At 66.7% G+C, this 48,524-nt stretch carries 56 protein-coding genes, 1 pseudogene and 1 riboswitch (1 of these 58 only partly in view); of the genes and pseudogenes, 26 read left to right on the plus strand and 31 right to left on the minus strand.

The window, feature by feature from the left end; translation table 11 throughout:
- Positions 1–228: the 3' portion of an RNA polymerase sigma factor gene (locus tag NFC73_RS13165; protein ID WP_141138651.1), read on the plus strand. Its footprint begins 351 nt before the window's first position; only the last 228 of its 579 coding nucleotides appear in the window; its start codon lies beyond the left edge, outside the window; the stop codon is at positions 226–228.
- On the plus strand, positions 221–1,060 hold the full coding sequence (locus tag NFC73_RS13170) for a hypothetical protein (protein WP_254750872.1): 840 nt from the start codon (positions 221–223) through the stop codon (positions 1,058–1,060). Before NFC73_RS13165 ends, NFC73_RS13170 begins: the two co-directional genes overlap by 8 nt.
- A gap of 119 nt (positions 1,061–1,179) precedes the next feature.
- On the opposite strand, the gene NFC73_RS13175 is transcribed toward NFC73_RS13170, so the two are convergent.
- Positions 1,180–1,707: a COG4315 family predicted lipoprotein gene (locus NFC73_RS13175; protein WP_254750874.1), complete on the minus strand. Its 528-nt coding sequence runs from the start codon at positions 1,705–1,707 to the stop codon at positions 1,180–1,182.
- A gap of 188 nt (positions 1,708–1,895) precedes the next feature.
- On the opposite strand from NFC73_RS13175, the gene NFC73_RS13180 reads away from it, so the two are divergent.
- Positions 1,896–2,396, plus strand: coding sequence for a sigma-70 family RNA polymerase sigma factor (locus tag NFC73_RS13180; protein ID WP_254750876.1), 501 nt, complete (start codon positions 1,896–1,898; stop codon positions 2,394–2,396).
- The gene (locus tag NFC73_RS13185) at positions 2,393–3,058 is read left to right on the plus strand and encodes an anti-sigma factor family protein (RefSeq protein WP_254750878.1); all 666 of its coding nucleotides are present in this window, start codon (positions 2,393–2,395) and stop codon (positions 3,056–3,058) included. The genes NFC73_RS13180 and NFC73_RS13185 overlap by 4 nt, the downstream gene beginning before the upstream one ends.
- Here the strand turns inward: NFC73_RS13185 and NFC73_RS13190 are convergent, their stop codons facing one another.
- Complete coding sequence (locus NFC73_RS13190) at positions 3,059–3,541, minus strand: type II toxin-antitoxin system RatA family toxin (protein ID WP_254750880.1); 483 nt, start codon at positions 3,539–3,541, stop codon at positions 3,059–3,061. It lies immediately after the preceding gene.
- A 75-nt stretch (positions 3,542–3,616) separates the two neighbouring features.
- Complete coding sequence (locus NFC73_RS13195) at positions 3,617–4,468, minus strand: DUF1206 domain-containing protein (RefSeq protein WP_254750976.1); 852 nt, start codon at positions 4,466–4,468, stop codon at positions 3,617–3,619.
- A 215-nt stretch (positions 4,469–4,683) separates the two neighbouring features.
- On the opposite strand from NFC73_RS13195, the gene NFC73_RS13200 reads away from it, so the two are divergent.
- The gene (locus NFC73_RS13200; RefSeq protein ID WP_254750882.1) at positions 4,684–6,276 is read left to right on the plus strand and encodes a fimbrial protein; all 1,593 of its coding nucleotides are present in this window, start codon (positions 4,684–4,686) and stop codon (positions 6,274–6,276) included.
- Positions 6,277–6,339: 63 nt separating this feature from the next.
- Positions 6,340–6,786 carry a hypothetical protein gene (locus NFC73_RS13205; protein ID WP_254750884.1) on the plus strand — a complete coding sequence of 149 codons (447 nt, stop codon included), beginning with the start codon at positions 6,340–6,342 and terminating at the stop codon, positions 6,784–6,786.
- A 71-nt stretch (positions 6,787–6,857) separates the two neighbouring features.
- Here NFC73_RS13205 and trmB read toward each other — a convergent pair whose 3' ends face one another.
- Both trmB and NFC73_RS13215 read right to left on the minus strand, forming a co-directional pair.
- Positions 6,858–7,781, minus strand: coding sequence for a tRNA (guanosine(46)-N7)-methyltransferase TrmB (gene trmB, locus NFC73_RS13210; RefSeq protein WP_254750886.1), 924 nt, complete (start codon positions 7,779–7,781; stop codon positions 6,858–6,860).
- Between the two features lie 116 nt (positions 7,782–7,897).
- Positions 7,898–8,293, minus strand: coding sequence for a hypothetical protein (locus NFC73_RS13215; protein WP_254750888.1), 396 nt, complete (start codon positions 8,291–8,293; stop codon positions 7,898–7,900).
- A gap of 164 nt (positions 8,294–8,457) precedes the next feature.
- Here NFC73_RS13215 and NFC73_RS13220 point away from each other — a divergent pair, with 164 nt between their 5' ends.
- Both NFC73_RS13220 and NFC73_RS13225 read left to right on the plus strand, forming a co-directional pair.
- Positions 8,458–9,798 (plus strand): MFS transporter, encoded by a 1,341-nt coding sequence (locus tag NFC73_RS13220; RefSeq protein ID WP_372494652.1) that lies wholly within the window; start codon positions 8,458–8,460, stop codon positions 9,796–9,798.
- A gap of 1 nt (position 9,799) precedes the next feature.
- The gene (locus tag NFC73_RS13225) at positions 9,800–11,182 is read left to right on the plus strand and encodes an MFS transporter (RefSeq protein ID WP_254750892.1); all 1,383 of its coding nucleotides are present in this window, start codon (positions 9,800–9,802) and stop codon (positions 11,180–11,182) included.
- A gap of 9 nt (positions 11,183–11,191) precedes the next feature.
- On the opposite strand, the gene NFC73_RS13230 is transcribed toward NFC73_RS13225, so the two are convergent.
- Positions 11,192–11,917 carry an SAM-dependent methyltransferase gene (locus NFC73_RS13230; protein WP_254750894.1) on the minus strand — a complete coding sequence of 242 codons (726 nt, stop codon included), beginning with the start codon at positions 11,915–11,917 and terminating at the stop codon, positions 11,192–11,194.
- A gap of 325 nt (positions 11,918–12,242) precedes the next feature.
- On the opposite strand from NFC73_RS13230, the gene NFC73_RS13235 reads away from it, so the two are divergent.
- Positions 12,243–14,168: a DEAD/DEAH box helicase gene (locus tag NFC73_RS13235; protein WP_254750896.1), complete on the plus strand. Its 1,926-nt coding sequence runs from the start codon at positions 12,243–12,245 to the stop codon at positions 14,166–14,168.
- 80 nt (positions 14,169–14,248) lie between these two features.
- Here NFC73_RS13235 and NFC73_RS13240 read toward each other — a convergent pair whose 3' ends face one another.
- From NFC73_RS13240 to NFC73_RS13250, 3 genes are all read right to left on the minus strand, one after another.
- Entirely contained in the window at positions 14,249–14,899 is a 651-nt protein-coding gene (locus NFC73_RS13240; protein WP_254750898.1) for an MBL fold metallo-hydrolase, read from the minus strand.
- Positions 14,900–14,909: 10 nt separating this feature from the next.
- A complete protein-coding gene (locus NFC73_RS13245) occupies positions 14,910–15,905 on the minus strand; it encodes an aldo/keto reductase (RefSeq protein WP_254750900.1) in 996 nt (331 codons plus the stop codon).
- A 98-nt stretch (positions 15,906–16,003) separates the two neighbouring features.
- Entirely contained in the window at positions 16,004–16,630 is a 627-nt protein-coding gene (locus NFC73_RS13250; protein WP_254750902.1) for a nucleoside/nucleotide kinase family protein, read from the minus strand.
- A 161-nt stretch (positions 16,631–16,791) separates the two neighbouring features.
- Here NFC73_RS13250 and NFC73_RS13255 point away from each other — a divergent pair, with 161 nt between their 5' ends.
- Entirely contained in the window at positions 16,792–17,718 is a 927-nt protein-coding gene (locus tag NFC73_RS13255) for an ATP-binding cassette domain-containing protein (protein WP_254750903.1), read from the plus strand.
- Positions 17,715–18,497: a hypothetical protein gene (locus NFC73_RS13260; protein WP_254750905.1), complete on the plus strand. Its 783-nt coding sequence runs from the start codon at positions 17,715–17,717 to the stop codon at positions 18,495–18,497. Before NFC73_RS13255 ends, NFC73_RS13260 begins: the two co-directional genes overlap by 4 nt.
- Here NFC73_RS13260 and NFC73_RS13265 read toward each other — a convergent pair.
- The 4 genes from NFC73_RS13265 to NFC73_RS13280 all read right to left on the minus strand — a co-directional run bounded on the left by NFC73_RS13265 (position 18,475) and on the right by NFC73_RS13280 (position 20,668).
- The gene (locus tag NFC73_RS13265) at positions 18,475–18,843 is read right to left on the minus strand and encodes a DMT family transporter (RefSeq protein ID WP_254750907.1); all 369 of its coding nucleotides are present in this window, start codon (positions 18,841–18,843) and stop codon (positions 18,475–18,477) included. The genes NFC73_RS13260 and NFC73_RS13265 overlap by 23 nt on opposite strands.
- Entirely contained in the window at positions 18,843–19,166 is a 324-nt protein-coding gene (locus NFC73_RS13270; RefSeq protein ID WP_254750910.1) for a DMT family transporter, read from the minus strand. The genes NFC73_RS13265 and NFC73_RS13270 overlap by 1 nt, the downstream gene beginning before the upstream one ends.
- A 9-nt stretch (positions 19,167–19,175) precedes the next feature.
- Positions 19,176–19,241, minus strand: a riboswitch (guanidine-III (ykkC-III) riboswitch).
- Positions 19,242–19,384: 143 nt separating this feature from the next.
- Entirely contained in the window at positions 19,385–19,915 is a 531-nt protein-coding gene (locus tag NFC73_RS13275) for a ferritin (protein WP_254750912.1), read from the minus strand.
- An 84-nt stretch (positions 19,916–19,999) separates the two neighbouring features.
- On the minus strand, positions 20,000–20,668 hold the full coding sequence (locus NFC73_RS13280; RefSeq protein ID WP_254750914.1) for a HutD/Ves family protein: 669 nt from the start codon (positions 20,666–20,668) through the stop codon (positions 20,000–20,002).
- A gap of 73 nt (positions 20,669–20,741) precedes the next feature.
- Between NFC73_RS13280 and NFC73_RS13285 the strand changes: the two genes are divergently transcribed.
- The 3 genes from NFC73_RS13285 (at position 20,742) to NFC73_RS13295 (ending at position 22,774) form a co-directional block, all read left to right on the plus strand.
- A complete protein-coding gene (locus tag NFC73_RS13285; protein ID WP_254750916.1) occupies positions 20,742–21,581 on the plus strand; it encodes an aminoglycoside phosphotransferase family protein in 840 nt (279 codons plus the stop codon).
- A gap of 88 nt (positions 21,582–21,669) precedes the next feature.
- Positions 21,670–22,269, plus strand: coding sequence for a phosphoribosylanthranilate isomerase (locus tag NFC73_RS13290; protein ID WP_254750918.1), 600 nt, complete (start codon positions 21,670–21,672; stop codon positions 22,267–22,269).
- 103 nt (positions 22,270–22,372) lie between these two features.
- Positions 22,373–22,774, plus strand: coding sequence for a YccF domain-containing protein (locus tag NFC73_RS13295; protein WP_104061535.1), 402 nt, complete (start codon positions 22,373–22,375; stop codon positions 22,772–22,774).
- Here the strand turns inward: NFC73_RS13295 and NFC73_RS13300 are convergent.
- From NFC73_RS13300 to NFC73_RS13310, 3 genes are read right to left on the minus strand one after another with little or no spacing between them, the layout of a single operon-like run.
- Complete coding sequence (locus NFC73_RS13300) at positions 22,771–23,205, minus strand: VOC family protein (protein ID WP_141138618.1); 435 nt, start codon at positions 23,203–23,205, stop codon at positions 22,771–22,773. The two genes, NFC73_RS13295 and NFC73_RS13300, sit on opposite strands and share 4 nt — an antisense overlap.
- Positions 23,206–23,264: 59 nt before the next feature.
- Entirely contained in the window at positions 23,265–24,134 is an 870-nt protein-coding gene (locus NFC73_RS13305; protein ID WP_254750920.1) for a DUF4031 domain-containing protein, read from the minus strand.
- Between the two features lie 37 nt (positions 24,135–24,171).
- Complete coding sequence (locus tag NFC73_RS13310; protein WP_254750922.1) at positions 24,172–25,506, minus strand: FAD-binding oxidoreductase; 1,335 nt, start codon at positions 25,504–25,506, stop codon at positions 24,172–24,174.
- 181 nt (positions 25,507–25,687) lie between these two features.
- On the opposite strand from NFC73_RS13310, the gene NFC73_RS13315 reads away from it, so the two are divergent.
- From NFC73_RS13315 to clpB, 5 genes are all read left to right on the plus strand, one after another.
- Positions 25,688–26,098 carry a TOBE domain-containing protein gene (locus tag NFC73_RS13315; RefSeq protein WP_104061539.1) on the plus strand — a complete coding sequence of 137 codons (411 nt, stop codon included), beginning with the start codon at positions 25,688–25,690 and terminating at the stop codon, positions 26,096–26,098.
- Between the two features lie 32 nt (positions 26,099–26,130).
- The gene (modA, locus tag NFC73_RS13320; RefSeq protein ID WP_372494654.1) at positions 26,131–26,907 is read left to right on the plus strand and encodes a molybdate ABC transporter substrate-binding protein; all 777 of its coding nucleotides are present in this window, start codon (positions 26,131–26,133) and stop codon (positions 26,905–26,907) included.
- A gap of 37 nt (positions 26,908–26,944) precedes the next feature.
- Positions 26,945–27,808, plus strand: coding sequence for an ABC transporter permease (locus tag NFC73_RS13325; protein WP_254750924.1), 864 nt, complete (start codon positions 26,945–26,947; stop codon positions 27,806–27,808).
- Complete coding sequence (locus NFC73_RS13330; protein ID WP_254750926.1) at positions 27,805–28,866, plus strand: sulfate/molybdate ABC transporter ATP-binding protein; 1,062 nt, start codon at positions 27,805–27,807, stop codon at positions 28,864–28,866. Before NFC73_RS13325 ends, NFC73_RS13330 begins: the two co-directional genes overlap by 4 nt.
- Positions 28,867–29,133: 267 nt before the next feature.
- Positions 29,134–31,791 carry an ATP-dependent chaperone ClpB gene (gene clpB / locus NFC73_RS13335; protein WP_254750928.1) on the plus strand — a complete coding sequence of 886 codons (2,658 nt, stop codon included), beginning with the start codon at positions 29,134–29,136 and terminating at the stop codon, positions 31,789–31,791.
- A gap of 404 nt (positions 31,792–32,195) precedes the next feature.
- Here clpB and NFC73_RS13345 read toward each other — a convergent pair whose 3' ends face one another.
- Positions 32,196–32,729 (minus strand): hypothetical protein, encoded by a 534-nt coding sequence (locus NFC73_RS13345; RefSeq protein ID WP_254750930.1) that lies wholly within the window; start codon positions 32,727–32,729, stop codon positions 32,196–32,198.
- 98 nt (positions 32,730–32,827) lie between these two features.
- Positions 32,828–33,469, minus strand: coding sequence for a septum formation family protein (locus NFC73_RS13350; RefSeq protein WP_254750932.1), 642 nt, complete (start codon positions 33,467–33,469; stop codon positions 32,828–32,830).
- A gap of 275 nt (positions 33,470–33,744) precedes the next feature.
- Between NFC73_RS13350 and NFC73_RS13355 the strand changes: the two genes are divergently transcribed.
- Both NFC73_RS13355 and NFC73_RS13360 read left to right on the plus strand, forming a co-directional pair.
- On the plus strand, positions 33,745–33,978 hold the full coding sequence (locus tag NFC73_RS13355; RefSeq protein WP_254750980.1) for a DUF3073 domain-containing protein: 234 nt from the start codon (positions 33,745–33,747) through the stop codon (positions 33,976–33,978).
- Positions 33,979–34,208: 230 nt separating this feature from the next.
- Entirely contained in the window at positions 34,209–34,988 is a 780-nt protein-coding gene (locus tag NFC73_RS13360) for a VOC family protein (RefSeq protein WP_254750934.1), read from the plus strand.
- 55 nt (positions 34,989–35,043) lie between these two features.
- On the opposite strand, the gene purM is transcribed toward NFC73_RS13360, so the two are convergent.
- From purM to NFC73_RS13375, 3 genes are all read right to left on the minus strand, one after another.
- Positions 35,044–36,213: a phosphoribosylformylglycinamidine cyclo-ligase gene (purM, locus tag NFC73_RS13365; protein ID WP_254750936.1), complete on the minus strand. Its 1,170-nt coding sequence runs from the start codon at positions 36,211–36,213 to the stop codon at positions 35,044–35,046.
- Positions 36,210–37,889, minus strand: a complete 1,680-nt coding sequence (gene purF, locus NFC73_RS13370; protein ID WP_254750938.1) for an amidophosphoribosyltransferase — start codon at positions 37,887–37,889, stop codon at positions 36,210–36,212. Before purF ends, purM begins: the two co-directional genes overlap by 4 nt.
- A gap of 86 nt (positions 37,890–37,975) precedes the next feature.
- Positions 37,976–38,290, minus strand: coding sequence for a hypothetical protein (locus tag NFC73_RS13375; protein ID WP_058930964.1), 315 nt, complete (start codon positions 38,288–38,290; stop codon positions 37,976–37,978).
- Positions 38,291–38,579: 289 nt separating this feature from the next.
- Between NFC73_RS13375 and NFC73_RS13380 the strand changes: the two genes are divergently transcribed.
- Positions 38,580–38,873 carry a hypothetical protein gene (locus NFC73_RS13380; protein WP_254750940.1) on the plus strand — a complete coding sequence of 98 codons (294 nt, stop codon included), beginning with the start codon at positions 38,580–38,582 and terminating at the stop codon, positions 38,871–38,873.
- Between the two features lie 199 nt (positions 38,874–39,072).
- Here the strand turns inward: NFC73_RS13380 and NFC73_RS13385 are convergent, their stop codons facing one another.
- Together NFC73_RS13385 and bcp are read right to left on the minus strand one after the other, a co-directional pair.
- Positions 39,073–39,645 carry a GNAT family N-acetyltransferase gene (locus NFC73_RS13385; protein WP_254750942.1) on the minus strand — a complete coding sequence of 191 codons (573 nt, stop codon included), beginning with the start codon at positions 39,643–39,645 and terminating at the stop codon, positions 39,073–39,075.
- Between the two features lie 40 nt (positions 39,646–39,685).
- The gene (gene bcp, locus NFC73_RS13390) at positions 39,686–40,165 is read right to left on the minus strand and encodes a thioredoxin-dependent thiol peroxidase (protein ID WP_254750944.1); all 480 of its coding nucleotides are present in this window, start codon (positions 40,163–40,165) and stop codon (positions 39,686–39,688) included.
- A gap of 317 nt (positions 40,166–40,482) precedes the next feature.
- Here bcp and NFC73_RS13395 point away from each other — a divergent pair, with 317 nt between their 5' ends.
- Positions 40,483–40,881, plus strand: coding sequence for a cupin domain-containing protein (locus tag NFC73_RS13395; protein ID WP_254750946.1), 399 nt, complete (start codon positions 40,483–40,485; stop codon positions 40,879–40,881).
- 50 nt (positions 40,882–40,931) lie between these two features.
- Here NFC73_RS13395 and NFC73_RS13400 read toward each other — a convergent pair whose 3' ends face one another.
- A complete protein-coding gene (locus NFC73_RS13400; protein ID WP_254750948.1) occupies positions 40,932–41,528 on the minus strand; it encodes a dTMP kinase in 597 nt (198 codons plus the stop codon).
- A 138-nt stretch (positions 41,529–41,666) separates the two neighbouring features.
- Here NFC73_RS13400 and NFC73_RS13405 point away from each other — a divergent pair, with 138 nt between their 5' ends.
- Positions 41,667–42,053 carry a hypothetical protein gene (locus NFC73_RS13405; RefSeq protein WP_254750950.1) on the plus strand — a complete coding sequence of 129 codons (387 nt, stop codon included), beginning with the start codon at positions 41,667–41,669 and terminating at the stop codon, positions 42,051–42,053.
- 2 nt (positions 42,054–42,055) lie between these two features.
- On the opposite strand, the gene NFC73_RS13410 is transcribed toward NFC73_RS13405, so the two are convergent.
- Together NFC73_RS13410 and NFC73_RS13415 are read right to left on the minus strand one after the other, a co-directional pair.
- Positions 42,056–42,709, minus strand: coding sequence for a LysE family translocator (locus NFC73_RS13410; protein WP_254750952.1), 654 nt, complete (start codon positions 42,707–42,709; stop codon positions 42,056–42,058).
- 65 nt (positions 42,710–42,774) lie between these two features.
- Positions 42,775–43,113 (minus strand): hypothetical protein, encoded by a 339-nt coding sequence (locus NFC73_RS13415; protein WP_254750954.1) that lies wholly within the window; start codon positions 43,111–43,113, stop codon positions 42,775–42,777.
- Between the two features lie 212 nt (positions 43,114–43,325).
- On the opposite strand from NFC73_RS13415, the gene NFC73_RS13420 reads away from it, so the two are divergent.
- Positions 43,326–44,270, plus strand: coding sequence for an SMP-30/gluconolactonase/LRE family protein (locus NFC73_RS13420; RefSeq protein ID WP_254750956.1), 945 nt, complete (start codon positions 43,326–43,328; stop codon positions 44,268–44,270).
- Between the two features lie 60 nt (positions 44,271–44,330).
- On the opposite strand, the gene NFC73_RS13425 is transcribed toward NFC73_RS13420, so the two are convergent.
- Complete coding sequence (locus tag NFC73_RS13425; protein WP_254750958.1) at positions 44,331–44,972, minus strand: SRPBCC family protein; 642 nt, start codon at positions 44,970–44,972, stop codon at positions 44,331–44,333.
- A 133-nt stretch (positions 44,973–45,105) separates the two neighbouring features.
- Entirely contained in the window at positions 45,106–45,237 is a 132-nt protein-coding gene (locus tag NFC73_RS20750) for a hypothetical protein (protein ID WP_256548904.1), read from the minus strand.
- A 106-nt stretch (positions 45,238–45,343) separates the two neighbouring features.
- Here NFC73_RS20750 and NFC73_RS13430 point away from each other — a divergent pair.
- Positions 45,344–45,819: pseudogene (locus NFC73_RS13430) on the plus strand (NADPH-dependent FMN reductase).
- A 24-nt stretch (positions 45,820–45,843) separates the two neighbouring features.
- Here the strand turns inward: NFC73_RS13430 and NFC73_RS13435 are convergent.
- The 3 genes from NFC73_RS13435 to NFC73_RS13445 all read right to left on the minus strand — a co-directional run.
- A complete protein-coding gene (locus tag NFC73_RS13435) occupies positions 45,844–46,317 on the minus strand; it encodes a sensor histidine kinase (protein WP_254750960.1) in 474 nt (157 codons plus the stop codon).
- 122 nt (positions 46,318–46,439) lie between these two features.
- Positions 46,440–47,903, minus strand: coding sequence for an aromatic amino acid lyase (locus NFC73_RS13440; RefSeq protein ID WP_254750962.1), 1,464 nt, complete (start codon positions 47,901–47,903; stop codon positions 46,440–46,442).
- Positions 47,904–48,028: 125 nt separating this feature from the next.
- Positions 48,029–48,524: urocanase-related protein (locus tag NFC73_RS13445; RefSeq protein WP_504967616.1), on the minus strand; the 496-nt coding region annotated here is incomplete at its 5' end.

Below are 48,524 nucleotides of genomic sequence, written 5' to 3' on the forward strand. Positions count from 1 at the left end.
GCGGAGGACCACGCCCTGGGCCACAGCGGCGGCGCGGCTGCGCTGCTTGAAGGCCTCGCCGATGAACACCGCGAGGTGCTCGCACTGCGGGTGGTGGCGGACCTTTCCATCGAACAGGTGGCCGGCATCATGGGCAAGTCCCAGGGCGCTATCAAGCAGCTGCAGCGCAGGGCACTGCAAAACCTCAAGGACCAGACTCTTAGAAGAAACCAGGCAGATCATGAGTGACACCGCAGGCTCACGCAACGGTTCCCGCGACGCCGCGTCTGTTGACCGGTTGCTGCTGGAGGCAGGGCTGGACGACGACGGCGGCCTCCGCCCCGTCCTGCTGGAGCTGCGGGCGCTCGCCGCAGAGCAGCCGGTACCTTCCGCCGCAGTTGCCGCTCTCATGAGGCCTGCGGTTACACAGACTCCTGCGGTGACACAGACTCCTGCCGTGACACAGACTGTTGTCCCGACGCCTGCACCGAGCCACGCCCCGGCGACCCGTCACCTGGCGGTGGCGGCATCCCCTCAGTCAGAGCCCGCCGTAGCCCCCGCGGCGGCAACCGGCCAGGCAACCGACCAGGTCACGGCGGCCACCGACGAGCTTGCCGCCCGCCGTCGTGCCAAGCGCAGGATCACCCTCACTACATTGTCCGTGGCCGTCTCGCTGGCGGCCGGCGGCGCCGTTGCCGTGGCCTCCGACCAGGGGATCAGGGATTCCATCGGCCAGGTCAACCACGCAGTTGCATCCTTCGTGTCCACCGTTGGCGGCGGGCCTGCGCCCGCGCCGGTGGAGACTCCGGGACCGGGCCAGCCCGCCGTCCCTGCCGTAGGACCCACCGGGACGGCTGACACTGTGCCGGGTTCGGCCGCACCGGGATCCGTTTCCAGCCAGGCCACGCAGCCCGCTCCGGCCTCTTCAGGTTCAGCGCCGGCAGTGCCCCTGCCAGACCTTCCCCTCCCCGAAAACGTCACACCGGGTATGCCGGGTGGGCCGCTGAACGGCGAGGGGCAGCCCCCGGCTCTGCCCCTGCCGGCCACGCCTCCAGTCCCGCTGCCCGGCCTCCATCCTTAGGCGGTCAAGCCGTGGGCGGCACGTCCGTGGGCAATCGATCCGTAAGCCCCTGATCCGTAAGCCCCTGATCCGTAAGCCCCGGAACTGTCGGTGGCCGGAACTGTCGGTAGCAGGAACGGTCAGTAGCCTGACGCCGCTTTCGGGATCATTTCCCCGGCCGGGGTGGCCAGGTACCAGACGCCGTTGACGCCCTGCCCCATGACGTCGCCGGGCTTCTTGTCCTGCGCGAAGTAGTACAGCGGCAGTCCGTTCAGGGTGACCTGCTTGGCCCCGCCCGGCGTCGTGATTGTCCCGAGCGTGCCGGTGACGCCTTCGGCGGCAGGCTTGGCCGCGGTGGTGAGGAGCGGCGGCCACGCCGTCAGGCACGCTCCCGTGCAGGCGCTGGTGCCGGAGTCCTTCACGTCCTTGGTGAAGAAATAGACGCTCATGCCCGCGGCATCCACCACGATGTTGCCGGCGCTGGAGGATGCTGTCTTGAGGTCGACGGCGGCCGCTGCGGTGGGGGAGCCGGTGGCCGGGGCGGCGGACGTGGCGGCCGGGCTGGTGGCCGCCGGAGTGGTTGTGGTTGTTCCGGGGCTGCCGCCGCAGCCGGAAAGTGCGGCTATAAGAGCCGCTGCGGCAAGACCTGTGCACAAATGCTGTTTCATGGGAGGCTCCTCGGCTGGGGCCCGGCGTAGGTCACCGGACGCTAACCCGTACGACGCACCAGGGTGAAGAATGGTTCACAGTGAACCGTTTTCCGTCCGCCGACGTTATATCGCATGAGTGCACCGAGCTTCAGCGTCGGTAGTCACGCATTTGTCACCGCAGGCCGGATCAGGGACAGGAGGGCGGCATGCCGCTGGACGAGGACGTGGTGGCTGCGATCTACCGCGAACACGGCTCCGCGCTGCGCCGTTTTGTCCTTAGCGCCTCGGGCGACCCACAGCTGGCAGAGGACGTGGTCCAGGAGACCGTGCTGCGGGTCTGGCAGCAGGCCCCGGACATCACCGGAAGCCTGCGCAGCTACCTGTTCCGTACAGCGCGGAACATCATGATCGACAACTACCGCAAAGCCCAAAGGCGCCCGGCCGAAGTGATGGAACGCGAACTCGCCGATCCCGCCGAGGCCGTGGAACGCGTGGATGAACTCCTGAACCGCGTGCTGATGGAAGAGGCGCTGCTGCGGCTCAGTACCGAACACCGCGATGTCCTTGTGGCCCTCCACTACCGCCGTTTCACTGTCAACGAGGCCGCCGTGCAGCTGAACATCCCCAGTGGAACCGTGAAGTCCCGGGCCTATTACGCCGTCAGGGCGTTGCGGACCATCCTCGATGAGATGGGGGTGGAGCGGTGAACGCCTCTGAGCTGCACCAGTTGCTGGGCGCCTACGTGCTCGGCGGGCTTGACCCCGCGGATTCCCAACGTTTCGAAGCCCACCTCGAGGACTGCGCCGACTGCCGGACCGAACTCGCCGAGCTTGAAAGCCTGCCGGCACTGCTGGACGCGCTTCCCGTCCCGGACGCGGTGGCGCTGACCGGGAGCGCTCGGCCCGGGGTGGCCCCTGAGCCGGCCAGCTCCGTGCCGCGCAGGGTCCTCGATGAGCTGGCGGCCCGGCGTCGTAAAGTACGACGGCGGTGGGTGGCGTTGGTGGGTGCCGTCGCCGCCGCGTGCCTCGCGTTGGGCCTAGCGGCAGCCCCGCTGCTCAGCCGGCCGCCAGCGCCGGACGCCAGCTACTCGGTCCAGTCCGGCAATGGCCTGCAGTTCAGCATCGACCTCGCCCGGAAAACATGGGGCACCGAGCTGGCCGTGAACGGCAGCAAACTGCCGCTGGACGGAACCCTCTCGCTCTGGATCCGGGACCGCGACGGCGGCGAGGACCGGGCCTGCGCCTGGACCGCGACGCCGAGCGGAAGGGTGAGGGTCACAGGCGCCACGCCTGTTCAGCTGGCCAGCATCGCCAGCCTGGAACTGCGGGATGAAACCCAGCACGCCGTGGCTGTGATTACGGTGCCGTGATTATTGTGCCGTGAGGGCGCGGAACTCGGCCACCAGGGCCGGATCCTCGCATGCCCGGGCAAACGCTTCGATCCTCTTATTGATCTCACGGCCCAGGAGCCAGGCGCCCATGCGCTCCGCCACCGGCCGCAACCAGGCCGGGCGGCACGAAAAGGTGTACTTCCAGACGGCGCGCGTGCCGCCGTCGTCCGCGGTGAAACGCCAGCCGCCGCCGAAATTCCCGAAGAACCACGGTCCTGAAACCATGGTCATACCCACGTTCCTGGGTGGCGCATAGGAAACGTACTCGCTCACCATCACCAGGCCCAGGCGGGACACGGTCCGTGTCCTGACGCCCTTTCCGGCGGACGTTGCACCGTCCAGGAAACCTTGGGCACAAATGAAGGGGTCCCACTGGAGCCGGAACGCACCCGTGGTCTGGGAGAGCGCAAAGACTGTCTCCGGATCGAGGCGGATGAGGCGTTCGGCGCGTACCTGGGGCATGGACCCACCCTAACCGGAGGACGGGTGTTCCGCGTTGGGCCGGGTGTTCCAGGTGGGGCCCCGGGGATGGCGTCCCTACATTTTGGCCAGGCGAGCCCGCACTGCCATGAACACGCCGTAGCAGATGAGGCCGGCGCCCACCGCGGCCAGCAGGTACACGCCGAAGGGCTGTTCGCGCAGGGCCCTGAGCCCACCGTCCAGGCCTGTGGATTCATCCGGATGGGCCTGCAGGGCGGCAATGGTGATGAGCATCCCGGTCAGCAGCAGGGCTATGCCCTTGGCGACGTAGCCGGTCACGCCCAAGGCTGAGACGGCCGTCCGGGCAGAGTTGGAAACGGGCATGGTGAGGTGTTTCTCGAAGGTCTTCTTGATGCCGCGGATGCCGTAGATGATCCCGGTGATGGCCATGCCCAGACCCACGAGGACCAGCAGTGCCACGCCGCCGGGGGCCTTCATGACGGCGACGGTGAGGTCGCTCGCCGATTGCTGGTTGTCGCCTCCGGACCCCGTGCCCATGGCGAAGCTGGCCAGTGTCGCGGCGAGGCCGGCAAACACCACGGCCTGCGCTGCCGCCTTGGCTTTCTTAGCGACTTTGTCCTTGGTGGGCAGCCGGTTGTAGTCGAAGACGGCGTCGCTGGCCTGCCAGACGGCAAGGGCCGCGCAGGCGGCAAAGCTTGCCCACAGGAGGAACGGGCCGGCCGGCTGGCTGGCCAGTTCGGAAACAGCCCCGCTGAAGTCAGCATTTCCCGAACCGCCCATGGCGAGGCGGATTGCGATGGCGCCCACCAGAAAGTGCAATAGGCCGCTTACCGCGAAACCCACCCTCGCCAGCAACTCCAGTGCCCGTGAGTTGGTGACGTCCTCCGCCGCGCCTGCGGCGTCCCTGAGTTCTCTTTTGATAACGCTTCCTTCGGGCCAGCACCGCAGGGGCGCAGATTTGCGTGCCCCCGCACAAACCCCATCGTGCCACGCGAAGCCGGCCGCGAACAGTACCAACTCGTGCGCACGGCGGACCCACAATAACTGCGTGGGCGTTGGTGTACCCGGCGATGGGGAGTGTTCCCCATCGCGGGAGAATGGCCACCATGCGACGATATGTCCAGCGATAGAACTAACTCTTAAGACTCTCCGGGGGAGACACCATGACTTTTTACGGCGCCGACGTCAGCCAGCTGCGGGAGCTGGCGAGGGCCGTTGACAAGGCGGCCGCGCTCCTCAGCAGCCGGGCCAGCTCCCTGCAGGGCCAGATCCAGTCCGCGCCATGGAAGGGTGCCGACGGCGAGCTGTTCCGGCAGGACTGGTCCGGCAACCACCGTCCCAGCCTGGAGCGGGTGGCATCCAGCCTCCGCCACAACTCCAAGCTGCTCCTGCAGCACGCAAACGAACAGGCACAGTCCTCTGCCGCGACCGGCGGTGGCGGCAGTGGCGGTGGCGGGACCAGCATCGTGGAAAAAATCAAGGACCTGGGCAGCCGCGCCCAGAACTGGCTGGAGGAACAGGTAGCGAAGGCCGCAGCGGCTGAGGCCCACCGCCAGGATCTGAAGCAAGGCATGGATGACATGCTCAAGGCCAGCCCGGAGGAGCAGGCCAAGTGGTGGGCCAGCCTGTCCGAAGCGGACCGGAAATACCTGATCGAAGGCGCAGACGAGAACGGCCCGTTCGCCGAGGACCTCATGAGGATGGATGGCGGGATTCCCCAGTCCGCCCAGGATCAGGCGAGCGCCCACCTCCGGGAACTCGCCAAGACAGAAACTCCCGTCTACACGGAGACTGGCAAAGCCTCCCTTGATGCCCGGGTTGCCTGGTTCCACGCCGGCGCGGAGGTGGGCACCGTCGTCGTAGAGAACGCAGACGGTTCGGCCACGCTGAAGGTCTACGGGAACGTTGGCGTAGGAGTTAACGACACCACTGGCACGGCAGGGGTCACGCTGAACGGAGAGGCCTCGCGCGAGTACAAATTCGGCAGCGTGGAGGAGGCCATGGCCGCCCGCAACCAGATTTATACGGATCTCCCGCCGGACAGCGTCGGTGAGATCAAGGACGTGGCAGGCAACCCGCCCGGCTACATCCTGGACACCATCAACGGTGCTGCTGACGACAACGGCTCCACCGGCCACGACGACAAAGCCAAGGGAACCCTCTCCCTCGAAGCCAAAGGTGAATCCGGCCCGGCTTCGGGCTCGGCGAAGCTGGATCTTGCCTACGAGCGGAACCTGACGGACGGCACGGCCACCGCCAGCGCCGAGGTGTCGGCCCAGGGCAAGCTGGACCTTGACGGCAAGGTGTTCGAGGCCTCGGGCAAGGGCGGCCTGGAAGTGAACCTGGATAAGAACGGCAACATGGAATCAGTCGCCGTATCCATGGAGGGCACGGTTGCGGCGGGCGCCAGCACGGCTGCCGACCTCCAGGGCGCAAAGGCTGAGTCCAGCGTGACAGTGGGCACTCAGGGCACCGTGAAGATCAACGTTGAGTACTCGCCGGAGAACGCGCCTGTGATCGATAGCTACATGCGCAATATGGCGTTGGGAGACACGGTTGCGGCCGGCCACGACGCCGCCAAGCTCTACGCGGCAGGTTCCGCCACGGTCCAGGTGAACAGTGTGGTGACGGCATCCAACGAGTTCGGCGTTGACCTCAAGGCCGGCGAGGTGGAGGTCAAAACCGAGAACAGGGCAACCACCAACGTGTCCACGTACTATAAGGTCCCGAACGACACCAAGCTCGAGAAGCTCTGACGTCCCGTGCCGGACCCGCACGTGCCAGCCAGCCCCGCCAAGACTTACCGCTAAGGAGCAACCATGTCAGTTCATATCGAGTCCCCGCTGGGATTCACGGCAGACTTCCCCGAGCACACCCAGGTTCTGGAGGACTCCGCCGCCGGGCCAAACACCGAGCAGTATGGCCTGCTGGGCGGTGTCCTGGTGACGGTCGTCAAGGACGACATCTCCGTGACCGGCGCCGCGCAGGCTAACGGCTGGGCACACCTGATGTCAGGCTTCTACCTTGAAGACCGGGCCGGGACCATCCTCACCGAAGGCGAACTGAACGTACCCGGTAAGTCCTCGTACGCCGTCGTGGTCGGATACACGGATCCGGCAGGCGCCGCGAGGGTCGCGGCCACTGTGGGTGTTTGGGAGAACAACCGCTTCATCGGTGTTGTGGTGATCTGGCCGTACGTGAACCCGGAGATCGAGCCGCGGCTGGGGATGCTCAAGGAGATCGTCGCCTCCATCAGCGTGAACTGACCCCACTAAGTAGCACTAAGTGTCGTTTTGACGGCTCAAAACGGCACCTGCTGCCACTCAGTTTCCGTGGCTCAGCGGCGGCGGTAGCAGAGGTCGAAGATCAGCCGGCCTGCTTCGTGGGCCTTCGCCTCGAAACTCGTGCGGATCCGGCCTTCAAAGCGCGGCGCCCAGCCGCCCGTTTCGTCCACGCCCTCGTTGGGGCCGGTATGCGCGGTACTTACCGGCGCCCGGCCTTCGCGGACGGGCGCGCCGCCCACCAGGGTTTCGACGCCGGATTGCCACACCTGGGTGAGCGGGCTTTCCGGGCCGTGGCGCTCGCCGGTGTGGAGGTTTTCGAAGTCCGGCGAGTCCGCGAGGACGTCGCGGACGTGGACAGCGTAGTTGGACCAGTCCGTGGCGACCCGCCACAGCCCGCCCTTGGCGAGTGCCCGTGCCGCCAGCTCGGCGAACTCCGGCTGGATGAGGCGGCGTTTGTGGTGCCGTGACTTGTGCCAGGGATCGGGGAAGAACACCCACAGCTCGCTGACGGATCCCGCCGGCAGCATGGTGGCGAGGACCTCGGGCGCGTTGGCTTCGACCACCCGGACGTTGTTCAGCCCGCGGCTGTTGATCTTGATGATGGTGTTGGCCAGCCCCGGTGTATACACCTCGACCGCCAGGAAGTCCGTGTCCGGGTTTTCCTCGGCCGCGTGGCAGATGGCATCGCCCAGCCCCGAACCGATTTCCACAATCAGCGGTGCCTTGCGGCCGAACTCGGCCTCGGCGTCGAAGGTGTAGTCCGGGTGGACGGACGTGTTCGCAATATGCCGGGGCACATCCAGCGCCCACCGGTCCGAGTGCTCTTCCCACGCCGTCTGGCGGCGCCCCTGGAGGCGGGTGCCGCGGCGCACAAAGCTCACCGGCCTGCCGCCGTACGTGCCGAAAGACGCCTGGGTACCGGGCGTTACCGGGCGCGGGACATGCGGAGGCTGGGGGGATTCTGGGGATTCGCTCATCCCTTCCAGAATACCCGGGGCCCACGCCCACGGCTTGGGCACTCACCTGAGCCACGAACGGGGCGCGATGGAACGCGAAAACGGTCGCCCCGTGAGGTCGGAAAGGAAATGAAATCTCAGAAGAGGATCATAAAGTCCCCATCCATGAGCACGAGCACCAGGCCCATGGCAACCTCGGCCGCCGATATCCACAACGCAGCCACACCAGCCCGCCAACCGTTTGACCGACGCACAAATACGCGGAGCGAAACAATGCCGAGCGTCACGGCGAGCAGGCCAAACAGCGCCGGATAGCTCCACAGCACCAACGGTGCAACCCAGTCCAGCCGCCCAGGGCCCTCGGAAGGCCTCGTGAAGAGGGCCGCCAACAGGCTGAGAGGCCCGGTCAAATACATACTGGCGGGCGCAATGAGGCTGAAGGCGAGGCTGGCTGTCCCTTCGCCGCTGCCGTGGGCCTTCGGCGAGGCCGGGGCCGGCGCAATGGACGGATTGTGCAACGGTGCGAGGCTCATGGTTTCTCCCGAATGCTGTGGCTGGATACCGCTTGCTGATCCCAACCTAGGTTGGCTCCAGGCGGGCCACCAGACCCTTTCCGGCCTATGTGGATAACTTCTCAAGGGCCGGCTGACGCCAAGGCCAGTCCGGGCGTCAGGGCTTGAGGACGCACAATGACAGAATGGGTTCCGTGACCCGTGCTGACAACGTTGACGTGCCTGGACTGCTGATCGACGCCGAAATCGACGACATCCCCCCAGCGGCGCCGACACTCCTTCCGGGCCAGTCGGGCGGCGGTCCGGAGAGCCCGCGGGGCAGCCGCCGCGCGCTCGTGTACCTGGGCCTCTGCCTGGTGCTCATCGGGCTGAACCTGCGCACGGTGTTCTCCAGTTTCGCCGCGGTTCTCCCGGAGATCACGTCCGACGCCGGCCTGCCGGGCTGGGCCGTGGTGGTGCTCACCACCGTGCCCGTCACGCTCCTGGGTGTCTTCGCACCGCTGGCCCCTGTCCTGGCCCGCCGGTTCGGCGCCGAACGCGTCCTGCTCGGCGCCATGGCCGTGCTCACGGCTGGGCTGCTGCTGCGGCCCGCGGACATCGGCGGCCTGGTGCCCGGTGCCGGGCACCTCCCTACTTTGCTGGCGGGAACGGCCGCCTGCGGTGCCGCCATCGCCCTGTGCAACGTGCTGCTGCCAGGTCTCGTGAAGCGCGATTTTCCACACCGGCTGGGTCTCATGGGCGGGCTGTACACCACGGCCATCTGCGCGTCGGCCGCCCTCGGAGCCGGCTTCACCTACCCCGTCTTCACGGCGACGGGGGAGTGGACCTCGGCGCTGTGGTTCTGGGCGGTCCCTGCCGCCGTCGTACTTTTGCTGTTCCTTCCGGTGGCGCTGCGCCAGCACCCCGTCCGGCACCAGGCCGTCAACCTTGGCGTCAACGTGTGGCGGTCTGCGGTGGCGTGGCAGGTGACCATCTTTATGGTGCTGCAGGCCATGATGTCCTTCAGCGTTTTTGCCTGGCTGGCGCCGATCCTGCGCGAACGCGGCGTGGACGGCGGCACGGCCGGCCTGATGGTCTCTGTTTCGATCGTGCTCCAGATGACGGGTTCACTGTTTGCCCCTGCACTGGCGGCGAGGTTCCGTGACCAGCGGGCCATCGCTGTAGTGGTGGCGCTGATGACCGGCGGCGGGTTTGCGCTGAGCATCTTCGGGCCCCTGGAACTCATCTGGGTGTGGACCGGGCTGCTGGGCCTGGGGCAGGGAAGCCTCACCGCGGTTGCCCTGACCCTGATCATGCTGCGGACCCGCGACGGGCACACGGCGGCGCACTTGTCCGGGATGATGCAGGGTGTGGGCTACGGGCTGGGTTCCACCGGCACGCTGATGGTGGGCCAGCTGCACCAGGCCACGGGATCGTTCACGGCCGCCGGGGTGCTGTTCCTGGTGGTCGGGTCCCTGGCCGCGGTGTTCGGTTACCGCGCGGGCCGGAACTGCTACATCGGCGGCTCCAGCCGATCGGGCAAATAGCATGCAGGAACCCGCCCTGCCGTCCACGCACTCCGCCATCACAGCCGGGATCCTGCAGCGACCGTACCTGTGGGTGACCATCGGCGCATGTGCCCTGGTGTTCCTCGCGGCCTTCGAATCGCTCGCCGTGACCACCATCATGCCTGTCGTCAGCCGCGAACTCGATGGCGCCAGCCTGTATGCGCTGGCCTTCGCCGGACCGCTGGCCACCGGCGTGATCGGTATGGTGGCGGCCGGAAACTGGTCGGACCGCCGCGGCCCAACAGTCCCGCTGTACGCCTCCGTGGCGTTGTTCGTTCTGGGCCTGATCATCGCAGGCACGGCCGTGTCCATGCCCCTGCTGGTTGCCGGCCGCCTGGTGCAGGGGCTTGGCGGCGGCGCGCTGACGGTTGCGCTCTACGTGGTGGTGGCCCGCGTCTACCCTGCCGTCCTGCACCCCGGGATATTTGCCGCCTTCTCGGCCGCGTGGGTGATCCCGTCCCTGGTGGGACCGTTCGCGGCCGGCATCGTGGCGGAGGTCCTGAGCTGGCACTGGGTGTTCCTGGGTGTGGTGGGCCTGGTGGTGCCGGCCGTGGTGATGATTGTTCCGGTGCTCCGCGGCATCGACCGGCCTTCTGAGCAGGCCACTGTCCCGCCCTGGGCGCTGGGCCGCCTGGCCTGGGCGGCGCTCGCCGCACTCGCTGTGCTGGGGCTGAACCTCTCCGCCGGAGTCGCTATCGCGGGCGTTCCCGCAGCCCCGGCACTCCTGGCCGCGGCCGCCGTCGTGATTGCCCTCGTGGCCGTGCGGCCCCTGGTTCCCCGTGGAACGCTGCTCGCGCGCCGCGGCCTGCCCAGCGTGATCCTGACCCGCGGCCTGGCATCCGCCGCATTCTTCGGTGCCGAGGTCTACCTGCCGTACCTGCTGATCGAGGAGTACCAGTTCCCGCCGACGTTCGCCGGCCTGGCACTCACCGGAGGCGCATTGTCGTGGGCAGCTGCCGCCGCCATCCAGGGCCGGCTCGGCACCCGGCTGCAGCACCGGGTGGCGGTGCGCATCGGCTCAGCGCTGGTGCTGGGAGCCATTCTCGTCACGTTGGCGACGTCGGCGCTCCACTGGCCGGCCGCCGTCGCGATTGCCGGCTGGCTCTTCGCCGGCGGCGGCATGGGGCTGCTGTATCCGCGGCTCAGCGTGATGACGCTCGCCCTGTCCACCAAGGAAAACGAGGGCTTCAACAGCTCGGCGATGTCCATCTCGGACTCGCTGGGCGGGGCGCTGGCGCTCGCCGCCACGGGCATCGTGTTCGCGGCGTTCACGACGACGGCGGAATCGTTCGCGGGGGTCTTCGCACTGACGGCGGTGGTGGCCGTCGCCGCGGTTGCGGTGGCGCCGCGGGTTTCCCGCTAACCCCGCGAACTAAGCCAGCCGGGTGGCGCGGAGCACGGTGTCGCCGATGATCGCTTCCTCGCCGTCCGGGCCCGAAGCCGTGCGCTCCCGTGTGGTGTTGACCTCCAGCTGCCAGTCCGGCGAGTCCAGGCCGAGCTCCGCCACGAGCTGCGCCGGGGTGTAGTACATCTCCGGTCTGGTGTGGTTTCCCCACGGCGGCAGGTGGTCCGGATGGTGGCCCACGATCAGCAGCGTGCCACCCGGCTTGACCGCCGCAGCCGCCGTCCGCAGCGGACCTTGCCACGCCAGGTGCGGCGAATGCAGGAACTGCGAAGTCACCAGATCGAAGGCGGCCGCGGGCTGCCACTCTTCCAGGTCACACTGTTCCCAGTGGATGCGGCTGGGAATTTCACCGGCTCCCTGCGCGTGCACACTCTCGCGGTCCAGGGCCGCCTTTTCGTGGCCGAGCGCCCGTTCCAGCGCGACGGCGGACACATCGACGGCGGTGACGGTCCAGCCCTGCTGGGCCAGCCAGATGGCGTCGGCCCCTTCGCCGCAGCCCAGGTCCAGGGCCTTGCCCGGCTTCAGTCCCGCGCCTTCGCGGACCAGTTGCGGGTTGGGTTTCCCGCTCCAGAATTTCGGCTTGCTCCGGTACGTTTCGTCCCACGCCTCGGCGGCACTGCGCTGCGGTGCATCCCCCAGCCGCGTGTCGCCGTCGTCCGCTGTGTGGTGGTGGTCCGCACCCTGTTCAGTCATGCCTCAAGCCTGCGCCTGCCGGGCACCCAAAGGCAACGCCCGCACCACCTGCAACACGTGCTTGAAAGAGGCGAAGGCGCGGGGATGGTACGCTTAGGGGACTTGATGTGCAGTGATGCCCGCTCGTCCCTTGATTTGGGAAGCGGGTTTTTTCATGTGAGAGGCACATCCTGCGTCGATGAACGCGTTCCATTTGGTCCCAGCCGCCGCCCTGAATTGGGCAGCAGCACGGTTGATCACCTGACTTTTCTTCGGCGAAACCCTTGAGCCAACCGGCATCGGGGGCCGATATCCGCACGGATACCGCCTGAAAGACCATGAATATATGACTACTTTTGCTGCCCTCGGCACGCCCAAAGAACTTGCCGACACCCTCACCGCCCAGGGAATTGTTGAGCCGTTCCCCATCCAGGTCAAGACCCTCCCGGACACCCTGGCCGGACGCGACGTCCTGGGCCGCGGCCGCACCGGCTCCGGCAAGACCATCGCTTTCGCCATCCCGCTTGTAGCACGACTCGCTGAGCGGGAAGCCAAGCACTTCCGCAAGCCCGGCCGCCCCATGGGCCTGGTCCTGGCACCGACCCGTGAACTGGCCACCCAGATCAACGCCACCATCGAGCCGATGGCCAAGGCCATGGGCCTGACCACCACGGTGATCTACGGCGGCATCTCCCAGGCCCGCCAGGAAAAGGCACTGCGCGCCGGCGTCGACATCGTCATCGCCTGCCCGGGCCGCCTGGAGGACCTGATCCGCCAGCGCATCCTGACCCTCGAAGGCGTCGAGATCACCGTACTGGACGAGGCCGACCACATGGCCGACCTCGGCTTCCTCCCGGTGGTCAAGAAGCTCATGGACATGACCCCCAGCCAGGGCCAGCGCCTGCTGTTCTCCGCCACCCTGGACAACGGCGTGGACAAGATCGTCCAGCGCTACCTGTCCAACCCGCTGACCCACGCCGTGGACGAATCACAGGCCGCGGTGACCACCATGGAGCACCACGTCCTGGTGGTCAACGACCAGACCGTCAAGAAGCAGCTGATCGTTGAGCTCGCCTCCGGCGCCGGCCGCCGCGTCCTCTTTATGCGGACCAAGCACCACGCCCGCAAGCTGGCCAAGACCCTGACCGACGCCGGGATCCCCGCCGTCGATCTGCACGGCAACCTCTCGCAGAACGCCCGTGACCGCAACCTGGCCGAATTTTCCTCCGGTGACGTCCGCGTCCTGGTGGCCACCGACGTCGCAGCCCGCGGCGTCCACGTGGACGACGTCGAACTGGTGATCCACGTGGATCCGCCCACAGAGCACAAGGCATACCTCCACCGCTCAGGCCGTACCGCCCGCGCAGGGTCGGACGGCACCGTTGTCACGCTGACCCTCCCGGAGCAGCAGTCCGACGTCAAGAAGCTCATGAAGGCTGCCGGCGTCGAGGTCAACTTCGAGCGCGTCACCGCCAACTCCCCGCTGGTTGCGGAGCTCGTGGGCGAAATGGCCGACAAGATCGATCCGCGCACCCGCGCCGCTCTTCTCGCCAAGAAGTCCGCAACGCAGGGTGGCGGCACCTCCACGGGTGCCAACGCCGAGCGCAAGCGCGCCCGCCGCAGCCAGGAAGGCCCCACCGCCGGTGGCCGTGGCGGCCGTGGTGGACGTGGACGCGTCTCCGCTGAGCCGACCCGCACCGATCTTCCGCGTGCCGAGCGCCGCGCTGTTGCCTACGAGGGCCGCACCGAGGCCCGGGCAGCATTTGACCGGGTAGCCGAGCAGAACGAGGACCGCGCCATTGCAGCAGCTGCTGCACGCCGCAATTCCCGCGGCCACGGCGCCACAGGCTCCACGCACCGCAACGACGTCCCCGCAGCAGGTGGCCGTGCAGCGGCTGGCCGCGGTTCAGACGGCCGTTCTGATTCACGCGTTACCCGCAGCGATGCTCCCCGTGGCGGCACGGGCCGTCCGGCTACCACCGGCGGACAGCGCGGCGGACGTCCGGCAACGGGCCAGCGCGCAGCCGGAGCCCGCACCGCAGGTGCAGGTGCAGGTGCTCGGACAGGCGGAGGACAGCGCTCTGCAGGTGCTGGTGCAGCCAGCGGCGGCAACGCCGGCAACAAGGCTGTTTGGTCCTCCAACACCGGCGGCACGTCCGGTGGCTCGTACGCCGGTAACGGTGGCGGCAACGGTGGCGGCAGTGGCCGTCCGGCACGCAGCGGTCCCCGCCGCGCGTCGGCCCCGGCCTCGAACGAACGCCGCAGCCGCTAAGGTTTCGGATATCCGCTGCTGAAACGTACAGCCGCTGCCGGGATCCCGGTAGCGGCTGTCCGAATCTGTAGCGGTAAGCCCTACCAGCCGCGGGCGCGCCACTCCTCAAGATGCGGGCGTTCCGCGCCGAGGGTGGTGGGACTGCCGTGGCCCGGGTGCACCACGGTGTCATCCGGGTAGGCTTCAAACAATCGCGCGGTGACATCGTCCAGCAGCGACGTGAACCGCTCAGGATCATTCTGGGTGTTGCCCACGCCGCCCGGGAACAAAGAATCCCCGCTGAAAATGTGGGCAGGCCCTTCCGGGTCCTGGTACACAAACGCGATCGATCCCGGCGTATGTCCGCGCAGGTGGACGGCCGTGAGCTCGAAACCGTCCACGGCGCAGGTGTCCCCATGCTCCAGGGCCCGGTCCACGGAAACTGGCAGCGCCTCGGCGTCGTCCTTTCCGGCAACGGTTGGGGCGCCGGTGGCCGCCACCAGTTCAGGCAGTGCGCGGACATGGTCCCAGTGCTGGTGCGTCGTTGCAATCTGCGCCAGCGTGGGCGTTGCCGACGTATCGGCAGCGGCGTCCGCGAGCATCGCCTGGATGGCCGGAAGGTCGTCCGCGGCATCGATCAGCAGCTGTGCGCCGCTGGCCTTCGCGGTCAGCAGGTACACGTTGTTGTTCATCTCGCTGACGGAGATGCTGCGGATGGTGATGTCGCGTAGGTCGTGAATGAGCGTGTCCATGGGCTTCAGTCTATTCACGGCCCTGGGACACCCAGTTGGGGTCCGCCGAGCGGGAGCCGACGACGGCGTCCGCGGCCTGCTCCAGCGCCTCCAGTTGCGCCGGGGTCAGGTCCAGGGACAGGGCTCCCAGGTTTTCGTCGATCCGGTGCGTCCTGCGCGTGCCGGGGATGGGGACCACGGCCAGTCCCCGCCGTTTGCCCTGCTCCAGCAGCCACGCGAGTGCAACCTGGGCGGGCGTAGCCGACAGCTCGGTTGCGACCGTCCGCACAGCCGCCACGACTCCCTGGTTCGCGTCAAAGGCGTCCGCGGCGAACCGCGGGATCCGGCGTCGGAAGTCGTTGGCTCCGAGGCTGGAAGCGTCCACTGTGCCGGTGAGGAATCCCCGGCCCAGTGGCGAATACGGCACAAAGCCCACGCCCAGGCTGGCCGCGGCCGGAACGACGTTGCGTTCCACGTCGCGGCTCCAGATGGACCATTCGCTTTGGACCGCGGCGATGGGGTGCACGGAGTGGGCTTCGGCCAGCTCCTGCGCGGTCACCTCTGACAGGCCAAGGTGTTTGACCTTGCCCTGCTGCACCAGCCCCGCCATGGCCTCCACGGTTTCCACAATCGGAACGCGGAGGTCACGGCGGTGCATGTAGTAGAGGTCGATCACGTCCGTGCCAAGCCGTTTCAGGCTGGCGTCGATGGCCTGCCGGACGTAGGCGGCATCTCCGCGGACATCCGTGTAGCCGTCAGCCGGCGAGCCCACCAGGGAAAACTTGGTGGCGAGCTGCACTTCACCCCGCCGCTCCTTGAGCAGCTGCGCGATGAGTTGCTCGTTGCTGCCTCCGCCGTAGATGTCCGCGGTGTCAATGAAGCTGACGCCGGCATCCACTGCATGGTGCAGGGTTTTGAGGGCCTCGTGCGGGTCAACCTCGCCGTAGACCGGGGTGAGGGCCATGCCACCGAAGCCGAGGGGGCTGACGGTGAGGCCGTCGCCGAGGTGTACCAATGGTGCAGTCATGAGCGCTCTCCATTCGTTTGTGGATTCTCGTCCCAGCCAAGAACCCCGGCCCTTGCCCGAGTATTCCTAGGAAGTGGTCTGGATTCCCAGCCGGTGTCCTAGCCCCAGGGGATGATCCGGTCGGCGCCCTGGCGCGTTGCCTCGATCATGGCAGCGTTGGCCTCATCCGGGCCGGTCGCCCAGGCTTCCGCCGCGGTCCGTTCCATGCCAAACTCCACGTGCCGGTTCACCAGCCGGTCCAGCCGCAGCGCGGGAGGGGTGTCCATGAACCAGACCTCATCCAGCTGCGCCCGGACATCCTTCCACTCAGGAGTCTCAGCAAGCAGGTAGTTTCCCTCGGTGATCACCAGCGGCACGGACGCCAGAACAGCGATGGAGGCAGCCACCGGTTCGTCCAAAGTCCGCCGGAACTCCGGCGCGTACACCACTGCTTCATCGCGGCGCACCAGCCGCTGCAACAGCGAGAGGTAGCCGCCGACGTCGAACGTGTCCATGGCACCCTTGCGCTGCCGCAGCGGTGTGCCGGTGATGATCGTGTTGCCCAGGTGGAAGCCGTCCATCGGCACTACGACCGCCAGTTCGGCGCCGAACTGCTGCTGGAGCCAGGCCGCAAAGGTCGATTTTCCCGAGCCGGGGGCACCGGTGATGCCCAGCAGCGTCCGCCTGCCGCCGTCGAGCCTGTGCCTGAGTGCGGCCAGGGCTTGCGTTACCTCGGGGGAGTCCATGGCAAAAGCCTAAACCGGAGGCTGGCCCTCCCCGGCCCCAGGCAGGCGGCGGGCAGGAGTGCGCGGCGGTCAAGTCATAGGATTCCCGTTTAGTACATCGGTTTTAGTGATACTTTCAACGGGGCCATAGGGGATGCGCCTCGTGTATGAAGGGATTGTCCATGACGTTTGGGGTTTCAGGGATTTCCTTCGCGGGGGTCACCAAGGCATACGCCGGGCGGAACGTGGTGGACTCCGTCAGCTTTGACTGCCCGCGGGGATCCATCACCGGATTCCTCGGGCCGAACGGAGCGGGCAAATCAACCACGCTGCGCGTTGCGGCCGGCCTGACCCGCGCAGACGCCGGCGAAGTCCTTTTTGACGGACGCCGGCGCGAAGACCTGGAAAGTCCGGGACGAACCATCGGCTTTGTGCTGGACCCCACGGCATTGCACCCGGGCCGCTCGTTGCAGGAGACCCTGAAGCTGAACGCAATGCTGCTGGGCGCGCCGCGCTCCGCCGTCCAAAACGCCCTCAGCGTTGCGGGCCTTGAGTCAGTGCGGAGAAAGCGGGTGGGCTCGCTGTCCCTGGGGATGCGGCAGCGGCTGGTCCTCGGCATGGCCCTGCTCGCCGGACCCCAGTTCCTGGTCATGGATGAGCCCACCAACGGACTCGACGCCGATGGTGCGCTTTGGGTCCGGAACTTCCTGAAGCATTTCAGCGCCCAGGGCGGCACCGTGCTGCTCTCCAGCCACCTTCTCCGCGACATGCAGGCAGTGGCGGACCACATTGTCATGATCGACCGCGGGCGGATCGTCGCCTCCGGCACCGCCGCGGAGTTCAGCGTCAGCTCCAGGACCAAGGCCACCGCCGTCGAACCGGAGCGCCTCACGGAAGTCTGCAGGAGGAGTGGGTGGGGCTTTGACCTTTCCGGGCGGGAATTTCTGGTTGACGCCACGCCCGAGGACATTGGCCGGGCATGCCTTGAGCACGGTGTGGTGCTGACGCATCTGTCCAACATCACGGAGTCAGCGCTCGAGGAGAAATTCCTTGCCTTGACGTCCGGGGAATTCAGCAGTCGCAACAACAACCTGGAGCAGATCCGATGAGCCAGCACACCCTCCAGCAAACGCCCGTCCGGAACGGCAAAGACCGGCAAGCCGGGTTTGCGCGACTGGTCTCTATCGAAGTCCGCAAGCTGGTGGACACACGCAGTTCGCTGGCGATCTTCGCAGTGCTCGCTGTCATTGCCGTGGCACTGGTGGTCGGGCTGGCAGTTGTCGGATCCGGACAAGGCACCCCCGTCACCTTCGCCAGCCTGGCCGGGAGCATCGGGCTTTTCACGGCGCTGGCGATGCCGCTCATCGGCATCCTGGGGATGACGTCCGACACCGCGTACCGGACAACGCTGGTTTACTACCCGCTGCTGCGGGGCAGGACCGCGCAGTTCTGGGCCAAAGTCCTCGCTGCCGCCGTCCTGGCCCTTGCCCTCCAGGTTTTTGTGTTCCTGCTGTCCTCTGTTGTGGCTGCCGCCCTGGCCGGTGCCGGACCAGGTGCCGCTGGTGCGTTCGACGGTGTAGGGCAGGAACTGGCAACCGGCCTGGCGTCCTGCTTGCTGAGCACCATGTTCGGTGTGGCCATCGCCGCAGCGATCCGCCGGACCGCCTTGGCAATCACCGCCGTCATCCTGGTCAGCCTGGTGGGAAACGGCCTTATCCTCAGCCTCCTCCCGGATGCCAGTGGCTACCTCAGCACGATCACGGCCGTCGGTGCACTGTTGGGCGGACCGGATGCACCCACGGCACTGGAAGTGGCGTCGTCCCTGACCCTCTGGTACCTGATTCCCCTCGGTATCGGCTGGTGGATTACGGAGAAGAGCGAGGCGTAGCATTCGCGGATTTGCCAGCCGGCAGGGCCTTCAGCCCGGCCGCGCAGCCAACAATCCCGGCGATGAACAGCATCTTCAACAAGCTGAAGGGTTCGACGCCGGTGGCCATCGCCCAGCCCACCGTCAGGGCAGCGCCGATCCCCACCCAGACGGCGTAGGCGGTGCCGAGCGGAATGCTCCGGATGGCGGCACCCAGGCCGAGCATGCTCAGGGTAGCGGTCACGGTGAAGACAAGGGTGGGCAGGGGCCGGGTGAAACCGTCGGACAGGCCCAGGGCGGTGGCCCACACGGCTTCGAGCACGGCGGAGGCCAGCAGCATCAGCCACGCGGCGGAACGCTTATTCATTACGCCACCGCCTTCAGGCCAACCACGCACGCGGCGATGCCGGTAAGCAGCAGCAGGCGCGCCGTCGTCGGACGTTCCGCCCTGGTGGTGATCGCGTAGGCGGACGTCAGGACCACGCCCACGCCCACCCACACGGCGTACGCGGTGCCGGTGGGGATGGACTGCATGGCGATGGCGAGGCCGGCCATGCTGGCGAGGACGGAGGCCAGGAAGAGGAGGGCGGGCGCGAGCCGGCGTCGGCCTGAGGCCTGGAAGGTCCGGTGCAGGGCTGCGGCCCAGACGGCCTCCAGCGCCCCGGAAAGAATGAGGATTAACCACGACATGACAGATCCTTTGGCCAGTCTTGTCGCGTGCCGGGTACTGAACCGTCGTCCGGAGGGTCCTGTGCGGAGCCTTGTTTCCAGCATAGCAACGCCCGACGGCGGGTGGCCGTGTTGGTGGCCGACGTCACCGCCGGGGTCTGAGCCCAAGTAGGTAGCAGTAGATGTCGTTATGAGCGCTCATAACGACATCTACTGCTACCCAGTTGGGGTGGGGACCTTTAGAGCGCGCCGCCGGCGGTTTCCGGAGCGGAGGAGTCGCGGCCCCCGTTGCCCACCGTTTCGCGGGCGATGAAGTTCTCGATGTCGAACAGGTTGTCCGCACGCTCGGCGATGTTATAGAGGGTGGTCATAGCGGCGACCTCCTCCACCTGCTCCTTGAGGAACCAGAGCATAAACTGCTCGCCCAGGGCGTCGTCCTCGGAACGGGCGGCGCGGAACAGGGCCTCGATCGAGGCCGTCACTTCCTTCTCCTGCTCCAGCGCCAGGGCCAGCGGCTCGGTCACGGAAGAGAAGTCGTTGCGCACGGCGGGGACGCCCGGGATGGTGAATTCAATGTCGCGGTCCAGCATGTATTGCACCATCATCATGGCGTGGTTCCGCTCCTCCACCGACTGCCGGTAGAAGTAGCGGGCCAGCTGCGGGAGGTCCTGGTTGGCGAACCAGGTGGCCACGGCAATGTACTGCTGCGACGCCGCGAATTCGTTGCCGATCTGGGTGGACAGGAGCGCATTAAACGGTGTGGAAGTCATAGCCAGAGTCTAGGAGCGCCCCACGCCGCTGACCAGTGTGGGAAGGCTCAGATAACGAAGGCGAGGCTTGCCTGCAGCGCTGGATCAGGCAGTCACGCGGTCGATTGACACCACGGCCAGGAAGCCGCGGCCCAGGATTTCGGGGGTCCCGGTATCGGAGCCGACGACGGCGTCATACCTGTTGAGTGCCTCGGGCTCCGTGGGGCTGGGGGCGGCTTCCCCGGCGTCGGCGTCGGCGTCGGTTTCGGCGGCCGCGGCTCCCGCGGCTTCCGCGGTTTCCCCGCTGACGCTGAGGCTGCCCGCGCTGACGGTGGCCTGGCCCTGCAGCAGCACAGCAAGCTGGCCCTCAAAAACCGGGTGCGGGCGCTTTTTGGAGAGCTCGATGATGGACGTGAAGCCCTTGAAAGACGCCGTCCGGGTGATGACATTCAGGTCGCGGATGTCCCCGGTGGGCAGGTCACCGTGCGCGGCAGCTTCGCCGGAGAACCTGAACGGCCGGTACTTTTCCAGCGGATGTTCGGCGCCGTCCACGGTGAGAAGGAGCAGCTCGCCGTCGATCACGGTCAGCACACGTTCCATGCCCGGGAACGCCGAGAAATCCCCGGCCTTGCTGACATCGGCGATGCTGACCCGCCAGTCCCAGGCGCCGTCCTGCGCCGAGGCGGCCTTCGGGTGGCTGGCAAGCTCACGGGTCACCCCGCCGCCGTTGCGCCACGGTTCGGACCTGAGTTCTGCGAAGCGGATGATCTCCATCGGACCAGCCTAGTTTGTTTGGGCGCCCTCTCCAGCGTTTGGGCGACCCCGCCACGCGTGGCATGCTGGGCACATGCGCCAGGGGATCACCGAGGAACAGAGCCGGCTGCTGGCATCCTGGCTTGGCGAATTCAGCGTGGTGCAGGACTGCTCCTGGCCTCTGCAGGACACGAATGTCCTCCACGTTGCCACACCGGCGGGCGAAGGATTCATCGTCAAGGCGAGCACCACAAGCCACCATATCCGCCGCGAGATCGCTGCCCATTCCGGCGGTTTCGAAGGGCTCCGCGGCCGGGTTCCGGCGTTACGGCATGCCTCGGCGGAGGCCGGGATCCTGGTGACGGAATTCCTGCCGGGAACATTGGTGGAGGGGACGCCGGCCGAGGAGGATCCGGAAACCTACCGTCAGGCGGGGGCGCTGCTGGCGAGGATTCACCGGCCGGCCGGGGACTCGTCCACCTACGCGACAGCCCTCACGGCCAAGACCCGGGCATGGATGGACCGCGCCCACGGGCTGCTCCCCGAACCCCAGCTCGACAGCTTTGAACGGGAGCTGGATGCCCTCCGGCCGCGCGTGGTGCAGCTGGTGGCCACGCACGGCGATTACCAGCCGAGGAACTGGCTGCAGGACAACGGCCAGATCAAGGTCATCGACTTTGGCCGGGCCGATCTTCGTCCGTGGGTGCACGATCTGGTGCGGCTCAGCCACCAGCGGTTCGTTGACCGGCCCGACCTGGCGGACGCGTTCCATGCGGGGCTCGGCAAGACTGTGGCCCCGGCCGAGACTGACCTGTGGCGGCTGGAGAACCTGAACCAGGCCATCGGCACGGTGGTGTGGGCCCACCAGATGGGCGACACGGTGTTTGAACAAACCGGCCGCACCATGGTGAAGCGCGTATTGTCCGGTTTCTGAAATGGAACCGGCCAACATCGGCGCCGCGGGTACTTGCCTGTTAGTCTCCTCCCGGGGGACTATGCGTAGACAGCCTGAAGGAGCCGGAATGTTCGTCAAAGTGTGTGGACTCAGTACGCCCGAATCCGTCCGTGAAGCAGTAGACGCCGGGGCGGACGCCGTCGGCTTTGTCCTCACCGCAAGCCCGCGGGTGGTCTCGCCGTCGCAGGTTTCCACCCTTCTGGCCGATGTGCCGGAAGGCGTGATTGCCATCGGCGTTTTCCGGCATGAACCTGTCGCCGATGCCATTGCCATCGCCCGCGCGGCCGGCCTGGAATGGTTGCAGCTGCACGCGGACCTCACCCCGCAGGACGTCACAACAGTGCACGACGCCGGCATGAAGCTGATCAGGGCGGTCACCATGGCAGCCACTGCGGACGCGTTCGCCAACTGGGGCGAGGAAATGCTGTTGATTGATGCGGCCGTGCCCGGCTCCGGAGAAGCCTGGGACTACGCGTCCATGGTGGACGTGACGGCGCTCCAGGACCGCAAGTGGCTGCTGGCCGGCGGACTGAACCCGGACACCGTGGCACACGCCACCGCAGCCTCCGGCGCGTGGGGCGTGGACGTCAGCTCCGGCGTCGAGGTTTCCCGTGGCGTGAAGGACCTGGCGAAGATCCGCGCCTTCGTGAAGGCCGCCAAGGGCTGAGGCCCGGACCAGGTTTCAGGTCCACATTCCACGGCTGAAGATCAGGGTTCATTCAGGGCAGACCCCTACGTTTTTGTCGGACCCCGCGGGGCACAATGGACAGATGAAGACTCTGCTCAACATCATCTGGCTGGTATTCGGCGGACTCTGGCTCGCCCTGGGCTACTTCCTGGCCGGCATCATCTGCTGCCTGCTCATCGTCACCATCCCGTGGGGCATCGCGTCGTTCCGCATCGCGGCGTACACGCTCTGGCCGTTCGGGCGCATGGTGGTGGACAAGCCGGGCGGGACGGGCGTGTTCCCGCTGCTGGGGAATGTCATCTGGCTGGTGGTGGCGGGCATCTGGATCGCGATCGGCCACGTGGTCACAGCTTTTGCCATGGCGGTCACCATCATCGGCATCCCGCTGGCCATCGCCAACCTCAAGCTCATCCCGGTCAGCCTGATGCCGCTGGGCAAGCAGATCGTTCCCACTAACAGCCCGTTCGTTACCGCGTACCGTTAGCCGGCGGCATTCCCCGGGGCTTCGCTAAACCCGGGGACCAGGCCCTGGGCTTCGAGCTCCTCTGACCGGAGCGCCCGCAGCACACAAAACTCGTTCCCGTCCGGGTCAGCCATGACCACCCACGTCACCTCCGGCCCCTGCCCAATAGAAATGCGCGACGCGCCAAGGGCTTCCAGCCGTTGCACCTCCTCGGCCTGGTCATCCGGACGCAGATCCAGGTGCAGCCTGTTCTTGATCTCTTTTTGCTCCGGCACCTTCACGAACAGCAGGTCCGGGCTGACGCCGTCGGCCGGGCTGCCTGCAGGGGGTTCCAGTACGATTTCGTCTTCCACCTCATAGGTGCGGCGCCAGCCCAGGGCCTTCTCCCAGAAATCGGCGGGCACTTTGGGGTCTGTGGAGTCGACGCTGACAGATTGGATGCGCAGGTTCATCCGAGCAGTCTTGCACCGGCCGGGGCGCCCGTAAAGGCTTCCGGCGGCTGCGCGAAGAGTCAGGCCAGCTCGCCCCGCAGGTTCCGGCGGGCGGCCTCGAGCCACAGTTCCCGTGCGCGGTCGCTGTGGAACAAGGGGTCCAGTTCCAGCAGATGACGGACGACGGCGGCACGGCCGGCCGCGAAGTCGGCGTCGCCGATGTGCGCATAGTCTTCCCGGACGGCGGCCACATAACGGGCGTACGGCCCAGGTTCGCCGCCGAGGACTGACAGGTCCGCGTCGCAGAGGAGGGCGCCGTCGTCGTCCCCCGGTTCCGGGCGGTGGTCCGAGGTTAACCTGACCAGCCGCGCCACCTCCTCGACCTCCGATGCCGGGAGCCCCGCGTGCGCCAGGCGCTCCTCGGCGAGGCGGGCCGATTCCTCCTCATCCTGGCCGGCGATCCCGCGGTACACGGCATCGTGGAACCAGGCTGCGAGCAGCACGGTCCGCGGCGGATCGGCGGGGTCGGTGAGCAGGTCCATGGCCTCCAAGACTGCCAGCAGGTGCGTGCAGCCGTGATACCGGCGATGGTCCTCGCTCCAGCGGTCCAGCAGGTCCAGGAAGAGGGCGTCGTGTCCGGGCATGATGGCTTCCCAGCGGTTCAGCAGCGGCACCTTGAGGGACTTGTTGCGCTGCCGGGCCGGGATGCGCAGCCCGCTGGCGATGAGCTTTCGCACCAGGATCCGGCCTTCCACCGGAATGGCGCCCGCAGCCACCAGGTCATCAAACCGGCGCTCGGCAACGTCGTAATGGTCGCCGTCGAACGCCCGGTCCGGGATGCCGGCCGCGGCGGCGAAGGCATGCAGCTCCGCGAGCGACGCATCGGAGATGAGGTGCGAAAAGTGTGTGCCGTGGGCGGGCCACAGCGGCGGATCCAGGTAAATCGCCATGGGGGAAGTCTAATGCGGAGGCTCTCCGCTGGGCCGGTCAGGAGCCGGCCGGCAGGATGTTCTGGTTGCCCTGGAAGACGTTCCGCGGATCGAAGTCCCGCTTGACCCTGGCCAGCCGCGCGTAGTTCCCGTTGCCGAACGCGGCCCGGATGCGCTCCTGGCCTTCGTTGCCGATGAAATTGAGCCACACCCCGCCCGAGGCATAGGGCGCAATCTTGCCGCGGAAGTCCTTCACCCAGGCCTTGGCCAGCTCGCCTTCCTCGGGTGTGGGGGAGATGCCGTAGGGGTGGCTCACCCAGGCCGCATGCCGGTTGATGAGCGGCGTGGCCGCTCCCGAGTTCCCGCCGACCGCGCCGCCCCAGCGCGCGATGAGCTGCTGGGACGTGGCATCGGGAAGGTTCCGGGCCGACTCCACAAACAGGTCCAGGGCGGCATCGGGAAGTTCGTCGTGATAGTCCGCGCTCCAGTAGTTGTAGTGGTCCGGTGGATCCTCCAGAGAGGACTGGAAATCGGCGTACGGGGTGTCTCCCACCAGATCCGCTGCAGGCCCGAGCTCGCGGAACGGCCGCGCATGTTCGGAGCCTTCCTCGGGGTCACCCGCGTAGAGGTAGGCGATGACGGTTGCCATCTTTCCCACCAGGTGCTCCGGAACAAACGGCTCCGGCGGCGCCGTCAGATAGATGAGCGCCAGGCCAACACCGTCAGGGGCTGCCAGCGCCAGGTCCCGGAACGCGCGGGAAACATCAGAGGCGGCTTCCCCGGGCCACAGCCATAGTCCCGCATGGACCACCGGACCGAGCCGGTGCGCCTGGAATGTGAATGACGTGGCAACGCCGAAGTTGCCGCCGCCGCCGTGGAGCGCCCAGAAGAGTTCGGGGTTTTCCCGGGCGCTCGCGGTGACGCGCTCGCCGTCGGCCGTCACCAGGTCCACCGAGACGAGGCTGTCGCACGCGAACCCGAAGGACCGCTCCAGCCAGCCGGATCCGCCGCCCAGGGTGAAGCCGGCGACGCCGGTAGTCGAGACACGTCCGCCGGTCACAGCCAGGGCGTGCTCCTGGGTGGCGCGGTCGAACTCGCCCCACGTCAGGCCCGCCCCGGCGGTGACGATGCCGGATTCCGGGTCCACGTCGATCGACTTCATGGGCCGGACATCGATGACCAGGCCGTCGTTGTTCATGGACATTCCGGCCACTGAGTGCCCGCCGGCGCGGACGGCAATGGCGAGGGAATTCTCCCGGCCATATCGCAGGGCCTCGGCCACGTCGGCATCGTTTGAACATTGGGCAATCACCGCCGGGCGCCGGTCAATGCTGGCGTTGAAGACCTTCCGGGCCGGGTCATAGTCGGGGCTGTCAGGCCTGATCCACTTCATCACAACGCTCCTCAGCGACTGAGGCCCCTCCCCTTCCCCATAGCGTAGGACTTCGGCCCGGGACGTTCCATAGGCAGCCCAACTGGAGCCTGGCGCGGGAGCGACAGGAGGAGCAAAGTCATATTCTGATCCGCGGCGAAAACCATTAAGAGAACCCGCAAATGCGGATTAGAATCATGAAATGCCCACTATTCGCGTATCCGAAGCCGCCCGGTTCCTCGGCGTCAGTGACGACACCGTCCGGCGCTGGACAGAGAACGGCAGCCTCACCCCCGTCAAGGACGACGCCGGCAGGCTGGCCGTTGACGGCCTGGAACTTGCCCGGCACGCCCAGAAGCTCGCGCAGCTTCCCGAGGACCCGCACCGTTCAGGGAGTTCGGCGCGCAACAGGTTCGTTGGCCTGGTCACGGGTATCACTGCGGACAAGGTCATGGCCCAGGTGGAACTTCAGTGCGGGCCGTTCCGGGTGGTGTCGCTGATGAGCAGCGAAGCCGTCCGGGACCTGGGCCTGGAACTCGGCTCCGTGGCCACCGCGGTGGTCAAAGCGACCACAGTCATCATCGAAACCCCGCAGGGAAAGAGCATCATTTGAGCACCCGCAAACACGCCGGTGCCGCCATCATCATGGCTGCCCTCATGCTGGGCCTAGCCGCGTGCGCACCGGCTGCGACGTCCACGGCCACACAGCCCGCCGGGTCGCAGTCCCCGGACGCCGCCGGCCACGTGTCCGGGACCATCACGGTCTTCGCAGCCGCGTCGCTCAAGGCCACCTTCACCCAGCTGGCCAGCGACTTCGAGGCGAAGAACCCCGGCACCGAGCTCGTGTTGAGCTTCGCCGGTTCCTCGGACCTGGCCACCCAGATCACCCAGGGCGCGCCGGCCGATGTTTTTGCCTCCGCCGACACCATGCACATGACCAAGCTGGCCGATGCCAAGCTCCTGGACGGGACCGCGAAGAACTTCGCCACCAACGTCCTGGAGATCGCCGTCCCGCCGTCCAACCCGGCGTCCATCGCGTCCTTCGCCGACCTCGCCAGGCCGGGCGTCAAGGTGGTTGTCTGTGCCAGCCAGGTTCCGTGCGGGGCGGCCGCGGACACGGTGGAAAAGGCGGCGGGCGTGACCCTCTCGCCGGTCAGCGAGGAGACCTCGGTGACGGACGTCCTGGGCAAGGTCATCTCGGGCGAGGCCGACGCCGGCCTGGTCTACGTCACCGACGTCAAAGGCGCCGGAGGCAAGGTCAAGGGGATCCCGTTCGACGAATCCGGCAAGGCAGTCAACACGTATCCCATCGCCACAGTAGGCTCGAGCCGGAACAAGGAACTGGCGGCTGCCTTCATCGCCATGGTGACCGGCGCCGACGGGCAGAAAACCCTCAGCGCGGCCGGCTTCGGCGCCCCGTAGGCACCCCGCTCCCTAAGCGGCCGCACCCAAGGAGATCATGAGACAGGCGAGGAACGGTGGGTACGGCGGCGTCCCGCGCTGGATGTACGTTCTTGCGGCGGCGGGTGGCCTGTTCGTGGTGCTGCCGCTCGCGGCCATGGTGGCCAAGGTCAACTGGGCCCAGTTCATCCCGCTGGTCACGTCGGAAGCGTCGCTGCAGGCCCTTGGGTTGAGCCTGCGCACGTCCGCGGCCAGCACCGTCCTGTGCATCGTGCTGGGTGTGCCCCTCGCCCTCGTCCTGGCCCGCGGCAGCTTCCCCGGCCAGCGCTTCCTCCGCTCACTGGTCCTGCTCCCGCTGGTGCTTCCGCCTGTGGTGGGCGGCATCGCACTCCTGTACACGTTTGGGCGGCAGGGGCTGCTGGGCCGGACGCTGGAAGTGGCTGGCCTGCAGATCGCCTTTTCGACGACGGCGGTCATCCTGGCCCAGACGTTTGTGGCCCTTCCGTTCCTGGTGGTCAGTCTCGAGGGTGCCCTGCGGACCGCCGGGAACCGGTACGAAGCGGTGGCTGCCACACTCGGCGCCGGGCCCACCACGGTGCTCCGCCGGGTCACCCTCCCGCTCGTGCTGCCGGGACTGGCCTCCGGCGCGGTGCTGTCCTTCGCCCGCAGCCTAGGCGAATTCGGCGCCACCCTCACGTTCGCGGGCAGCCTGCAGGGGGTAACCCGGACCCTGCCGCTCGAAATCTACCTGCAGCGGGAAACGGACGCCGATGCCGCCGTCGCGCTTTCCCTGGTCCTCGTGGCGGTGGCGGTTGCCGTGGTGGCGCTCGCGTACCGCAGTCCCCGCGCCGCCGAACCGGCCCCCGCGCTGAGCGGGGAACGCACGACGACGGCGCCCGCCCAGGGAGGTGCGGTCCGGTGACGTTCTCGGTTCAGGCCGCCGTGGCTGGCCGCGGGTTCGACGTCTCCCTCGCGGTGGGACCGGCTGAAACGGTGGCCATTATGGGAGCCAACGGCGCGGGCAAGTCCACCCTGTTGAACGTCATCGCGGGCCTGCTGCACCCGGACTCGGGCACGGCCGAACTGGACGGCAGGACACTGTTTGACCTCACCGCCGGGCGCGGCGAATGGATGGCTCCGCACCGGCGCGGCACGGCGCTCCTGGCCCAGGAACCGCTGCTTTTCCCGCACCTGAGCGTGCTGGAGAACGTGGCCTTCGGGCCCCGGAGTGCGGGGGCTTCGAAGCCGGCCGCGCGGGAGTCCGCCCTGCGGTGGCTCGCGGAAGTGGAGGCGACGGAGCTGCAGTCCCGCCGCCCGGCCGAGCTCTCGGGCGGCCAGGCGCAGCGCGTTGCCGTGGCGCGGGCGCTCGCCGCCGACCCCGGGCTCCTGCTCCTGGACGAACCGATGGCCGCGCTGGATATCCATGCCGCGCCGCTGCTCCGGCGCCTGCTCAAGCGTGTGCTGGCCAGTCGCCGCGCCATCATCATCACCCATGACGTCCTCGATGCCCTGATGCTGGCCGACCGCGTGGTCATCCTCGAAAACGGGCGGATCAGCGAGGAAGGCCCAACGCGGGACATCCTCCAGCGCCCGCGCAGCCGGTTCGCGGCCGGACTCGCCGGGCTCAACTTTGTGGCCGGCCACCTGACCGAACACGGTCTGCGGGCCGGTGCCCTCAACCTCTATGGCCACCACGACGCAGCCGCCCCGCTCCCTACCGGGCAGCCGGGCGTGGCTGTCTTCCCGCCGTCGGCCGTTTCCGTTTTCCTCACCGAAGCGCATGGCAGCCCGCGGAATTCCTTCGCCGTGACCATCACGGACCTGGAGCCGCACGGGGACGGGATCCGGGTCCGCGCCGGGGAGGGCGGGCAGCTGAGCGCGGACATCACCCCGGCGGCCTCTGTAGATCTCGGGCTGGCGCCGGGCATGCAGGTCTACTTCGTGATCAAGGCCGGCGCCGTGGCCATCTACCCGGGCTGAAGGGGCGGGAATGCGCGGGTAGGCTGGTCTGAACGCGGCCCCAACCGCAGTGCGTGGAGTCTAACGATTGCCTATAGCTCCGCACAACACTTTCGCGAGCATCTTGTCGCTACGCCAGTCCCTGGACACGGATTTCCACATAGGCGTGGTGCAGCTCTGGACAGGCAGTTCGCCGTCGGCAAACATGGGGCATAGAGGGCACCTCCTCAAAGTTGAGCGTTGTAGACTCAACTTAGCGAAAAATGCGCACCCCGGAAGGAGCTCTCTTTGGACGTCAAATTCACCACCAAGAGCCAGGAGGCTCTTTCGGCAGCAGCCATGAACGCCTCCACGGCAGGAAATCCCCAGGTGGAACCGGCCCACCTGCTCAAGGCTCTGATGGATCAGCGGGAGGGCGTCGCCGTCGCGCTTCTCCGCGCCACGGGCGCAGACCCGGATACCGTCAGCGTGCAGGCGAGCGGCGCCATCAAGGCGCTGCCGGCAACGTCGGGCGGCTCCACGCAGCAGGCCCAGTTGTCCCGGCCCGCGCTGCTGGCCATCCAGAACGCCAAAAACGAGGCCGACCGGCTGGGTGACACGTATGTCTCCACCGAAGTGCTGCTGCTGGGGCTCTCAGCCGGGAGTGACGCCGTCGGGCGGTTAATGCGCGACGCCGGTGCCTCCCATGAAGCGCTTCTCGCCGCCCTGCCGGGTGTCCGTGGCGACCGCAAGGTCACCACGCCGGACCCGGAGAACACGTTCCAGTCGCTCGAGAAGTTCGGCACCGACCTGACGGCGATGGCGCGGTCCGGAAAGCTGGACCCGGTGATCGGCCGCGACACCGAAATCCGGCGCATCATCCAGGTGCTGAGCCGGCGCACCAAGAACAACCCGGTGATCATTGGTGAGCCCGGTGTGGGCAAGACCGCCGTAGTGGAGGGTCTGGCCCAGCGGATTGTGGCAGGCGACGTCCCGGAGAGCCTTCGCGGCAAGACCCTGATCGCCCTGGACCTTGCCTCCATGGTGGCGGGAGCCAAGTACCGCGGCGAATTCGAGGAACGGCTCAAGGCAGTCCTCGAGGAGATCAAGAACTCCGAAGGCCAGATCGTCACCTTCATTGACGAGATCCACCAGGTGGTGGGCGCCGGTGCCACTGGCGAGTCCTCGATGGATGCGGGCAACATGCTCAAGCCCATGCTGGCGCGCGGTGAACTGCGGCTGATCGGGGCCACCACCCTCGACGAATACCGCGAGAACATCGAGAAGGACGCAGCCCTGGAGCGCCGGTTCCAGCAGGTGTACGTGGGCGAGCCAAGCGTGGAGGACACCATCGGCATCCTCCGCGGCCTGAAGGAGCGATACGAGGCGCACCACAAGGTGACCATCGCGGACTCCGCCCTGGTTGCCGCCGCCACGCTGTCCAACCGCTACATCTCGGGCCGCCAGCTGCCGGACAAGGCCATCGACCTGGTGGATGAAGCCGCGTCCCGGCTGCGCATGGAGATCGATTCCGCGCCGGAGGAGATCGACCAGCTGCGCCGCGCCGTGGACCGGCTCACCATGGAGGAGCTGGCCCTTGCCAACGAAAAGGACGCGGCCTCAGTGGAGCGCCTGGCCGCAATCCGTGCGGACAAAGCGGACAAAGGCGAGGAGCTGTCGGCACTCAACGCCCGCTGGGAGGCGGAGAAGGCTGGCCTGAACCGCGTGGGCGACCTGAAAGCCAAGCTCGACGAGCTCCGCTCCACGGCGGACAAGGCGCAGCGTGAAGGCGACCTGGAGACGGCGTCGCGGATCCTTTATGGCGAGATTCCGGCAGTGGAACGTGAACTGAACGCCGCCGCCGCAGCCGAAGAGGCGGTGACGGACAAACCTGCCCCGATGGTGGCTGACGAGGTCACGGCGGACGACATTGCTGAGGTCATTTCCGCGTGGACGGGCATTCCGGCCGGGCGCATGCTGCAGGGTGAAAGCCAGAAGCTGCTCCACATGGAGGAGGAGATCGGCAAACGCCTGATCGGCCAGGCCAAGGCGGTGGCCGCGGTGTCCGACGCCGTCCGCCGTGCGCGGGCCGGCATCAGCGATCCCAACCGGCCCACGGGTTCGTTCCTGTTCCTGGGGCCCACGGGCGTGGGCAAGACCGAGCTGGCCAAGGCGCTCGCGGATTTCCTGTTCGACGACGAACGCGCCATGGTGCGGATCGACATGTCCGAGTACGGCGAGAAGCACTCGGTGGCGCGGCTGGTGGGCGCCCCTCCGGGATACATCGGCTACGAGGAGGGCGGCCAGCTGACGGAGGCCGTCCGCCGTCGGCCGTACTCTGTGATCCTGCTGGACGAGGTGGAAAAGGCCCATCCGGAGGTTTTCGACATCCTCCTGCAGGTGCTCGACGACGGCCGCCTCACCGATGGCCAGGGCCGCACCGTGGACTTCCGCAACGCCATCCTGGTCCTCACCTCCAACCTGGGCAGCCAGTTCCTGGTGGACCAGTCGCTGGACGCGCAGGCCAAGCGGACCGCGGTCATGACCATGGTCAACGCTTCCTTCAAGCCGGAGTTCCTGAACCGGCTGGACGAGATTGTGCTGTTTGAAGCCCTGACCGTTGACGAGCTGGCTGAGATTGTGGAACTGCAGGTGGCCGAGCTCGGCAGGCGGCTGCACGATCGTCGGCTCAGCTTGGAAGTGTCCGATGGCGCCCGCGCCTGGCTGGCCATGTCCGGCTTTGATTCCGCGTACGGTGCCCGGCCGCTGCGCCGACTGGTGCAGAAGGAGATCGGCGACCGCCTGGCCAAAGCAATCCTGTCCGGCGACATCGCGGACGGTGACACGGTGCTGGTGGACACCGCGACCGACGTCGACGAACTCACCATCGAGGGGCTGGAGGCCCTCGCAGGACCCGACGGCGGTGCTCCCGCCGGCACGGGCCTGGTGGTGCGGCGGAAGGAGTAGAGGTACTGCAAGGCTCGGGCGAAACCCATTTCAGGGCAGCAGATTCCCGTTTTTCATAACTGAGGTTCTGGTGGTCCGCATCCATTTCGTTGACTTGGATGAGGTATCCGTCGGGGTCGTTGACGCTGATGAAGCGTCCGAACGTTTCGTCCATGATGTCCGACGGGGCATATCCGGCAACTCTTAGTCGCTCTGCGGTGAGCTCCAGTTCTCGTCGGTGGAGAAGTGCAGTGCTACCGCTCCCGCATCTGATTACCCTGCGCCCAAGCCGCGGGAAGAGTCCGCGCAGTGGATCGCCTGGAATGAAGCGAACTACGCCACGCATGGTTACGGCCTTTGGATTGTGGAAACTCTCGATGGCGAGTTTCTGGGTGACTGCGGACTTGCCGGTTTCCTCCATGCCGCTACGACGCTGGGACGAGCCGGAAGGCATAGCGTCGGTCTGGGCCGCTGCCGGGATTCATGGTGAAGTCTGCACCTTCGGTGTCCAGTTTCACTTGCGCCGCGAACACCCCGCCGTCGCACGCGACCCGGACTGGTTCCAGAACGGCGGCGCCTGCCCAGCTCGCCACTGACAACTCGACGTCGGCGGGTCCTTCGCACAGGAAGTGCAGTTCGTAATTGCCGGGCCTGGCCGTCATCCCGTAGCCGATGGTTGAATTCGAACTGGCACTGCCCGCCACTTGGCCGGGCAGCGCCGGTTTCAGCTGCTGCGATGACCAGTCACTCATATCTTTGAGCGATGAAGCCCGAGGGTCGCTGTTCGGCGCCATAGTAACGCCGGTTGACCGGGGCTGCGCCGTTGCGCCCGGGGACGAGGAGCCGGCTGCACCCTCAGCCGGGCCACCGTACTCACAGCCTGTCAGCGACACCACCAGTGCGGCCGAAACGAACAGGACCCGTGTGCGCTGAGTCTGCGTCCCCCAAAGAGCTGACATGCCCCGAGTCTAAACCCCCAGCCCGAAGGTCAATCCAGCGGACTGCCGAACGCAATGAAGCCGTAGGCTCTCTATCCGTTCGCGGGTAATGCGGTCTGTTAGGGCAGTGCGCTGGCGTTGATGACATTTCCGCCGTCGGCCGTGACGTAGCAGTCCACGCGCCGGTCGCCTGATTCCCAACTGGTGCTGCTGGGGTAGGCCCGCTGGAAGTTCAGCGTGTACTCGTTCGCTGCCGGTCCCAGCTTCGCCGCCTGGCAGGCCTCCAGGGCCTTGGCGGCAAGGGCGTCCCGGCCCGGATAGGAGCCGACGGCGGGGTAGCGGAAGACGGCCACAAGCTGGGCTGAGTGGCCGGTATCGCAGGCCACCACCGTTGACCGCAAAGCCTCGGGGTCAAAATCCTTGAAGCAGTCGCCCAGCCGGTAGTCCGGCGGCTCCACACCCTCACGGGGGAGGGGGAGCGGGGTGGCCAGGGGAGTGGGTGAGGTTTCCACGATCACGGAGCCGCCGTCGCCGGTCGTTTCCGGTGCCCCGGAATCCAGCCACACGGCGAGCCACACCAGGCCTCCGACAACACCGAGCAGAACCACCACGAAGACAGTCTTCAGGAGCGTGGATGCGACCCGCCGCGGCTTCCGCGCCGGGGGCTCCACAGCAGTTGCCGGAAAGGCCACCTGCGGCAATCCGGCGGTGGGCGGAGCGGCAGGTTTGGGCGGGACGGGGCGCGGTTCCTGGTTGTCCATCCGGATACCCCTCCTGGGTTTCGCCTCGGGATGCTGGATTCTCCGGGGACCCGGATCGGCAGCTGATGAAGAGACTCTATCCAACAAAAAAGCCGGGAACCGTGCGCGTCGCGGCGGAAAGGGTACCCGACATGGCGTCCGCGCGCACGGGCCGGGGCGCACCGTGCGCGGAAAGCATGTAATCTAGGTGTTACGACAAATTGACCAAACATTCCGGGGCCTCACCGATCGCCAAGGTGACCACCTCCGGTCCGAGTACAAAAGGGGGTCACGCCATGGGGCGCGGCCGTCAAAAGGCAAAAGCTACCAAGCAGGCTCGGGATATTAAGTACTATTCCCCGAACACTGACTATTCGGCCCTTCAGCGAGAGCTCAAAGGTCCTGATGGTCGTGCCACGAGCCATTTCGCGAATGACCCGGTTGAACCGGACTATTCGGCTTACGTGGATAAGTACGCGGACGATTTGGAAGAAGACGACGACGAGGTACACACCCGTCGGATCGGCTAGTTGTTGCACGCCGGCCCCGCCGCAAGGCGCCCGGCCCCGCGACGCTGCAGTACGTTCGGACACCGTTCGTTAGTACAGCGCTTCTTTTCAGCACCCCGGATCCCAGCGGACCCGCGGTGCTGGCCTCAGTTATCAGGCCCGTTGCCTGCGCCGGAACCCGGTGCCGGCGGCGGGCTTTTTGGTGTTGACTGGAGGCGTTGATGCGTGTGCCGCCCGCGAAAGGACCTCCCATGCCAGGAAACTCCTCATCCCCCAGCTACCGCCACGGTGAACCGTGCTGGGCTGACGTCCAGACCCGGGACGTGGAGGCAGCCAAGGCCTTCTACGCGGCGGTGTTCGGGTGGAGCTTCAAGGACCAGCCCACGCCCGATGGCCGCAGCTATGCCCAGGCGTTCGTGGGGAAGGATCTGGTGGCCGTGGTGGCGCCGCAGAACCCACACCAGGAATCCCTCGGCACCCACGCCCAATGGAACATCTACTTCGCGGCCGAGGACGCCGGTGCGCTGGCCGAGGAAGTTCCCCACGCCGGCGGCGCAGTGCAGTTCGGCCCCGAGGAAGTGGCGGACACCGGCGTGATGGTGTTTGTGGATCCTCCCGGCGGCGGGACGACCGGCGTGTGGCAGCCCGGAACGCACACGGGCTCCGGCCGGTACAACGAGCCCGGTGCGCTGTCATGGACGGAACTGCTGACGCCCGAGCCGCGGGCCGCCGTCGGATTCTTCCAGCAGCTGTTCGGCCACGAGGTGACCGAGTACCCCCAGGACGACGGCGGGACGTACAGCACGCTGATGGTGAACGGCGCGGAGGTGGCCGGGATCGTCGCGGCCGAGGCGCCCGCCAGGTGGCAGATCTACTTCGGCGTCACCGACGTGGCCGAGGCCGTGCGGAAGGCAGTGGCGGCGGGGGCGGAAGTGCTGATCGCGCCGGAACCGGACGACGACGATACGCCCGGCGCCACGGCCACTCTCCGGGATCCGCAGGGCGGTGAGTTCAGCCTGCTGGAGGTTTAAAACACGGATGCCCTACAGCCGCCGGTTGGCGGTGCAGGGCACCCGAGGACGGGCTTTAGGCGTAGGCGTTGACCAGGCGGACGGCGCCGCCGTCCACACCCTTGGCACCCTGGACGTAGTCCGGACCGGTCTTGAGGATGGAATCCGAGTCCGCGGTGACGGTGCCCATGATCCAGGACGGGACGCCGCGGTCGTTGAGGCGGGCCACGGCGGCGTCGGCGGCTTCGGCGGACACGATGGCCACCATGCCCACGCCGAGGTTCAGCGTGCGCTCCAGGTCGGCCAGCGGGACGTTGCCCAGCTCGGAGACCAGCTTGAAGATGGCCGGCAGCTCCCACGTGGCGCGGTCCACGGTGGCCACGAGGCCCTGCGGCAGGACGCGCGCCAGGTTTGCGGCGAGGCCGCCGCCGGTGACGTGGCTGAAGCCGTGCACGGCTGCACCTCCGGCGGAGCCGCTGACCGGGAAGGTGCGGGCAAGGTCCAGGCAGTCTGCGGCGTAGACGCGGGTGGGTTCCAGCAGTTCCTCGCCCAGCGTGCGGCCGAGTTCGGAGACCTGGCGGTCCAGTGCCCAGCCGGCGTGGTTGATGACGCGGCGGACCAGGGAGTAGCCGTTGGAGTGCAGGCCGGAGGAGGCCATCCCGATCACAACGTCGCCGGCGCGGACACGGTCCGGGCCCAGCAGGTCGGAAGCCTCAACAACACCAGTGGCGGCACCGGCAACGTCGTATTCGTGCTCGCCCAGCAGGCCGGGGTGCTCGGCGGTTTCGCCGCCCACCAGGGCGGTGCCGGCGACGGAGCAGGCCGCGGCGATGCCGCGGACGATGTCCGCGATGCGCTCCGGGACAACCTTGCCGCAGGCGATGTAGTCGGTCATAAAGAGCGGCTCGGCGCCCACCACGACGATGTCGTCAACCACCATGCCCACCAGGTCAAAGCCGATGGTGTCGTGGATGTCCATGGCCTGGGCGATGGCAACCTTGGTGCCCACGCCGTCGGTGGACGTCGCCAGCAGCGGGCGCTTGAAGGTCAGCAGGCGTGAGACGTCATACAGGCCGGCGAAGCCGCCCACTCCGCCGATGACGGAGGAATTGTGGGTGGCCTTCACGGCGCCCTTCATCAGCTCCACGGCGCGGTCGCCGGCTTCAACGTCAACACCGGCGGAGGCGTACGTGATGCCTGCGGGGATCAGTGGGCTGTTGCCGGCGGCGGGGGTTGCGGAAGTCATACGGACTCTTTCTTTTCAGCGCCGGGGATGGTGGCTTCGTGGCGGATCGCGGGCACGTGGTCTTCTTCGGTGAGCAAGTTCTCGAACTCGGCGTCCGGTCCCGGATCGCAGCCGGTGGCGCCGGCCTTGTCCGCCGGGTCCTCCTCGGCGTCGATGGCCAGTGCCACCGTTGCGCCGGGGAGGGCAGAGGGCGACGGCGTGAGGCCGCCGAGGTCGGTACGCTCCAGCAGGTTCTTGCCCAGTTTGTCCGCGCCCGGAAGCTCGATGGGGTACGTGCCGGTGAAGCAGGCGGTGCAGAGGCGCTCGCGCGGCTGCCTGGTGGCGTTGATCATGCCGTCTTCGGAGATGTACGCCAGGGAATCGGCGCCGATGGCCTGGGAGATTTCCTCGATGGTGGCGCCGTTGGCGATCAGTTCCGCCCGTGAGGCGAAGTCGATGCCGTAGAAGCACGGCCATTTGACCGGCGGCGAGGAGATCTTGATGTGGACGGACGCGGCGCCGGCCTCGCGGAGCATCCGCACGATGGCGCGCTGCGTGTTGCCGCGGACGATCGAGTCATCCACCACCACGACGCGCTTGCCGCGGATCACGGACTCGAGGGCGTTCAGCTTGAGCCGGATGCCCAGCTGGCGCAGGGTCTGCGAGGGCTGGATGAACGTGCGGCCCACGTAGGAGTTCTTGACGAAGCCGTGCGCAAAGGGAATGCCGGATTCCTCGGCGTAGCCCACGGCGGCGGGGGTGCCGGACTCCGGGACCGGGATGACGATGTCCGCGTCCTGGGTGTTTTCGCGGGCCAGTTGGCGGCCCATCTCCACACGGGACTCGTACACGGAGCGTCCCGCGATGGCGGCGTCCGGACGGGCGAGGTAAACGTATTCGAAAACGCAGCCGGCCGGCGTCGCCTCCGCGAAGCGCTTGGAACGCACGCCGTCCTCGTCGATGGCGATGAATTCGCCCGGCTCGATTTCGCGGATGAAGCTGGCGCCCACGGTGGCGAGGGCGGACTGCTCGGAGGCAACCACCCAGCCGCGCTCCAGCCGGCCCAGGACCAGCGGGCGGATGCCGTAGGTATCGCGTGCGGCGTAGAGGGTGCCTTCGTCCATAAACACGAAGCAGAAGCCGCCCTTGATCTTCGGCAGCAGCTCCATGGCGGTCTGTTCGAGGGTCTTGCCCTCCTCACCTTCGAGCAGTGCCGTGACCAGGGCGGTGTCCGAGGTGTTGCCCTGCTTCATTTCGCCGCTGAGCTGGCCGCCGTTGCGTTCCATGATCATGGCGTTGAGCTCGGCCGTGTTGGTCAGGTTGCCGTTGTGCGCCAGGGCAACCGTGCCGGTGCTGGTGGCGCCGAGGGTGGGCTGGGCGTTGGCCCAGTGGCTGGCTCCGGTGGTGGAATAGCGGCAGTGTCCCACCGCCAGGTGCCCGGTCAGGGTGTTCAGCGTGGTCTCGTCGAAGACCTGGGATACGAGGCCCATGTCCTTGTAGACGTTGATCCGCTTGCCGTCACTGGTAGCTATACCAGCCGACTCCTGACCGCGGTGCTGCAATGCATACAGCCCGTAATAGGTGAGTTTTGCTACTTCTTCACCTGGCGCCCAGACCCCGAAAACGCCACAAGCGTCCTGAGGTCCCTTTTCGCCAGGGAGAAGATCATGAGAAAGTTTTCCATCGCCGCGTGCCACTGGTCGATTATCTCACGAGATGCGGTACGACTTTTCCGCCGCCGGCATTGTGACTGTGCCCGGAGGCCGGACGACGGTGTTGGAACCTAGGGCTGCGCGCCGTCGTCGGGCTCTGAATCCGGGACGGCTTCCACGATGGCGCGTTTCTGCCGCTTGACGCTCCGCCGGTCCAGCAGCAGGGCCACCACCGCGCCCAGCACCGCGCCGCCGGCGCCGAACATCACCAGGAAGAAACCGAACACCGAGCCGCGCTCGAAGGATTCGTCACCGGGGAGACCGTATGCGACGGCGGCAGCCACCGCTGCGCCCACCAGGGCGCCGAGGATGAGGAACGGCACATATTTCGGTGCCCGGCGGACGGTGACCTCGCGGCGTTCAGCGGGGGTTTCTTCAAAAGCCATGCCCTCTAGCCTACTCATCATTGGCGTCAGGGCTGTGACGTCCGGGCCAGGATCCAAGTCTACTTCTAGAGTATTAGGGCCCGTGAAGCATGTCATAGGCCTGCCAACGAGGGTTGGAGGTCGGGTGCAGCACTCGGCATTCCTGGGCGGTGGGCCATTGACCGGCCTGGCGCGGCCCAGACTTGCCGGAATACTTGCCCGGCCTTGATGGGACCTTGAGGCTCCTTGGCCACACTCGAAGGACCAGCTTGAAGGAATTTGCGGATTGCCGGAGGACGGTGCAGGACCTATGGAACCAATTGAATCCGTCAGACTGCCCGGCAGGCTGGGGCGCTCGTGGCGGCGGCTCTTGAAGCAGGGCCGCCGCCCGCGCAGCACCGTCCACTACCTGAGCCATTCCTGGAAGCTCCGCTCGCTGTCCCGCTCGCTGGCCCAGGCCCTGGGGGAGTCCTGGGAGGCCTCGAGCTGGCCGGGGGACCGGCTGGCCGTCGGCGTGGAGCTCTCGGAAAAAGTCGAACAGCTCACCCGCCTCCTCAACCGCGAAACCGAAGTTCACGGCCGCCTGGCGGCACTCGCAAAGTAGCCGTTCCCTGCTGACCTTTTCCGTGCCACACTTTGAGGACAATCAAGTGGCTGGGGGATACCAGGTCAGGAGATTGCCGTGCATTGGTACACCGGGTGGGCTTATCTTTTAGCTGGTCTTCTGACCGTGGACGCACTGCTGCTGGCCTTGTGGTTCATTGACAACGACTGGCCGAGCAGCTGGCGGAAGAAACCCTGATTCAGCGCAGGTCCAGGCGCATCAGGACGCGCGGGAACCCGTTGAGCACCGAATCCGTATCAGCCGCCTTGACGAACCCGGCCTTCTCAAAGAGTTTGCGCGTGCCCACGTACGCCATGGTGAGGTCCACCTTGCTGTCGCCGTTGTCCACCGGGTACCCCTCAACGGCGGGCGCGCCGTATCCGCGGGCCAGCTCCACGGCACCTTTGAGCAGGTGATGGGAGATCCCTTTGCCGCGGTAACCGGGCCGGACCCGGATGCACCACACAGACCAAACATCGAGGTCGTCCACGTGCGGAATCCTGCGGTTGCGGGCGAAGCTGGTGTCGGCGCGCGGATGGACAGCTGCCCACCCGACTACTTCGCCGCCGTCGTACGCCAGAACCCCTGGCGGCGGATCCTGCGCCACCAGCTCCTTCACCAGGTCGCCGCGGGCCGTTCCGCGCAGCGCAAGGTTCTGCTTGGACGGGATGCGGTAGCTCAGGCACCAGCACACGTTCGCATCGGGCCGCTTGGGCCCAACCAGCGTTTTGACGTCTTCGAACAGCGTTCCCGGACGGACTTCGATCGCCATGCCTGACTCCCGATTGGTGGGCTACCTGTGCCCCGCCAGACTAGACCCCCAGGGACTCCCGGAGGGCTGCCACGTGGCCCTGCGCCTTGACCTGGTACTGGGCCAGCGACACGTTGCCGTCGGGGCCCACTACCACCGTGGAGCGCACGAGGCCTTCGACGATCTCGCCGTCGACCAGCTTCTCGCCCCACGCGCCGTAGGCCAGGGCAACTGCGTGGTCCTCGTCGGAGAGCAGCGGGAAGGTCAGGTTGAAGTCGCCGGTGAAGTCGGCCAGCTTCTGCGGGGCGTCGGGGGAAATGCCCAGGACTTCATAACCGGAGCCCTGCAGGGATGAGAGGCTGTCGCGGAAATCGCAGGCCTCGGTGGTGCACCCGGGGGTTGCCGCCTCCGGGTAGAAGTACACGATGACGTTCTTGCCGCGGTAGTTGGCCAGGGAGGTTTCCTTGCCCTCGGCATCCTGCAACGTGAACTCGGGGGCCTGGGTACCTGGCTGAAGTTTGATGGTCAGTTGGGGGCTCATGGCGTTCCTTCGGGAGACTCTGATGGCAAAAGACAGGAAACCAGTGAATCGACTTTCCAGTTTAAACATCAACTCCGGCGTCATTTGAAGTATTCCGGCTGGTCCGGGGCCGGGACCTGTGCAGGGCCCCTTTTTCGGCCCCGTGAATGTCCGGCGGTCCATTGACTTGAGGCGCCGGATGGATACGGTTAGAGATACGCACTTCTGGTCTCCGCAGTACGTGATCCGCACTACGTAGCCGCTAGCCGGCATCCACGCACAACCGCTTGGTCCCAGCCCTAAGCGTCCACCGCACATGATCCCAAGGCTGTTTCCCCATGACCGCAAATTTCATTAGAGCACTGGCCGTAAAATCCCTTGACGTCCCGGACAAGAAGAGGTGTCCGGACAAGGCCGAGTTCGATCTCGTCACCGTTGACGACTACTCGGTGGCCCGCCTCATCCTCGCTCCAGGCTGGCGCTGGTCCGAGTCCGCCAAGCCTACTGAACTGACAGACTTCTGCGAGCACAACCACCTCGGTTACTGTGTGTCCGGGAGCCTGGAGATTCAAACGTCCGACGGCGTGAGGTCCACCATCCGCGCCCATGACACCTATGCGTTGCCTCCCGGGCACGATGAGTGGGTGGTTGGCTCCGAGCCGTTCGTCGCCATTGAATTCCTGGGTACGGCGTCCTTCGGCCGGCCGCGGAGCAGGGGATCCCACGCGCTGATTTGAGCGCGCTGATTTGAGTCGGAGTTGGCCTGCCGGGGCTAGGGTGGGGGCCGCTATACAGCCACGGCAGGTTCAGCGCGCACGAGCCGCCTGTGCACGATCCGCTTGAGCCTGGCCACAACCTCGGCTGGCGGGCAGTCGGCGTCGAGCTGTAAGAAAGCCGCGTATTCAGGCATGGAGCGGTAGGCGTCGCGCAGGTCCACCAGGTCAGCCAACGTCTCCGAATCGGTGCCGCGGGCCATGATGCGCTCGTATGCCAACGCAGGCTCAACGTCCAGGTGCACCACGGCGTCAGGCTTCGGCAGGGACGAAATCAGCCAGGGGAGCAGGCGGCCACGCCGCAGTCCTTTGGCCGCACGCAGGGCCAGCTGGCAGTGGAGGTGCCGGTCCATCACCACCAGTCCGTCGACACGGCGGGCCCGGGCATGGGACACCAGCACGTTGGCCACGCGGAGGGTGGTTTCCACGGCATCGGCCAGGCGGCGCGGCCAGCGGATGCCCAGGCGTTCAGCCAGCACTGACATGCTCCGCCGGCCGGCATGGTTGCTGAGCAGTAGGGCGTTTTCGCCGTCAGCCTGGGCCGCATCTACCAAGGCGCGGGCGGCCGTGGATTTTCCCGAGCCGTCGATTCCGGTTAAGACAATAAGCACATGGCCTCCTTTCGCCAATGGTTTAACGGAAGGTACAGCGTGATCGTCCCATCATGAGGCAGAGGTCACATTAAGCTTACGTCCGGGCGGTGCCTGCAACAGGCCGGCAGCCAAACTCTCGCAGAAGGGGGATCTTCGATGCAGTTAGCCCAGCCAGCCGCGATTGTTGCGTGTGTACTTTTGGCCGCGCTCGCGGTTTTTCAGGCCGCCCTGATCGCGGGAGCGCCACTGGGACGGTTTGCATGGGGCGGCCAGCACAACGTCCTGCCCACCAAGCTGCGGATCGGAAGCGCCACCTCGATCATCCTTTACGTCCTCTTCGCCTATGTTGCCCTGGCCAAGGCCGGCATGGCGGCCCCGCTGGTGAACCAAGGCTTCACAGACGTCTTCTCGTGGGTGCTGACGGCCTATTTCGCGGTGGGCATCGTGCTGAACGGAATCTCCCGCAGCAAACCGGAGCGCCTGGTCATGACACCCACAGCGGCCGTCCTGACAGCCCTCTACCTGGCCCTGTCCCTGAACTAGCGTCAGTGCTGTGGTTCGAGGGCGAGCCGCAGCCCGAAACCGACCAGGACGGTGCCGGTGATGCGGTCGATGATCCTGAGGCTGCGGGCGCCTTTCAGCCATCTGGAGGCGAAACCTGCACCGAAAATCAGGAAGGTCAGCCAGGCAAGGCCCAGGACGCAGTGGACGCCGGCCAGCAAAATTCCCATCAGCAGCGGAGGTGTCCCCGGCGGGATGAACTGGGGAATCGTGGCGATGTAGAACACCCCCACCTTCGGGTTGAGCAGATTAGTGCCTGTCCCGGTCAGCCAGCCCTGGAACAGTTGATGGCGGGAGGCCGCGGGCACTCCAACCTCGGCAGCGGGCGAGGCGGACGACGGGTCATGGGTCCGGCTCTTCCACAGTAGGGAAGCGCCAAGCCAGACCATGTAGGCGGCGCCGGCGATGGTGAGCGCCCGGTAGGCCAGTTCAGATGCTGCCAGCAGTGCCGAAACGCCCACAGCGGCCGCGATTCCCCACACCATCAGTCCGGTGGAGATGCCCAGGGCCGTTGCGAAGGCGAAACCTCGCGTCCTGGCGAGGGCCGTACGGAGCACCAGCGCCGTGTCGATGCCCGGAACCAGCGTCAGGAGTCCAGCCACAAGGCCGAACGAGAGCAGTGACTGATAGAGATCCACGAGCCAAGGATAAGCCAGCGACGGCGGCCAACCGGCCGCCGTCGGACGTTAACGCAGGAGGCGCCTTAGCTGCAGTGTTTCGTGAAGGCGGCGCCGGCTTCACGGTACCTGGGCTCCAGTTCGGCGAGCTTGGCCTCGTCCGGGGCTTCCTTGGCGGACTCGTCCGTGTACTCGATGATGGATCGGAGCGCTGGCTTGAGGTCATCCGATGCCACAACTTCGGTGGGCCGGATCTGGTTGGCGAGACGCACCAGGCCGGTCTTGCCCACGTTGTTCGCGGGGTTCGCCAGGACGGCCTTGACGCGGTCGCAGGTTTCGGGGGTGGAAAGTCTGGTGGGCGTGGTGCACGCAGAAGCGGAAAGCACGAGGCCGGCAGCGATCAGGGCGGTGGCGAGTTTCTTCATGGGTCCCTCAGTAGTTGATTGAGGTTTCGATTGTAAGCAGAGACCGCGGCGCCTTGCCGCTCCGGGGGCTCCGGAGGCCGGAGTATGACCCGGCAGAGAGGGGGGCTCCGGACTCTGGCGGGCCGGTTCCCGGGGTGCATAAACTGGCAGGACAATCGTGCGGGCCTGCCGCAGGTTGGCCCGTGCGGATCACCCAAATTCAAGGAAGAATCATGGCCCGCACAACCCAGAATTCAGGAAAAGTACAGCGCCGTACCGCCATTGGGTTCATTGCACTCGTGGGGCTGCTGGTACCTGCTCTCCCGGCTTCAGCTGCGCCCCCATCAGACCCAGCCATTGTGCTCGAGGGCGCCACCTCCGCAGAGGGGATCGCCGCCGGCAAGGGAAGAACCTTCTACGCCGGGGACCTGGCACTTGGGGACATTTACCGCGGCGACATCCGTGACGGCACGGCGCGGTTGTTCATCGACGTATCCGAATTTGATACGCAGCCGAGGGCCGCCGTCGGGATGAAAGCCGATACCCGCCACGATCTGCTGTTTGTAGCGGGCGGCGGGACCGGCAAAGCCTTCGTGTACAACACTGAATCGGGCGAGCCGGTGGCTGACTTCACGCTCGCTCCGGGGTTCATCAACGACGTAGCCCTGACGCAGGACGGCGCCTGGTTCACGAACTCGGCCGCTGGCGAGCTCTACTTCCTCCCTGTGGGCAGGCACGGCGAGCTGGGCACTGTTGAGATCCTCCCGCTGAACGGGCCGGCTGCCGAGCTGACTCCGGGCTTCGACCTCAACGGCATTGCCGCCGCCAAGGGGGACCGGGTCCTGATCGTGGCTCATTCGACCAACAGGGCCCTCTACACCGTCGACCCGGAGACCGGCGACAGTGCCTTGATCGAGGGTGTGGATGTGCCGAATGCTGACGGCATCCTGGTCCGGGGCCATACCGTCTGGGTGGTGCAGAACTTCCTGAACCGGATCGTCCGGATTGACCTCTCCAACGATCTCTCCTCCGGCGAGATCGAGGACACCATCACCAGCGCCGCGTTCGATGTCCCGACCACGGTTGCGCGGTTCGGGAACACGCTGGCCGCCGTGAATGCGCAGTTCATGCGGCCGGCCAGTCCGCATGAAGTGGTGCTGGTGCCGGCCCGCGATTAGGCCGCTTACGACGACGGGCGGAACCCTGGGTTCAACTCCGCCAGTCAGCGACTCCGCCAGTCAGCGGTCGCCCAGCGTACCGCCGAGCGGCGGGAGGGTGCCGTCGTCGTCGTTCGGCTTACGGACCTTGCGTTGGGCCGCGCTGCGGATCTCGCCCTCCGCCGAACCGTCCGACTCGCCTTCAAGATCCACCAGGCCGCCAGTCTGGTCGAACGGGTGCGTGTACCGGTTGTACGCCGACGGCTCGCCCTTGGGGACGGATTCCCGCCAGGCGCCCGTGGCATGGCCCTCGTGTTCGATGAATTCCTTGAATTTCTTCAGGTCGTGCTCCGCCTGGCGGGCCACGACGTGGAGCAGGTCGCCCACCTTCTCCACCATGCCCTCCGGCTGGTACTCCAGCGTGAGGGAGAGCTCGGTCTTGCTGCCGCCGGCGTCGGAGAATTCCACGGCACCGGCGTTCGTAGCCCCTTCGGTGGACGCCCACTCGATCCTGCGGTCCGGGATCTGCTCCACGATGGTGGCTTCCCACTGACGGCGGACCCCGGCGATATGGGCCACCCACTTCAGGCGGTCGGCACTGAGCTGGGTCACGCTCTCCACGCCACCCATGAACTGCGGAAAATCCTCGAACTGGGTCCACTGGTTGTAGGCGGTGCTGACAGGCACATCAACCACAATCCGCTTCTCGACTTTGCTGCTCACGACGTCTCCTTTGACTGGAACGGGCTGATGACCAACTGAATAGAGTCAGTATGCTTACCTGTCGCCGCGGCGGGCAAGGCGTCAGGGGCAAGGCGTCAGGGGCCGAGGGGGCCAGAGCTGAGGGAGACGGCGGTTAGTCGTCGGTGTCGGCGCCTTCGGCGGGTTCCTGGGAGTGCACGCGGATGTCGGTGGGGTCCGCCAGCTCGTCCCCTTCGGCCGGAGCCTCGCTGTGGATGCGCTGCGCCACGACTGGTTTTTCCTTCATCTCAACCGCTTCCATGGTGTGTGGAATGTGCCTCAACCATCATTCAGCGCCTCCCGAAGCGGGGTGTCAAGAACTCTTCCAGAGCTCCGGCCGCAGCACGTGTTCTGTGCTGGACTGGGGACTGTTAGGAAGGAACTCCATCAACCGCACACTCGCCAAGGCCCTCATCAAGCTGGCCCCGGCGGACCTTGAATTCACCGAGATCCCCATTAAGGACCTGCCCCTCTACAGCTACGACTACGACGCCGATTTCCCGCCGGCAGGCCGCGCCCTCAAGGCGCGCGCAAGCCCACAGGCATCATCGGCGCCTCGCCGGGCAGTATCGGCACGGCGGTGATGCAGTCCTCCATGCGGAGTGTGCTGAGCTTCCCGGACGCCCCCCAATTGAACGCCCCGGAAGTGTACATCCACTTCAAGCCCGGGGTTTTCGGGGAAGACGGCGAGATACTGGATGAATCGACTGCCACGTTCCTCCGGCACTACATGGAGGAATACAGCGCGTTCGTCCAGCGGGTACTGGCCGCCAATGCGCCGGGCCACATCGGCGATCCCGAGCCGGATCCGGACAAGCTTTCACGGTAGTCCAGCCTTCCCAAGCCCGCCGGCTCAGTCCAGGGGGAGTGTGACCGTCACAGTGGTGCCCTGCCCCGGCTTCGAACAGACGTTGACGGTGCCGCCGGCCTCATGTACTGCCACGGACATCAGCCGCAGCCCGTAGCCGTGGTTCTTGCCGCTTAACGCGAGGTCGCAGTCAAAGCCTGTGCCGTCGTCGGACACTACAAGACGGATGCCGTGGTCAACGGCGGACAACTGGACGGTGAGCTCGGCGGCGTCGGAGTACTTGAAGGCGTTACTCAGCGCTTCGCGGGCCGATTGGTAGAGGAGGTACGCGCAGTCCGCCGGGATCTCGATGCCCCAGTGCGGAGTATCCCAGCGGACTGCCGTTCCATGCTGACGGAGAGGTCCGGTCAGCCGGTCAATGCAACCGGCCAGCCCCAAGGTGTGGAAGTCGAGCGGGTGGTGATCAGTGATCAGTCCTCCCACTGCGACGACCTCGTCCAGAGCTGATTCCTTCCCCATGAATCTTCCTGCTTCCCCGCCGTATTCTTGTGGTGATAAATCCAGCGTGGACCGCCAACTGCATGAGTTGCCAAGGGTTGGCTCAAGGTTGGATCAATTTTTCGGGGAAGATTCCGTGTTGTTTACAGGTGTCGCCCCAGGGCCGGCAGCCGGACGAGTTTCAACGCCACCTCGACGTCGGGGCGGAGGTCGCGGTCCTGGCTGGCAGCCGGCAGCGTGAATCCGGTTTCGAGGGCTCTCCTGAGCAGCGGATTGGCGACGTCGGACGGTTGCCGTCCCTGCATCCGCAGTGCCCGCGCTGAACACACCAATTCAACGGCCGTCATGGTCGCCAACGCCTGGACGGTGGAGTCCAGCCGGGATGCCGCCAGGCTGGCGAAGCTGGCGTCTTCCTCGGCGCCGAGGGACAGGACCACTGTCTGCAGGCTCGCGGGCTGGGCGTTGGCACGTACAAGCCCCGCGGCGGCTGCAGCCACGTATTCGAGCATCATGACGCCGGATTGGCCGGAATCGTCGGCTGCCAGGAACCTGTTGAGACCCGTGAACGCGGGGTCGCAGAGCAGGTCGATCCGGCGGAGGTTGGTGGCGCAGGCCGTCCCCAGGGCCAGGTGCAGTGCGTCTATCCGCCTGGCAAGGGTTGTCATCTGGAAGAGTCCGTGATGGGCCACTCCGTTGGTCCCGTCGGTCTCAGAGCCGAAGACCATCGGGTTCTCGTGGCCGGCAACAACAAGCCGGTTCAGGAGCGATTCAAGCGAGGCAAGCTCCTCCGTGACCGCCCCGAGGACCTGCGGCAAAGTGCGCAGACAGTACGGATCCTGGATCCGGGCGGCCACGCCGGTCCCCGCCACCAGCCCGTGAAGTGTCGTCGCCATTTCCCCCACAGCAGCCGAATCGGACGCACTGGCCACCTCGGGGCTGAACGCCTCCGGATTGCCTGACATCGCGGTGAAGGACAGAGCACTCACCAGCGTGAGGTTCTCCACGAGGACGGCAAGTTTCTGATGGCCCAGTACAGCCTGGGCAATGGTGAGCGCGCTGGAACTGATGAATGGCAGGGCGTCCTCCGTGGCCCAGCCGTTGAGCGACTCGGGGATGATGCCGCCGTCCATGGTTGGCCGCTCGCCCAGGAGCGTGAGTGCGGTCCCGGCTAAGGCTGGCAGGTCGGCCGTCCCGATCCCGCCGAATTCCCGAACCTCCGGCAGGGCATCCCGGTTCAACATCTCCACGAGCGCTTCGGCAATGGCCGGGTTGATGCCGGAGGCACCTGCCGCCAGCTGGGAGAGCCGGATCACCAGCATCGCCCGCACCGTTTCACGGTCGAGGGCCCGCCCGGCGTCCACCGCATGGCTGCGCAGGAGATTCAGCCCATGCATGTCCGTATCCGTCGGATCCAGCATGACCGAGCGGTTGGCCCCGACCCCGGTGGAACGCCCGTAAACGGGCCGGACACGGGCGGTTGCCCGCGCCGACCGCTGGGATGCCGCCATCCGTTCGGCGGCCGACGGCGTCAGTGTCACCCCGGTGCCCCCGGCAGCCACCGTGGTGATGTCCGCCAAAGCCAGTTCGTGCCCGTCGATGTGGATCACAGAATGTCCCTTCCAATGTTGGTTGAGTCTGTCGAACCTGCCCTCCCCAACTAGGTAGCAGTAGATGTCGCTTTCGCGTCCCATAACAACACCTGCTGCTACCTAGTTGGGGGTTGGGACCTTGGTTACCGGGTTTCTTGCATGGGGATGCGGACGCCGCGTTCTTTGGCGACGTCGGTGGCGCGGTCGTAGCCGGCGTCGGCGTGGCGGATGACGCCCATGCCGGGGTCGTTGGTGAGGAGGCGTTCGAGTTTCTGGGCGGCGAGGTCGGTGCCGTCGGCGACGGAGACCTGGCCGGCGTGGATGGACCGGCCGATCCCGACGCCGCCGCCGTGGTGGATCGAGACCCAGGTGGCGCCGGAGGCGGTGTTGAGCAGGGCGTTCAGCAGCGGCCAGTCCGCGATCGCGTCGGAGCCGTCCGCCATGGCCTCGGTCTCCCGGTAGGGGGAGGCGACGGAGCCGGAGTCGAGGTGGTCGCGGCCGATCACGATGGGCGCTTTGACCTTGCCGTCCTTCACGAGCTGGTTGAACAGCAGCCCGGCCTTGGCACGGTCGCCGTAGCCGAGCCAGCAGATCCGGGCCGGCAGGCCCTCGAACTCCACCCGTTCCTGCGCCGCGTTG

The organism is Pseudarthrobacter humi, from assembly GCF_024294965.1.
GTDB classification, from domain to species: domain Bacteria; phylum Actinomycetota; class Actinomycetes; order Actinomycetales; family Micrococcaceae; genus Arthrobacter; species Arthrobacter humi.

Excerpts from the sequence above, each read along its gene's own strand:
- NFC73_RS13170 (WP_254750872.1), top strand. The coding sequence starts at position 221 with ATGAGTGACACCGCAGGCTCACGCAACGGTTCCCGCGACGCCGCGTCT.
- NFC73_RS13175 (WP_254750874.1), bottom strand. The coding sequence starts at position 1,707 with ATGAAACAGCATTTGTGCACAGGTCTTGCCGCAGCGGCTCTTATAGCC.
- NFC73_RS13180 (WP_254750876.1), top strand. The coding sequence starts at position 1,896 with ATGCCGCTGGACGAGGACGTGGTGGCTGCGATCTACCGCGAACACGGC.
- NFC73_RS13190 (WP_254750880.1), bottom strand. The coding sequence starts at position 3,541 with ATGCCCCAGGTACGCGCCGAACGCCTCATCCGCCTCGATCCGGAGACA.
- NFC73_RS13200 (WP_254750882.1), top strand. The coding sequence starts at position 4,684 with ATGACTTTTTACGGCGCCGACGTCAGCCAGCTGCGGGAGCTGGCGAGG.
- NFC73_RS13205 (WP_254750884.1), top strand. The coding sequence starts at position 6,340 with ATGTCAGTTCATATCGAGTCCCCGCTGGGATTCACGGCAGACTTCCCC.
- trmB (WP_254750886.1), bottom strand. The coding sequence starts at position 7,781 with ATGAGCGAATCCCCAGAATCCCCCCAGCCTCCGCATGTCCCGCGCCCG.
- NFC73_RS13215 (WP_254750888.1), bottom strand. The coding sequence starts at position 8,293 with ATGAGCCTCGCACCGTTGCACAATCCGTCCATTGCGCCGGCCCCGGCC.
- NFC73_RS13220 (WP_372494652.1), top strand. The coding sequence starts at position 8,458 with ATGGGTTCCGTGACCCGTGCTGACAACGTTGACGTGCCTGGACTGCTG.
- NFC73_RS13225 (WP_254750892.1), top strand. The coding sequence starts at position 9,800 with ATGCAGGAACCCGCCCTGCCGTCCACGCACTCCGCCATCACAGCCGGG.
- NFC73_RS13230 (WP_254750894.1), bottom strand. The coding sequence starts at position 11,917 with ATGACTGAACAGGGTGCGGACCACCACCACACAGCGGACGACGGCGAC.
- NFC73_RS13235 (WP_254750896.1), top strand. The coding sequence starts at position 12,243 with ATGACTACTTTTGCTGCCCTCGGCACGCCCAAAGAACTTGCCGACACC.
- NFC73_RS13240 (WP_254750898.1), bottom strand. The coding sequence starts at position 14,899 with ATGGACACGCTCATTCACGACCTACGCGACATCACCATCCGCAGCATC.
- NFC73_RS13245 (WP_254750900.1), bottom strand. The coding sequence starts at position 15,905 with ATGACTGCACCATTGGTACACCTCGGCGACGGCCTCACCGTCAGCCCC.
- NFC73_RS13250 (WP_254750902.1), bottom strand. The coding sequence starts at position 16,630 with ATGGACTCCCCCGAGGTAACGCAAGCCCTGGCCGCACTCAGGCACAGG.
- NFC73_RS13255 (WP_254750903.1), top strand. The coding sequence starts at position 16,792 with ATGACGTTTGGGGTTTCAGGGATTTCCTTCGCGGGGGTCACCAAGGCA.
- NFC73_RS13260 (WP_254750905.1), top strand. The coding sequence starts at position 17,715 with ATGAGCCAGCACACCCTCCAGCAAACGCCCGTCCGGAACGGCAAAGAC.
- NFC73_RS13265 (WP_254750907.1), bottom strand. The coding sequence starts at position 18,843 with ATGAATAAGCGTTCCGCCGCGTGGCTGATGCTGCTGGCCTCCGCCGTG.
- NFC73_RS13270 (WP_254750910.1), bottom strand. The coding sequence starts at position 19,166 with ATGTCGTGGTTAATCCTCATTCTTTCCGGGGCGCTGGAGGCCGTCTGG.
- NFC73_RS13275 (WP_254750912.1), bottom strand. The coding sequence starts at position 19,915 with ATGACTTCCACACCGTTTAATGCGCTCCTGTCCACCCAGATCGGCAAC.
- NFC73_RS13280 (WP_254750914.1), bottom strand. The coding sequence starts at position 20,668 with ATGGAGATCATCCGCTTCGCAGAACTCAGGTCCGAACCGTGGCGCAAC.
- NFC73_RS13285 (WP_254750916.1), top strand. The coding sequence starts at position 20,742 with ATGCGCCAGGGGATCACCGAGGAACAGAGCCGGCTGCTGGCATCCTGG.
- NFC73_RS13290 (WP_254750918.1), top strand. The coding sequence starts at position 21,670 with ATGTTCGTCAAAGTGTGTGGACTCAGTACGCCCGAATCCGTCCGTGAA.
- NFC73_RS13295 (WP_104061535.1), top strand. The coding sequence starts at position 22,373 with ATGAAGACTCTGCTCAACATCATCTGGCTGGTATTCGGCGGACTCTGG.
- NFC73_RS13300 (WP_141138618.1), bottom strand. The coding sequence starts at position 23,205 with ATGAACCTGCGCATCCAATCTGTCAGCGTCGACTCCACAGACCCCAAA.
- NFC73_RS13305 (WP_254750920.1), bottom strand. The coding sequence starts at position 24,134 with ATGGCGATTTACCTGGATCCGCCGCTGTGGCCCGCCCACGGCACACAC.
- NFC73_RS13310 (WP_254750922.1), bottom strand. The coding sequence starts at position 25,506 with ATGAAGTGGATCAGGCCTGACAGCCCCGACTATGACCCGGCCCGGAAG.
- NFC73_RS13315 (WP_104061539.1), top strand. The coding sequence starts at position 25,688 with ATGCCCACTATTCGCGTATCCGAAGCCGCCCGGTTCCTCGGCGTCAGT.
- modA (WP_372494654.1), top strand. The coding sequence starts at position 26,131 with ATGGCTGCCCTCATGCTGGGCCTAGCCGCGTGCGCACCGGCTGCGACG.
- NFC73_RS13325 (WP_254750924.1), top strand. The coding sequence starts at position 26,945 with ATGAGACAGGCGAGGAACGGTGGGTACGGCGGCGTCCCGCGCTGGATG.
- NFC73_RS13345 (WP_254750930.1), bottom strand. The coding sequence starts at position 32,729 with ATGTCAGCTCTTTGGGGGACGCAGACTCAGCGCACACGGGTCCTGTTC.
- NFC73_RS13350 (WP_254750932.1), bottom strand. The coding sequence starts at position 33,469 with ATGGACAACCAGGAACCGCGCCCCGTCCCGCCCAAACCTGCCGCTCCG.
- NFC73_RS13355 (WP_254750980.1), top strand. The coding sequence starts at position 33,745 with ATGGGGCGCGGCCGTCAAAAGGCAAAAGCTACCAAGCAGGCTCGGGAT.
- NFC73_RS13360 (WP_254750934.1), top strand. The coding sequence starts at position 34,209 with ATGCCAGGAAACTCCTCATCCCCCAGCTACCGCCACGGTGAACCGTGC.
- purM (WP_254750936.1), bottom strand. The coding sequence starts at position 36,213 with ATGACTTCCGCAACCCCCGCCGCCGGCAACAGCCCACTGATCCCCGCA.
- NFC73_RS13375 (WP_058930964.1), bottom strand. The coding sequence starts at position 38,290 with ATGGCTTTTGAAGAAACCCCCGCTGAACGCCGCGAGGTCACCGTCCGC.
- NFC73_RS13380 (WP_254750940.1), top strand. The coding sequence starts at position 38,580 with ATGGAACCAATTGAATCCGTCAGACTGCCCGGCAGGCTGGGGCGCTCG.
- NFC73_RS13385 (WP_254750942.1), bottom strand. The coding sequence starts at position 39,645 with ATGGCGATCGAAGTCCGTCCGGGAACGCTGTTCGAAGACGTCAAAACG.
- bcp (WP_254750944.1), bottom strand. The coding sequence starts at position 40,165 with ATGAGCCCCCAACTGACCATCAAACTTCAGCCAGGTACCCAGGCCCCC.
- NFC73_RS13395 (WP_254750946.1), top strand. The coding sequence starts at position 40,483 with ATGACCGCAAATTTCATTAGAGCACTGGCCGTAAAATCCCTTGACGTC.
- NFC73_RS13405 (WP_254750950.1), top strand. The coding sequence starts at position 41,667 with ATGCAGTTAGCCCAGCCAGCCGCGATTGTTGCGTGTGTACTTTTGGCC.
- NFC73_RS13415 (WP_254750954.1), bottom strand. The coding sequence starts at position 43,113 with ATGAAGAAACTCGCCACCGCCCTGATCGCTGCCGGCCTCGTGCTTTCC.
- NFC73_RS13420 (WP_254750956.1), top strand. The coding sequence starts at position 43,326 with ATGGCCCGCACAACCCAGAATTCAGGAAAAGTACAGCGCCGTACCGCC.
- NFC73_RS20750 (WP_256548904.1), bottom strand. The coding sequence starts at position 45,237 with ATGAAGGAAAAACCAGTCGTGGCGCAGCGCATCCACAGCGAGGCTCCG.
- NFC73_RS13435 (WP_254750960.1), bottom strand. The coding sequence starts at position 46,317 with ATGGGGAAGGAATCAGCTCTGGACGAGGTCGTCGCAGTGGGAGGACTG.